The following is a 57,537-nucleotide window of genomic DNA, read 5'->3' on the forward strand; positions in this document are numbered from 1 at the left end:
AGCCGCGCGAGGCGAAGGGCGGTATCCGTGACCTCGGCGGCGATCGGCTCCACCCTTACGGGCCGCACCTCGCCGGGCCGTTCGCTGACCGCCGGGCTCAACGCGCGCAGTACAGCGGGGTCGAGCTCCAAAACGAGCGCGTAATAGGGCGCCGCGATGCTGGCGCGGGTGATCTGGCTGACCGTCGGGATATCTGCCGAGATGACCATCGCCTCGCCCGGCGCATATTCGAAACTCGTTCCAAGCGTCAGCACCTGCTTCCTGCCTTGCAGGAGCATGGCGATCACGGGCTTCTGGACAGCGACCTGCAGCTCGCCCGGATGCAGGGCGCGCACCACCGACAGGCCGCGCGCGGGGGTTGGCGCAACGCCATCGGGCCCGGCGTTGGCATCGGCGAACCGGCGGCAGCACGCGAGCACCTGAGCAAAGCCGGGATTGGTTTGAGCAACATTCATGGGCGCCAATATGTCGATTATCAGCGAATTTGGGAAGCTGGGAATGGGAATAGGCAAGAGGTAGCGAGGATCAGGCAACGCAGGCCGGCGGGACTTGCCTATATCCCGGTGACATCACCGAACCTGAAAGGACATTACCATGAGCAAGATCGCCCTCGTCACCGGTGCCAATCGCGGCCTCGGTCGCAACACCGCCCTCGCCATTGCCTGCAGCGGCGGCGACGTCGTCGTCACTTATCGGTCGAACGCCGACCAGGCGGAAGAGGTCGCAGCGGAGATCCGTGCGATGGGGCGCAAGGCGGTGGCGTTGCGCCTCGACATGGCAGATACGGCAAGTTTCCCGGCCTTCGCCGAGACCCTCCGCGCGGAGCTGGGCAACGTTTGGGGCCGCGACAGCTTCGATCACCTCATCAACAATGCCGGGCACGGCGAGTTCGCCCTGGTAGAGGAGACCACTGAAGCTCAGTTCGACGGGCTGTTCCAGGTGCACGTGAAAGGCGTCTTCTTCCTCGCCCAAGCCCTTCTGCCGCTTCTGGCGGATGAGGGGCGGATCGTGAACTTCTCATCCGGCCTGACGCGGATATCTTTCCCGGGTTTCTCGGCCTATTCGGCGGCGAAAGCGGCGGTCGAGATGCTGACGGTTTATATGGCGCGTGAATTTGGCGCACGCGGCATCGCGGTGAACACGGTGGCGCCCGGCGCGATCGAGACGGATTTCGGCGGCGGGCTCGTCCGCGACAATGCCGAGGTGAACGCGCAGTTCGCCGGCATGACGGCGCTTGGCCGCGTCGGCCTTCCCGACGATATCGGCCCGATGGTCGCCAGCCTTCTGCGCGACGACAATCGCTGGGTCACCGCGCAGCGCATAGAGGTCTCGGGTGGTCAGACGATCTGAACCCACGTCACGAGCGACGCGCCGGCCCACCCGGCGCGTCGCCGGCTGTTTGACCGGTCGTGTCGTAAGAGATCGAATCCGCCAGCTGATCGTCGACTTCGGCCGCGAAGCGGACTTGCCGCGATACAGCATCCCGATCCTGCCCCTGGCGGTTACCATCGGCCGTAAGCCGACAATCACTCGCCGAGCCATTGCTGCGATACGGTCCGCCGCGTCCGCCATTCCTCACATTTGCGAAGACGGGTGGCCAGATGCCGGCTCTGCGAACATGGCTAACGTTCGATCACAGTCGACTTGCAATGTAAAACGATCGTTTTACATTTATGCCCATGGACACCGAAGGAGGCTCTCCATGGACATGACCACCAAACTTACCGCAGCCGCCGAGCGGCTTTTTGACCGGCACGGCTACATGGCCACTGGCATAGACCAGCTGACCGCTGCCGCGGGGATGTCGAGCCGGACGCTTTACAAGCATGCGGGCAACAAGGCGCAGCTCATGGCGCGGGTGCTGACCGAGCGGGACCGGCGGTTCATGGCCCGGCTCGAGGTGCAAAGCGTCGACGCGCTGTTTGCAGCCCTCGAAGACTGGGTGCGGGTCGAAGGCACGCGGGGCTGCCTGTTCCTGCGCTCGCGCGCGGAAACCGGCGGCGATACGCCAGAGATTGCCGAGGCTGTCGCGGCGCACAAGGCGGCGTTTCAGCAAAGGATCGAGTCGGTTGTCGCAGTGGACCTGGGACACGAAGACCCTGTCCTGGCCGAGCAGGTGCTGGTTCTCCTTGAAGGGGCGACCCATGCTGCAGTCTACCGGGGCGCAGACGCCGTATCCGCCGCGCGGATGGCGGCGGCCATCCTGATCGAGAGGGCCCAATCATGAGTCCCGCCCTTCGCATCGGCGTGACCGGCTTCGGCCTGATCGCGGTCTGCTACGGCTTTGCCCGCTTCGCCTTCGGACTGTTCCTGCCGCAGATCGACGGCGACCTGAGTCTCGGCCCTTCGGTCAGCGGTCTCATCTCCGGCGGTTCGTTTGCCGGCTACTGCATTGCCATTATCGCCTCTGCGGTGCTGACCGAACAGATCGGCGCGCGTGCTGTCGCTGTGGGGGCCGCCACCGTCGCTGCCGTCGGTATGGCCGGGATTGCGCTCGCGCCGTCGCCACTGATCCTTGCTATCGCCGTGGTGGTGGCAGGATCGAGCACGGGCCTCGCCTCCCCACCCATGGCCGCCGCGGTGGCAGCCGCGGTGCAGAAGAGCCGTCAGGATATCACGAACACCGTCATCAATGCGGGGACGAGCGCGGGCGTGGCCCTGTCGGGACCGATCGCTCTCGCCATTGCCGGGCAGTGGCGGCTGGCCTTCGGCGCGTTCGCCGCCGTGGCGGTGGTGCTTGCAGTCGCGGCCGCGGTTTCCCTTCCGGCCTCCCGGGGCGGCAAAGGCGCAGGCGGACTGCCCCCGACGAATGGCCCGGTTGTGCGCCTGATCTCCGCATCGTTCCTGATGGGGGCGGCAAGCACCGCCCTGTGGTCCTTCGGAGGCCAGCTCGTATCGCAGCAACTGGGATGGGGGCCAACCGGAGCCGGAAGTCTCTGGACTTGCATTGGCGTTGGCGGCATTGCTGGCGCTTGGGCCGGCAGGCTCATCGGCCGGTTCGGTCTTGACCCCGTTCACTGGACTTTCCTGGGACTGATGGCCGCGAGCGTTCTGGCGGTCGGATCGGGAATCGCCCCTCCCGCGCTCGTTCTGATCGGAGGCGCTCTTTTCGGTTCGGCGTATGTGATGCTGACGGGGGTATACCTTGTCTGGGGCATCCGCGCCTTGCCGGACCGTCCCGCGACCGGGCTCATGATCGGGTTCCTGACCATCGCCGTGGGCCAGACCGCCGGCGCACCTCTCTTCGGGGTTTTGATGGCAGGTCCGGGCGCGGGATCGGCTGTGACGTGTTTCGCCGTCGTCGCCCTCCTTGCCGGGGTCTTTCGGGCAGGACGCAAGGCCGAGAGCGCGGTCGCGTAAGCTTCGAGAGAGCCAGGGAAGCGCTTCGTTCGAGCGTCTTAGAAGGGTTCGAAGCGGATATATGGCAGTGCAACCTGTCGATCCTGACCCTCGCTGGTACCTGGCCGACAAAATCGGCCCTAAATTGAATAGGCGATTGGAAACGTACCTAGCTGTCAGCTATTTTGAAAAAATGGACATTCCAAAACTTCAACCCGACCTGATATTTCCCAGACTGAAAAACACGCCCGCTGATATTGATTTTTCCTTCCAGGCTAAACGTGCTGCGATGGGGCCACACATAATGCGGAAGTGGGCGTGGGACGAGGAGTTTCAGCGCAACGTTCATTTCCGCCGCTACCAAGAGAAATCATTCTTTGAGATCACCAGTGCGGAAAATCGATTAGGAACCGTTTCTTTTCAGGTATTTCCCGATCATGTCCAGTTTGGTGAATTTTACTTGTTTCCCGAATTTCAGGGACAAGGGACAGGATCGAGGGTGTTGCAACACTGTCTGCAGCTAGCTGATAGCCTCACCCTTCCGGTGAGGCTGGAATATTTGCACTGGAACCCAGTGGGGTCACTCTACCGTAGATCTGGTTTCATAGAGATCGGACAATCGGATATTCACTGCTTCATGGAACGTCCCATCCCAGGATGATGTCCGCAGCTCAGACCTGGTTCGGTCGTTCCAGCCGCAACCCTTTGAGCAGATGAGGCCAGATCTTGTATCCCTTGGCCGGCCTTGACGTGTTGGGCTTCCGGTAGATCGGCATCAGACCCATGAGTCGCATCAACCGCCCCGTGCTTGGTGATTGGCTTGAGCGCGCCGGACCGGAACCGGCCCGGCTGGGGTTCGCGATCAGCACCATCCTGGCCCCCGCAGCCATCTATGTCGGTGGAACGCTGCCGCATCTGGTGCGAGAAGAGCTTGCGCGATGGCTGGAGTTTGCCAGCTCCGATCCGTTCGACGGCGCGCGCGTGGTTCAGCCGGAAATTTTGCTGCCGGAGGTAAATGCGGCAGATACGGTCGCCTTCGGCGCTGCCGTGATGGCCCTTCATGATCTGGCAGCTATGGACCAGGGCGTGGACCCAGTCTGGATACGAAGCCTATGGTCTGTCTGCGACAGCCACGGCAGTTCCTTTGGAACGTGACGTCTTGGTGCATAACTTCCTGCCGGACGCACGCGTCATCATTTTTCCTTTCATTCGTCGCGGTGCTGCAGGTCGGTGCCGGGCTGGTCGTGATCTTTTCGGGCCTCTGCGTCTGAAGCGGTAAGGCTGGCGCAGGGCGAGCCGAAGCCGGATTGAAACGAGCGCCCACACCTACGCGCATGAATTGTGCGTCGATAAGCCTCATCATGCGTGATCTGATTAAAAAACACCTTCAAAAGCAACAACTCTGCACATTTCACGCGCCATCAGTGCGATACAACCGCAAAAGACCCTTAAACAAGAAATCGATGAGATCCCGCATGTACGTTTACCAATCCATCGCCCAATCCCTTGCCGATCACGGTCAGGATACGATGTTCGGGCTGATGGGGGATGCCAATCTCTTCATGGTTGATCATTTCGTGCGTGCTGTTGGCGCAACCTTCGTACCCGTGGCATACGAAGGCAGTTCGGTTCTGATGGCGCTGTCTTACGGGCGTGTTGCGGGCAAGGTCGGGATCGCCACGGTCACCCATGGTCCAGCCCTGACGAACTGCGTCACTGCTCTGACCGAAGGCGCGCGGGCGCATATCCCGATGGTCCTGCTGGCCGGCGATACCGCCGTCTCGAACCCGCACAACCTTCAGAACATCGACCAGCGCGAAACGGTCAAGATCACCGGAGCCGGTTTCGAACAGATGCGTGCTCCCGAGACTGCTTCTTACGATGTTGCCCATGCGATCTACAGGGCGCAGGTGGAAAAGCGCCCCATTGTTCTGAACATGCCGGTCGATTTCATGTGGCAGGAGGTCGAACACGTCCGCCACGTTTTTCCTGCTTACACGGCGGCCTCTTACGTGCCTGAAGGCGACGACCTTGATCAGGCCGTCGGCATGATCGCCAGTGCGAAACGTCCGATCATCCTGGCAGGCATCGGGGCCAAGGACGCTACCACGCAGATCAAGGCGCTGGCCGACCGGCTGGAGGCCCCGCTCGCTACCACGCTGAAGGCCAAGGGGATGTTCAACGATCATCCCTTCAATATCGATATCTTCGGTACGCTGTCGACGCCTGCCGCCTATGAAGCAATCGGCAAGGCAGATTGTATCATCGCGTTCGGGACATCCTTGCACCATTTTACCACCGACAAGGGTGCGCTGATGAAGGATAAGCGCGTCATACAGATCAACAATACCGTCACCGAGGTTGCCAGGAATTATCACCCCGACGTAGCGCTCGTGGCCGACGCAGGCCTGACCGCCGACAATATCGTCTGGTGGCTGAACGAGGCCGAGATCCCCGGCAGCGGTTTTACCGCCGAACTTGATATTGGGGCGCTGACAGCTCATCCCAAGGGCAACCCGGACAAGGCTGCCCCGGGTTTCGTGAATTTCGAATACGCGCTGGACCGCCTTGAGGAGGCTTTGCCGAAGGACCGGTTTCTTACTACCGACGGCGGGCGCTTTATGACCGAGGTCTGGTGCCGCGTGTCCTGCCCCAATGCCAAAAGCTTCTTTGCGACGACGAATTTCGGCTCCATCGGCCTGGGGCTTCAGGTTGCCATCGGTGCAGGCTTTGCGGTGCCGAACCGACCGGTCGTGCTGTTTACCGGCGACGGCGGCTTCATGATGGGCGGCATCAATGAGTTCAACACCGCCGTCCGGATGAAGCAGGACCTGATCGTAATCGTGGCGAATGACTCTGCCTACGGAGCCGAGCACATCCAGTTTCTCGACCGCAAGATGGACCCGGGCCTGTCGATGTTCGATTGGCCCTCATTCGCACAGGTGGCGACTGCTCTGGGCGGTCAGGGGGTACTGGTTGAAACCAACGATGACCTGGACAAGGCGATCGAAGCGATTGGCACCCGGGAAAAACCGCTTCTGATCGAGCTACGATTGGACCCGAACGACGTGCCGCGCATGCGGATCTGACGGCGTCCTTTTTGAGTGCATTGGGTTCCAGCCCGAAGGTCCGTTTTCAGACCCCAGACCCATATCCGGTTAGCAGTTATTCGGCTCCCACACCATTGAGGAGCTTATCTACCGAAGCTTGCAGATGCCGTGACTGCCCGGAAGGCTGTTCGCTTGCGGTAACAACGTGCGTGGTCACCAATCCGGTCTCTGCAGCTGCCTCGCTGACACCAGAGATGTTCCTGTTGGTCTCCTGAACACCAACCGAGACGTCCTGAATGGACCAGGAGATTTCTCCGGTCGCCGCGCCCCGCTGCTCGACTGCTGAGGAGATCGAAACTACCATGCCGTCCAGTTCGGCAATGATTGTTGCCACTTCCTCCGCCCCAACGACAGCGCCATCAACTTCCGATTGGATCTGGGTGATCTGGTTGGAGATCTCCTCTGCGGCTTTTGCCGACTGACTGGCCAGATCTTTGAGCTCCACCGCGACGACCGCAAAGCCCTTGCCTGCTTCCCCGGCTCGCGCAGCCTCGATCGTGGCTTTGAGTGCCAGCAGATTGGTCTGTTCGGCAAAGGTTTGAGTGAGCGACGTGACTTCGCTGATCCAGGTGTTTGTCAAGATAGGGCCGGTTTGTCCCGGTGCAGGTAGATTGGTGTTGTCCAGGCCTGGTTGCCATCTTCCAGGTTGACGCAGATCCAGATCGGGGTGTCGCCTTTGGCGGCAATATCCACCTCAGCTTCGAAAGAGGCGCTGCGGTCCAGCGGCCCATCGGGCAGTCGTTGGGCTACCAGCTTGCGGGCGAGGCCTCCGGCTTCCATCACCACGGGGACCACGTTCATGGTTGCCGGAGCCAGAGACAGGTCGCCATGGTTGGTCGTCAAATGTACATCCGGCGCGTCGCCTGCGAGCCACATGTCGCAGCCCATCCGGTTGCCGGTCGTAATCGTGTTGAAGATCGCGCTATTGGAACCGACCTGATGCAGCGGTTGCTCCGGGTTCAGGCGGTTAACCGGCGCAAACCGATCAATCTGGCCATCCGAGACCTGAACACGGCCCTGCCAGCGGGTGTTGCGCCCGCGGCCCCGGTATTCGGCTCCAGACCACATCAGGCGGAGCCTGCTGCCCAGATCCGCATCGGCGTACCCGCGCCAGAGCGTGACCACATCGGTGCCACTGCGCAGTTCGATGCTTTCGATCCCGACCGGGGCATGGACTGCCACCGAGATCTTCGCATGTGCATCCGTGGTGCGCACGATGTCGCCCATCGTACAGGTTCGAACCTGTTCGCGCGTGCACTTCGGATCCGACAGGGGATTGCGGTGATAGAGGGTTCCCTCATTTTCCAATGTCGCCGTTAGGTCGATCGCGACCCGTGGACCGGAGGTGCCGTAGGTATGACGGCGGCGGATTGCCTCAAAGACCGCATCGCGCGAGTTTTCTTCCATCAGGAAGCAGGTCAGCCCACCGTAGGCACCGAAAAAGGACGCCCCCGGATAGGAAGCGCCGGGGCGCCCCTTGTGACCGTCGGAATTGGCGACCACACCGACACGCCGGCGCAAAGGGAAGCCGTCGGTCAGCACCCATTCGAAACTGCCCCAGGCAGAGTGAACCTCAACCGCGGCCTCCAGTTTGGGGTCGTGGTCGTAGAAGATGTTGGCATAACGACCGCCGACATGGGCATACATCACCGCATCCACCGGCTCGGCATGCAGCTTCTTATAGAGGTCCGTCAGCGTGTGGGCATCGGTATCCAGATCGTCCTGTTCGTCCACCAGAGCATGGGAGCACCGGTATATCCGGGCACCTTCTTCCCGAAAGAAAACATTGTGATCGCCACCGACGGCCGTGTTGCCCGACCATTCGTAGCCCGGCAGAACGGTGAAGGTGCCCGGTTCGTTCAGCTTGGCTGTCAGAGCGTTCAGTTTTTCCCAAAAGGCCGGCTTGATCTGAAAGTCGTTCGCCTGGTGAGCCGTGACATCCAGGAAGGCCTTGTTCCGGGCGAAGTCGAAATAATGTTCGATGGAATTCGTGCCGACTGTCTCGCCGGTCTGACCGTGCAGATCGCCCCAGTAATGGGCCTGTTTTCCCGCGCGGATTTGCAGCGGGCCGGCCTCGACCGTCTGGCCCTCGCGCGAGGTTAGCCGAATGGTCAGCAACCCTTCCCCGGCCACACGCAAGGGTTCGATCCGCATCGCCCCGCTGGCCGGGGCAAAATCGATCGTTTCGGGAAGCCCTTCGACGGGGATTGAGCTTTCCACGGTAAACCGGGTTGGTCCTTGCGCTGTCGGGTTGCCCCAGAGATCTTCGGCCTTGAGCCCCAGGCAGAAAGCTTCTCCCGGACGCCGGCGTGTCGGCAGCACGGCGACATGTCTGTGCAGGGGGCCCGCTCCGACGGTGAATTCCAGCCGGGTGTCGGGCAGCGGAATGAAGTTGCCGGTCGCCTGCACGTCGGCCATCACACGAAACACCCGTCCGCCTTCATAAAAGGTCGACATAAGAAGCCCGGGCGACCCCTGGCTCGTGTCGCCAAGCGTGATTTCGATGGTCTCGCCGGGGCGCAGATACCCGCCACGCTGATAGATCGTCAGGGTCTCGTTCCACGGACGCTGGCCGCCGTTGCGATCGTATTTCAGAACGAGCTGGCCTTCTCCGGAGGACCGTGCGCTGACGTAGTTCGCAGCGGTCGGATCCGTGGTCTGGAGCGCACCGGCGTCAGAAATCAACCGAAGGGCGACGCGGATCGCCCCGGTGTCGTCAAGGCCCAGCTTTCCCGTCGTGTAGGTTATCTTGAACGTCTGATAGCTGCGGACCTCCACATGAGAAGGACCTTCCATGTGAGCTCGACCGAAGAGCGCCGGATCTGTCCCGGGAATGGTCTTCAATCGGGTTTCGCCGATCATCTCGGGATTGACATCAGCCTTGGTCGTCATGGGGTCTCCTAGAGGTTTCTGACCCGAATTTTACAAAACTATATAGTAATTGAAAGGGAAATTTCTCCTGCCCGCTATTCCGAATGGCTGTTGGGACCAAGTGTCAGAAATCGCTCGTAATGACGCCGTTGATAGCGAAACTGCATGTTTATTGGTCATGTGTTTGATCATTTTTAATCCGCCCTGGAGCGGTTTTTCCTTGCTTTTTCTCTGATTGTCGAAAAACTATATAGTATTAACACTGCGCTGACAGGAGCCTGCAATGACCCGTAAGCTGTTTCGAATGGCCTCCCTCCTCCTCGCGCTGGCCATGCCAGGTGCCGCGCTTGCGGGCGACTATCCAACGAAGCCGATCAGCTTGATCGTCCCGTATAAGGCCGGGGGATCCGTCGAGACCATGGGGCGGGTCTTCGCTGATCAGCTCGGTGAAGCGCTCGGCGGAAAGGTCCTTGTTCAAACAATGCCTGGAGCGGGTGGAAAGATCGGCACGACCATGGTGTCGGAGATGAAGCCTGACGGCTATACGTTGCTGTTCTCGCCGGACTCCACGATCTTGTGGCCGCCAATTGCAAAGGAAGTGGAGTACTCGCTTGAGAGCTTTACCCCGATCATCAAGATTGCAAATTTGCAGCAGGCGCTGGTGACCTCCAAGTCCTCGGGCATCGAAACCTTTGATGCGTTGCTGGAAGCATCCGCCAAAGGCAAGTTGAGCTACGCCGACCAAAATGCGATCTCACGGGCATTCGTGAACTATATTGCCAAGGAAGAAGGCGTCGACTGGGTCGCCATCCCCACCAAGGGCGGCGGTGAAATGGTCCCGTTCCTGCTCGGTGGCAAGATTGACTTTGCCTGGTCCGGCGGAGTGCACAACCGCTACCTGGACAAGATGAACGTCGTGCTGGCGATGACCGCCGATCCGCTGCAAACCACCCCTGACGTCCCAACCATCCAGGAAAAATACGGCGTTGCGATGCCTACCGGGGCCACGATCTGGGCTCCTGCAGGCCTTCCGGAGGACATTCTCAAGGCCTTGGTCGATGCTTCTGTGAAGGCAGTCGAATCCGAGGCCTATACCGATTTGATGGCCAACAAGCTGGGCTTCCCGAAAGCCAGCGTCACCGGAGAAACCTTGGTCAACGAGATTGCCGCGGTAAACAAGGGTCTTCAAACGGTTTACGAGAAAACCTCGCAATGAGCGGGTCCGCTCAAAATCTGCGAGACGCCTCCGGGCGTCTCGATTTTCTGATCGGACTGGTTGCCGTGTTGGCAGCGGTCTTTGCCATTGTCTGGCTGATACCCACACAAGTCGAAATACCTGCCGTAACCGATCAGTTGTCGCCGAGGCTCTTTCCAACCTTGTCGGCGGGTGTCGTGGGACTGTTCGGCCTTGCCTTGATGTTCCGCTCGCGACGCTGGATCCTTGAGCCTGGTGGTCACGAAGGCTTTCGGTTTTTTGTCGAGGCGCTCGCCTGGGTGGCTTGGGCCACAATGGTAATGCTGCTGCTTTCCTACGCCGGCTTCGTGATCACGGGGGCTGTTTCCTGCTTTGCCGGTATGTTGTTGGTCGGTCAAAGACGCCAACTTCTTTGGTGCGCACTCGGCTCGATCCTGCTGCCTTTGGCCGTTCAGCAACTGGCCTGGTACGCCTTCTATATTCAGCTTCCCTGAGTGGATATGATGCAAGACATAGTTCTTCATGCCTTCGCGGCGGCGATCCAGCCGATGAACTTGATTTTCATTGCGTTCGGTATCTTTCTGGGGATCGTCATTGGCGCTCTCCCGGGTCTTGGCAGCGTCACCGCCATGGCGGTCCTGATACCGCTCACCTTTTACATGTCTCCGCTGACAGCTATTGCCTTCCTCGTCGGCGTGAACAAGGGAGGCACCTCGGGCGGGGCAGTTCCAGCGATTTTGCTGAATTCCCCCGGCACGCCCGAATCCGCGGCTACCGCGTGGGATGGTTACCCCATGGCCCGGCGGGGAGAGGCATTCCGGGCTCTGAAATTTGCTCTCTTTTCCTCTGTGACCGGGGATACGATTTCCGACCTCCTGCTCATCGTTCTGGTCGTCCCCTTTGCAGCCTTTGCGCTGCAATTCGGTCCGGTCGAATATACGGCAGTCCTGTTGTTTTCCTTTGCCCTGATTGCAGGGATAGCCGGCGATTCACCGCTGAAAAGCGGTATGGCCATTTTCATCGGCATTTTTCTTGCCACCGTCGGGCTCGATCCGGTTTCCTCAACGCCGCGTTTCACCTTTGGCCGCATTGAACTTTATGACGGGCTGTCGCTTGCCGCGCTGGCCATAGGGGCATTGGCTCTGTCTTCGGTGGTGATGCAGATCTCGGATCTGGCAACCAGACGCGTGGTAGACGATTTTGCCGCGAACCAGGCTGTAGACAAGCAAGACCGCAAACTCCCGGCGCGCGAATTCTTTTCCTACTGGCGGACCCTGATAAGAGGCGCGCTCATCGGCTCGCTTGTGGGTATGTTGCCAGGGCTCGGAGTGACCCTCGCCTCCTTCATGTCCTATGCCGCGGCCAGGCGTTCATCAAAGCACAAGGAAAAGTTCGGTCACGGTGAGCCGGAGGGGATTATCGCCACGGAGAGCGCGAACAGCGCCGTGGTCGGGTCGAACCTTATTCCAACAATCGCCCTCGGTATCCCCGGAAACATCGCAGCGGCTCTTCTGATCGGGGCATTGATGATGCACGGGGTTGTGCCCGGTCCCTTCATGCTGCAAATGCATGGAGAACTGATCTACGGACTTTTCGCCTCGATGATTGTCGCCAACCTGCTTCACCTGTTGATCGGGCGGGCGGGACTGTCGCTTTGGATTCTATTCGCCCGCGTGCCACGGCGGATCATCCTTCCGCCGGTCCTGATGCTTTGTATTTTCGGAATATATCTTCCGTCCCAATCCCTGTGGGATGTGGGCGTGATGCTTGCCTTTGCCGGCATGGGCATTTTGTTTACACGCGTCGGCATTTCCGTGGTCTGCACGGTGATCGGTTTTCTGCTTGGCGAGATGTTCGAGACGTCCTTGCGCCAGTCGCTGCTGCTTTTTCAGGTGGATGGGCTATCGATTCTGGCAAGTCCGATAGCTGGTATCTTCCTGTTGCTTACGATTATGATCGTAGCCCGGGCCCTTTGGCGAGGCAGCAGGAAGAAAGCAACGACAGCATGAGCAAAACCGGGATACGGGAACTTGAGACCGCTCCGCTGGATCTATGTGACCTGCTGCAGCGTAAGCTTGCCGAGGAGCATAGCCGTAACCCGCGTGAGACCAAGCGCAGCGCATTGCGGCTGGCGTTGATTTCCGCAATCCGTGACGGTGTCGTGAGACCCGGTGACCGGCTTCCGCCAGAAGCTGAAATCGCTGAGCGTCTGTCGCTTGCTCCTGGCACGGTGCAGAGCGCGCTTGGCCAGCTGCAGGACCTTGGCCTGATCGTGCGTCGGCGCGGCGACGGGACGCGGGTGGCGGATGGCGAACCTATCGGCCCCAATGTCTGGCACTTCCGCTTTCGTGTCGCGGCAACCGGCAAGCATTTCCGCGTTACCTCCACACGGGTGGAAGTGCTGCGAACGAATGACACCGGGGTTTGGTCGGAGCACCTGGGAGACGGCCCCTATACGGTCATCCGGCGCAGGATGTCGGGCGATGGCATCAACGTGGGTGCCGAGATGTATTTGCCTGCGGGATTGATCAATATCGACAATATCGAACTGAGCGAGCTGGAAGGCGTCAACGTGCGCACCCACCTGGAGGCGTTGCTAGGCAAACGCGCTCAGCGACTTAGAACCACTGTCACGACGATGCAGCTGTCCTTGCGCGATGCTGCCATGTTCGATCTGGTGCCTGATACGCCGGTTTTCTTTATCCAGGCCCGCACCAGGCTAAGCGACGAGAAGCCGTTGTATCACCAGAACATTTATGCGCCTTCCGATCTTCTGGCGCTCGAATTCTGACTTGGTCGTGCATCTCCCATCAAATCTGGACACGCCCAATCCACGGGGAAACCAGGTGTGCTTTCCAATGAGGTTATTCAGCGCCTGAGGGCATCGCCGCGACCGAGGCTGCCAACTCCGCTGTTTCAGGCGCAAACCTCATCCCGGTGCTGTCGCTCGGCATTCCGGGCAACGCCGCAGCTGTGTTCCTGATCCTCGCCGCCGAGAGCATCGGCGGCTTCAATCCGGGACCCCAGGTCTTTCACTTCACCGCGCCTCAAGTGAACCCCGAACTGGTTACTGCCTTCGGCATTTTCACTCTGATGTCGATCGGGAACATCCTGAACTGGACCATCGGCGGCCGCTTCATGCGCTCGATGGGGGTGCTTGCCAAGATACCCGGTCCCATCCTGCTGCCGGTGGTGCTTCTGGTCACCCTGACAGCGATCTACGTCCAGCAGACATCGTTCTTTGCGCTCTGGGTGACCTTCGGTTTCGGCATTCTCGGCTACGTACTCCGGCGTTGTGACGTGCCTGTCCTGCCCTTCGTCATCGCGTTCATCCTTGCCCGGCCGCTGGAACAAACCGCGCGGGAGGCTTTCTCCGCGACAGATGGCGACCCATGGTTCCTGTTCCACAGCGCCACCTCGATCGCCTTCATGTTGGCGGCGATCGCGTCGGTTCTATTCCTTGGACGCAAGTAAGCAGAAATGCAGAAGCAGCGGCGCAATTGTCCGTTGCCCACCCACTTTGGGTCATTGGTTCCGACCGCAGCGAAAGTCTGCTTCCCGCCCATTTTGTTGATATTTGCAGCCGATTTTCTTCTTTCTCGTATGAGATAAACCTTCACTCCGTTTGGAGGACGATCTAGATGAGATTGGAGCTATAGAGATGGTCTCAACACTTCCCCTGGCCGTGGGCCAGAGGATGGTATTCGCATTCCAAAATGGGTCTTTACCGGTAATTGGTTTCAGGGTCCTTCGGCTCAAATGCCGCCGACGCAAGTGTACTTGATGTCGAAGTAATCCAGGATACCCTGGCTGCCACCCTCCTTGCCAAGGCCGCTGGACTTCAGGCCGCCGAAAGGTGCTTCGACCGTTGTAATCAAGCCTTCATTGACGCCAATCAGCCCGTACTGCAGCTTTTCGCTCATGCGGAAAGTGCGGCCGAGGTCACGGGTATAGACATAAGCGGCGAGGCCGAAGTCAGTGTCGTTGGCAGCTGCGACCACCTCTTCTTCTGTATCGAAACGGAAAATTGCAGATACCGGCCCGAAGATCTCCTCACGCGCGATGCTCATGCCCGTCTTGATGCCGGTGAGGACTGTCGGTTCGAACCATGTTCCACCAAGCGCGTGTCCCTTCCCGCCCGTCTCGACGGTCGCACCGTTTGAAACGGCGTCGTCAACGAGTTCCTTGACCTTGTCGAATGCAGACTGATCCACCAGCGGACCTTGTTCAACGCCGGCGTCAGCTCCTGCCCCAACGGTCAGGGCCTTGGTTGCCTCGGTCAGCCGTTTGACAAATGCATCATGTATGCCCGACTGAACGTAGAAACGATTGGCGCATACACAGGTTTGCCCCGAGTTGCGGTACTTTGCGATCATCGCACCTTGAACGGCCTTGTCGAGATCCGCGTCATCAAAAACGATAAACGGAGCGTTGCCGCCAAGTTCCATCGACACTTTCTTCACGGTATCAGCGGATTGCCGGATCAGTTCCTTTCCGACTTCGGTCGAACCTGTGAAAGTGACCTTGCGCACACGCGGGTCGGTCATGATTGTACTGCCGATCTGCCGGGCAGACCCTGTGACAATGTTGATGACGCCCGCCGGATAACCAACCTCTTCGGCAAGCTTGCCCCAGGCAAGCGCGGAATACGGCGTCAGCGATGCGGGTTTCACCACAGTGGTGCATCCTGCGGCGAGTGCCGGACCAAGCTTGCGAGCAAGCATTGAGGACGGAAAATTCCAGGGCGTGATGGCCGCAACGACACCGACAGGGTGATGTGTCACCAGAAGCTGGCGCCCGTTGACGGGGGAAGGAACGACCTCGCCCTTGGTGCGGCGAACCTCCTCCGCGAACCACAGAATATAAGCCGCGCCGATGGCAATCTCCCCGCGCGATTCAGCCAGGGGCTTTCCCTGTTCCGCCGTCAGCAGCGCCGCCAAAGGCTCCTGATTGTCCAACAAGGCGTCATGCAGATCACGCAGCAACTTCACGCGCTTGGCCAGATCCAGCGAGGAATATCCGGGAAAGGCTTCAACAGCGGCATTGATTGCTGCAGTCGTTTCGGCCGCACCGAAAGCCGGCACTCGGCCGAGTTCTTCACCGGTGGCCGGGTTTGTGACGAGGATCGATTGATCCGCAGCTGGAGAGAGCCACTCTCCGCCAATCAGATTGGCGTTGATGAGGTACTTCGCATAACCGGCCATATCAGATGTCTCCGTATGTGTGCCGGAAGGAAGCATCTGCCGGAGAAAACGCTTCGCCCTCCCCGCCAAAGACTGCGTGCTTGTGCCAGGGCGTTGCTTCTGCATCCGTCAGAGCGTTCAAATCGTCCATGTAGGTGCCTGCATCACCCGAGAGTTCATCCCTAATTCTGCTCCAGTCGGGGAAGTGACCGAAGGCGTCCAGCCAGATTGCCCGTCCGGCCAGATAGCCGGACGCACCGGCTTTATAGGCGTGGGTCAGGATCTTGCGGAAAGCCGGCTTGCTGGCGCCGGCAGAAAGCATCACCCAGGGCCTTCCGGCAAGCCTGCCCATTTCGTCGAATGTCTGCTGCACCGCTTGCCAGTCGCCCTCACCGACGCCTGGAACGTCAGCCGCGCTTACAGGGCTTTCGAGCTTGAAGACATCAACGCCGTAGTCCGGTTTCGCGAATTCCTCAACGGATTTCAGGACGTCATCGGACCGCTTGCCCTGCATCTCGACGTAGTCCTTGGTCTGGTGAGCATCGGAGTCGAGCGGGAATACCAGCAGTTCGAAAAGGAACGGGATATCGTATTTGGCACAGGCCTCACCGATCCGTTTCGTGAAGTCCTGCTGGTGGCGGTTCATCTCCGGATCGGCATCCGGGCGGTACCAGGCAAGAACCTTCACTGCATCACCGCCCATACGTTTGATCTTGCCGACGGACCAATCATCGATCGGCGAGGAACGGCGGCCTTTGCCCGTGTCCTCGAAAATCGAGTCCTCCAAAGTCACAATCAGCCCCTTGGTTGGCGACAGGGTCGGGAGACCTCTGGGAATTGCAAAATGAGGATCGAGAAGAAGTGCGGTCGATTTGTCTTGCAGTGTTTCAATCAGCAACCGCTTGAATTCAGCCACATCGTCATACGGAGCCGTGTCCGTTCCATAGTGTTTGGCAATCGCCGCCTTAATTGGTGGCCTTTGATCCACGGCCGTCATCTTGAACAGCCCGTTGGCGTCGGCCATTCGGCGCATGCCCCACAATTTTCCAGCGCTCAGTGGCATGAAACAGTCTCCCTTAGAAAATTCTCGACTTCGTTTTTACAAGGCAGCGGAGAGCCGCCACCAATTCGTGTGGTCTTCAACGCGGCCGCAGCATTGGCGCGTGTTACGGCCTCCAATTCGCCATAGCCTTCACAAAGCGCGAGTGTGAAAGCGCCGTGCCAGACGTCTCCGGCTCCCAGCGTGTCAACGGCTTTCACCTTGAACGCGGGCACCTCAGACAGCGTTTGTCCGTCGTGACAGAGGACAGAGGATGAGCCTCGGGTGACGCAGACCCATGCCCTGAGGCTCGCGGCGGCACGAGAAAGCGCATCCGCGTCTGCTCCGCCGGCGAAATCGGCGAGCCCCTGTTCGGAAAACGCAACATGAGTTGCCCCGCGCAAGGCCTCTGCGGCGTGGTTCACCGGAGCTTCCGCATCGACAACACAGGGAATTCCAACCGAGCGAGCCGCTTCGACGAGATCCACAGCCCCTTTTGGCCAGCGTGTGTCGACCAGGACGCCGGAAGCCTTTTGCAGATCGACCCGGGCGGCGCCGATTTCGTATAGGTTCTCAGAGCGATGATTGATGATGGTGCGTTCGCCGTTCGCATCGACCAGCACGGCCGAATGCGCCGTCGCCTCTCCTGCCCGCTCGGTCAGATACCGGCCATCGATCCGGAGAGCCTTGAGTTCATCCCGGACAAACTTTCCGAAGATGTCATCGCCCACCACGCCGGAAAGAAACGCCTGACCGCCGAGAGAGGCAATCGCATGTGCGGCGTTCAACGCGCATCCGCCGGTGGTCAGATAGGAGTGCGAAGCCCTGTGCTTCAGGCCCTCCTCAAGGGCGCCCTTGATCAGGTAGACCGCGTCGACCGTTACTATGCCAGCACACACGACTACGGGTGATTTCATTTCCACCGCACCTCCCGACGACCCGTTATCAATGCGGGTCTTAACGACTGCAATTTCAATCTTATATAAGATATAAAAATTGAAGATTCAACACTTGACGTTCATTCAATTTATTTCTTATATAAGATACATAAGGCGGTAAAAAAATACGCCTTTGCGTAATAGCGCGCGGGGAGGAAATGGCTTCAAACGTTTACAGGGCGCTCGTCGCTCTCAACTCGGTGTTGATACGTGTCTGCACGGCGGCGATCGCGTCCCTTCTCGGGGTGATCGTTGTCATCATGATTGTCTCGGTCTTGTGCAGATACCTCCTGAACAATCCGCTTTCCTGGAGCGATGATGCGTGTCTCATCTCCCTGGTCTGGATGACCTTGCTGGGGCTCGTGGTGGGGATGCGGCAAGGGCACATCGCTGTTGAGGGACTGCTCTCCGTATTGCCTTCTCCGCTCGCCAAAATGGTCAACACGGCCGTTTACGTGGCGGTTTGTTTTATCGCTGTGATGGTCGTGTGGGTGGGCTTCGGCTTTGTGAAGCAGGGGATGGCTCGCATCGTACCCAGCCTCGACTGGATAAAGCAAGGCTATGTTTATCTCGCCGTTCCTGTCGGGTTTCTGCTCATCGTTCCCTTGTGCGTGGAACAGGCGCTGCGGCCGTTTTTTCCTCACCTAGACCAGCCGACGGGTGAATGATCATGCCACTGTTTGTTAGCTTGACGATCGTCGCGGCCTTGCTGGGCATGCCGATAGTCTTCGCCCTCGCCTTCGGACCGCTTGCCGGGTTTGTGATCGATGGCAAGCAGGTGATGGCGCAGATAGGTTTGCAGCGGTTTTTCGCGGGCATCAACCAGTTCCCGTTGCTTGCAATTCCCCTGTTCATTCTGGCCGGGGAAATCATGAACGCAGGCGAGATCACCCGCCGGCTCGTGACGTTCTCGAAACTCCTCGTCGGCCACCTGAGAGGCGGCCTGGCCCATGTGAACATCCTGTCAAGCATTCTGTTTGCAGGATTGAGCGGTTCCGCCGTTGCAGACACCACCGCACTGGGATCGATGCTCATTCCCGCGATGGAGAAGGATGGCTACACCCGCAAATTCGCAACAGCCGTCACCGCTGCGTCCTCGATAATCGGGCCGATCATTCCTCCGAGCATCATCATGATCGTCTACGCGTACATCATGAACGTGTCGGTCGGGGCTCTTTTTGCCGCCGGACTTGTCCCCGGACTTCTGATGGGGGCCAGCCTTATGGCAATGACGGCTATCATCGCGCGGAAGCGCAACTTCCCCAAGCGCGAGGGGCTTCCTTCAAGGAAAGAAGCCGTCACCGGGATTGTTCAAGGCTTCTTCCCGTTGATGACACCGGTCATCATTCTCGGCGGTATCCTTCTTGGGATCGTCTCGCCAACGGAAGCAGCCGTGCTGGCGGTCGCCTATTCGCTGGTTCTCAGTCTCGTCAGCGGGACACTGTCTCCCGGTGCGATCCCCGGCCTGTTCGTGAGAGCGGCGAAATCCTCATCGATTGTTCTTCTGATGATTGGATCGGCCTCCCTGTTCGGTTGGGCGCTCAATATCGCCGGTATCCCGCAGTCCCTTGCCCGCCTGGTTCTGGACATCACGGAAAACCCCATCCTCTTTCTCTTGCTGATCAATCTGGTGCTGTTTGTCGTCGGAATGTTCCTTGATGCCGGACCGGCCATTCTGATCGTCGGCCCGGTCTTGGGCCCGACAATGCTGGGCATGGATATCAGCCCCATCCATTTCGCGGTCATCATGTGTCTGAACCTGACCATCGGCTTGGCAACTCCGCCCTTTGGACTTGTCCTGTTCGCATCCGCGGCGGTTTCAAAGCTCCGGGTGGGGGAAATCGTCCGGGCAATGCTGCCTTTTTATCTGGTGCACATCCTGGTGATCCTGGCCATCACCCTGATCCCAGACATCTCTCTCGCCCTGCCAAGACTACTTGGCTATCCCGTCTAACAACTAATCTTCAAATGGAGGAGTACTATGAAGATCGGTTTGAAAAGCGCAGTAACTGCAATTGCGTTGGGTTTTGGATTGGCAAGCGCCGCCCAGGCCCAGGATTTCACGATGAAAATCGCCCATGCCGGGCCCGCCACCATGGCAAACGACGATTACGTCGGATCCACGTCGCTTAAATCCTATATCGAAGAGAATTCGAACGGTCGGATCGTCGTCGAGATCTATCCTGGCAACCAACTTGGCAACTACCAGGAAGTGATGGAGCAGGTGAACGCGGGAGCGCTTGAAGTCGCGCATGTGTCCATTGGAGGGGTCACGCCGTTCGTGCCTGAGCTGGCCGTTGTCGACCTGCAGTACATCTTGCCGAATGACGAAGTCGCCTACAAGTTCATGGAAGGTTCCTTTACCGATGCCATGACCGACGCGGTGATGGAAAAGCTGCCGAACACTCGCCTTGTCGCCGTGAGCGATGGTGGCCGCTGGCGTTCCTTTTTCACGACCAAGCCGGTGCATAACGCAAACGATCTCAAGGGCATGAAGATCCGCACGATCAGCTCCCCGCTGCAGCAGCAATTCGTCAGCAGCCTGGGCGCTTCTGCCACGCCCGTGGCCTGGGGCGAACTCTATACCGCACTGTCCACCGGCGTCGTTGATGGCACCAAGAACGGTACCCCTGACATCATGTCCAACAAGTTCAACGAGGTGGTCACGAATGTCATTCTCGACCGGCATACGTTCCTGTTTGGCTACTACTTCGTGAGCGACAGCTGGCTGAGCAGCCTTCCCGAAGACTTGAAAACCGTCGTTCTGGACGGCTTCAAGTTTGCCGCGGCAGAACAGACGAAATTCAACGCGGAAGTGGAAGCCAGTGCGAATGCCGACTTCGAAGCTGCGGGCGGCACCATTTACACACCGACTGAAGAGGACCGGGAGACCTTCCTTGGCGCTCGTCAGGCGATGCAGGACTGGTACGTCGAAAAATATGGCGACAAATGGCTGAACGTCATGCTCGAAGCCGTTGAAGAAGCAAAATCCGCGGCTGGCCAGTAACAACCAAAGCGCAAGTGGGACGGGTATTTTGTCCCGTCCCTGAAAATGGATGAAGTACATGTTCGCGATTGGTTTCCCATCGATCTATAAACAAGGAAGCGGTTTGCTTGAGCATCTCGGCGAACTCGTCCGACCTTTCGGACAGAAGCCGCTCATCGTCTGCGACCAGTTCGTTAAAACGAACTACGGCGACACGATCAGCCGCTCAATGCAAGCCGCCAACCTTGATGTCACATTCGACGATTTTGCCGGTGAGTGTTCACCGCAAGCCGTGGCATCTGCAGTGGAGCGAGTGCGTGCGAAAGGCCTTGATTGCGTGATTGGTCTTGGCGGCGGCAAAGCGATTGATGCTGCCAAGGCCGTCAAGATCGACACGGCTGTTCCCGTCATCGTGGTTCCGACAATCGCTTCGAACGATTCCCCAACCAGCCGATTGGCGATCATGTACGACGAGGACGGAAAGTTCTTCGGCCCAAAGTTCCTGACGACAAATCCAGATGCCATCTTTGTGGACACGGGAGTTGTAGCGAAAGCGCCGGTCAGGTTTTTCCGTGCCGGAATCGCGGACGCCTTGGCCACGAAGTTCGAAGCTGACCAGGTAAGGCTTGCGGGCAAGAACAACTTCTTCGACGCCCAGCCCACCGAGACGGCAATCTGCCTCGCCGACCACTGCTACACCGTGTTGCGAACACACGGTGGGGCAGCGGTTCGTGACGTCTTGAACACGCAGACCAGTCCTGCCGTGGAAAAGGTGGTTGAAGCCAACATATTGCTCAGCGGGCTCGGCTTCGAGGGCTGTGGTGTTGCCGGCGCACACGCGATTGGCATGGCTCTTTCCGTGCTGCCGCAGGCAAAAGGCATTCTCCATGGAGAAGAGGTCGCCATTGGCCTTCTGGCACAGTTCGCCCTGGAAGGCCGGGACAACGCCTTCATGGCCGACATTCTGAATTTCTACGAGGAAGTCGGATTGCCGCGATGCCTGCGCGATGTCGGACTGATTGACCTTTCCCACGAAGAACTGCGGCAGATAGCTGTCTTTGCAACGCGTCAGGGAAGCCGGATCCACAACATGCAACATCCGGTATCCACCCTGGATGTCTATGACGCGCTTCGCGGGCTGGCCGGTTCCAGTCAACCATTCCGGGCGACGTTGTTGCCGTAACCGGACAGAAAAGCCTCAAAAGCGGCATTCTGCGTTTTTATTCTTATATAAAATATAAGAAATCATACTCAAGAACTCACACTGGAGGTACCCATGAGCAAACCGCAACTCTTAGTCCACGATCACGAAGACAATGTGGGTGTCGTCGTCGTGGAAGGTCTGACAGCCGGCACGGAAATGCTCTGCGTCGTCACCGCAGACAATTCCGATTTCAAGCTGAAGGCCAATACCGACATTCCGATCGGCCACAAGGTCGCGCTCAAGGCGATGAAGGCTGACGATACGGTGATCAAGTACGGCGAGGATATCGGCAGAATGATCTCTGATGTCGCCATAGGCGACCACGTTCACGTTCATAACTGCAAGACCAAAAGGTGGTAACCATGGCGCAAGATTTTTCCAAGATGACCGTAAACGCCTGGCGCCGCGAAAATGGCCGTGTCGGCGTTCGAAACCACGTCGTGATCCTGCCTGTCGACGATATTTCGAATGCAGCGTGCGAAGCTGTTGCGAATAACGTCAAGGGCACCATGGCCATCCCCCATGCCTATGGACGCCTCCAGTTCGGGGAAGACCTCGACCTTCACTTCAGAACGATCATTGGCACCGGCGCCAATCCCAATGTTGCGGCTGTGGTCGTGATCGGGATCGAACCTGAATGGACGAGCATCGTTGTCGACGGCATTGCCAAGACCGGCAAACCGGTGTTCGGAATTTCCATCGAACAGAAAGGTGATTTCGAAACCATCCGGCAGGCGAGCTGGAAGGCCAAGGAATTCGTTCAATGGGCAACGGAACTGCAGAAGGAAGAGTGCCCGATCAGCGATTTGTGGATTTCAACCAAATGCGGGGAAAGCGACACCACCACGGGTCTGTCATCCTGCCCTACGGTCGGCAACATGTACGACAAGCTGCTTCCGGAAGGAATATACGGCTGCTTTGGTGAAACCTCAGAGATCACCGGTGCGGAACATATCTGCGTCAAGCGCGCGGCGACCCCGGAAGCTGGCGAGAAGTTCATGAAGATCTTTCAAGCCTATCAGGACGAGGTTATCGAGCCCTTCAAGACGTCAGACCTGTCGGACAGTCAACCGACCAAGGGCAATATCCTCGGCGGCCTGACCACGATTGAGGAAAAAGCTCTCGGCAATCTGGAGAAAATCGGCCGGACATCGACCTACATCGATGCAATGGGCCCCGCCGAAGCCCCGGAAAAGGGCCCGGGACTCTACTTCATGGACACCTCCTCGGCGGCTGCGGAATGCGTGACGCTGATGGCTGCGGCAGGATACGTCATTCACACCTTCCCGACGGGTCAGGGCAACGTCATCGGCAACCCGATTGTTCCGGTGGTGAAAATTTCGGGCAATCCGAGAACCTTGCGGACCATGTCCGAGCACATCGATGTCGATGTGACCGGGGTGCTGAACCGCGAAATGACGATCGACCAGGCTGGCGATGCCTTGATCGAAATGATCGTCCGCACAGCGAACGGCCGGAACACGGCTTCCGAAGCACTCGGACATCGGGAATTCTCGATGACCAAGCTGTATCGATCGGCCTGACAGATGCGCGTCGTGGTTACGGAATTTATGGATGAAGCCGCTCTCGAGACATTCGGGGGCGACTTCGCCGTCACCTATGATCCGTCGCTTGTTGACGACCGTGGCAAGATGCTTGCCGCGGTCTCGCAAGCCGACGCGGTCATTGTGCGAAACCGCACCCAGGTAGATCAGGAGATGCTGAACGCCGCCCAGAGACTTCAGGCCGTGGGACGCCTCGGTGTTGGACTGGACAACATCGATCTCGCAGCCTGCAAGGCTCGCAACATTGCCGTTCTGCCGGCAACGGGTGCCAATACACTCTCGGTCGCCGAGTATGTGATCGGTGCCACGATGAATTTGGTTCGTCGCAGCTACAGCTCCAACCAGGAGATGATCAAGGGTGCCTGGCCACGGTCCGAACTGGGACGCGGTGGAGAAGTTGCAGGCCGCATAATGGGTTTGGTGGGCTTTGGTGATATCGCCCGGGCAGTTGCAACCCGCGCACAGGCCCTTGGCATGCAGGTGATCGCCCATGATCCCTTCCTGCCCGCGGACCACCCGGCCTGGAACGAGGTCCGGCGAATGGAAATCGACGACCTCATCCGCCAATCCGATGTGCTGAGTCTTCACGTGCCGTTGACGGACACGACACGGGGAATGCTGGATACCGTCGCAATCAGCAAGATGAAGCACGGTGCGGTTTTGATAAACACAGCCCGCGGCGGGATTGTGGATGAGGCTGCCCTGGCCGCCGCGCTCAAGGCTGGCAACCTCGGCGGGGCCGCGCTTGACGTGTTCGAAACCGAACCGCTCACGGCCGAAGCCGGGCTCCTTTTTGACCAATGTCCCAACCTTGTTCTCACCCCGCACATTGCCGGGGTCACTGACGAAGGCAACACGCGTGTCAGTTTCCTGACGGTTGAGAATGTCCGGCGCGCATTGAAGGATTACCAGAATGTCCAAACTGCTTAGCATCGTAGCGGCTGAAGCGTTAATCCAGGATGCCCTCGTTGCCAGCGATGTCTCTCCGGCGAACGCTGCGTCTGTCGCCAGGGCGCTTGTTGCGGCAGAGGTCGACGGTCAAAAGGGGCACGGCTTTTCGCGTGTTGCCGCCTATGCGGCGCAAGCGAAGTCCGGCAAGGTCGACGGCCATGCGATCCCGCAGGTCGCACGGCCATTTACCGGCAGCCTCATTGTCGATGCCGGGAATGGATTTGCCTTTCCGGCGATCGACGCAGCCATTGATGGTTTGACTGAAATGCTGACCGAGACGGGTATCGCGATCGCCGGTATCCGCCGGTCGCACCACTGCGGCCAGCTCGGTGCACACGTTGAGCGGTTGGCGGAACGCGGGTTTGTCGCCCTGATGGTTGCCAACTCGCCTGGCGCCATGGCGCCCTGGGGAGGTTCGCGGCCGGTTTTCGGAACCAATCCCATAGCCTTTGCCACGCCACGCGAAGGCGCTGTCCCGCTGGTCATCGACCTGTCCTTGTCAAAAGTCGCCCGTGGCAAGGTCATGGCAGCGTCGAAGGCTGGCAAGACCATCCCTGAAGGGTGGGCATTGAACTCGGATGGCAATCCGACAACAGATCCTGACGAAGCCCTGAACGGTACGATGATACCGCTAGGGGACGCAAAGGGCGCAGCCCTGGCCTTGATGGTCGAGATACTGTCTGCCAGCCTCATCGGGGCCAACCACGCCTTTGAAGCCAGTTCCTTCTTCGATGCCGACGGCGCCCCTCCGGGCGTGGGTCAGACCATAATCGCGATCCGGCCGGATATTTCGGGAAGCGGATACGCCTCTCGTCTGGAGGCTCTTCTGTCAGAGATCCTTTCGCAAGAAGGGACACGGCTTCCAGGCTCCGGAAAGACTGAGGCCCGCCGAATTGCATCGGTCCAGGGTGTCGAAATTCCGGAGCACTTGCTGCGTGAGATTGAAGACCTCACCCCTGCTGCGAAATAATTCGGCCAGGACAATTCCATGAAAACCGAAGCATCGTTTTCCCGAGCATCCCTTACGCGCGTCCAAAGCCTGGCTCCAGGCGTGCTGATCTGCGCCTTGATCGCTCTTGCGGCGCAGTTTCTGTCAGAACATTACGGTTCGCCGGCCATGCTGATGGCGCTGTTGCTCGGGATGACGATGAACTTCGTTCAGGAGGAACCGTCCCGGGCCGCAGCCGGTGTCGGATTTTCAGCAAAGGTGATCCTGAGAATTGCCGTTGCACTTCTCGGAGCACGCATTGGATTTGACGCTTTCGTCGACCTTGGGTGGCCGGTCGTTCTACTGGTTGTCTCAGGATTGCTGGCGACGCTTGTCTTTGGTTATGCCGTCGCACGTCTTTTGGGCCGCGGCTGGAGACTTGCGATCTTGACTGCCGGCGCTGTCTCGATCTGCGGCGCGTCTGCGGCAATGGCAATTGCAGCGGTTCTGCCAAAGAATGAGTTTTCGGAGAGGAACCTCGGCTTCACTGTCTTCAGTGTTACCCTCCTGAGCACATTGGCCATGATTGGCTATCCGCTGCTCGCCTCCGTCCTGAATTTCGACCAAATGCAATCCGGCATATTTCTGGGCGCAACCATCCACGATGTGGCCCAGGTCGTCGGGGCGGGGTTCGGTGTTTCGGATGCGACGGGAGAAACAGCAACAACAGTGAAGCTGATCCGAGTGTCCATGCTTGCGCCATTCGTTCTTCTGCTCACACTGGCGCTGCGCGGCGCACATGAAACGTCAGATGGCCAGGCAAAGAGACCGCCCCTGATCCCCGGTTTCGTGCTCGCTTTCCTGTTGCTGGTGATAGCCAATTCGTTTGGCCTGTTACCGGCCGCAGTTCAGAGCGCCGCTGTGTTCCTGTCCAAATGGGCGATGTTGACAGCAATTGCAGCGGTAGGGGTCAAGACGGAGCTGCGGAAATTCAGGGAAATCCCGCCACAGTCGGTTGCTCTGATTGTTCTGGAAACCGGATTTATCGCCTGCTTTGCGATAACCTGGCTCAAGCTTTCATAAGGTGGCTCGAGATCATCAAGCCCCAGGGAAAGCGGCTTACAACATTAAAAAACAGAGCTTATTTTCTGCAAATCAACCTTCGGATCTCGAAAGCGTTATCTGATAGGTCGCGAAATCTGTCCTGTAGAGGCTCTCTCTCAACTCCACCACCCGATCGGCAAGATCGTAAGCAACTCGCACGACTTTCAGAAGCGGCGTTCCAACTTCGACTTCGAGCGTTCTTGCAGCCCCCTCGTCCGCCACCGTTGCCGAAATCGACTCATCGACATGCATGACAGCTATTCCAAACCGTTCGTGCAAATAGGGATAGAGTGAGGGCGGTAAGGGAAGATCGTCCGGAAGGCCACTGCACACGGACGCATCAAAACTCATCTCCTCCAGTGCGAAGGGCCGTTTCTCATTTTCTCTGACCCGAGAGAGCTGCATCACCTTCTTGCAGTCTTCACCCAGATATTTTCTTTCTCGCTTGGTAGACGCTCTGAGTTTTACAGTCTCCTTGACGGGATGAGGGATCACCAAATCCCCTTTTTCGTTTCTCAGACGGAAAAACGAATAAAGGGCCTCTTCCTGTGTGGTCCTGGAAACAATGGTTCCACGCCCCGGGCTTCGCGCCAGGAGGCCACGTTTTTCCATTGCAACGAGGGCTTTTCTGATGGTGCCCTGGCTCACTCCAAATTCTTCTGCGAGCACAAACTCGTTTGGCAGCACTTCGCCTGGTGACCAGGTGCCAGTCGCGATACGATTTGTCATTTCGACTTCTGCGCGCTTGTATAAAGGCTGTGGCGACAAATGGCTGTTCTTGCTCACGTTCCCTCAAATCTGCTTAAATCCTGAAAAATTGGAAATTTAGCAGCCCCTATCTTGTTGTTTTTCGGCACGATGACCAAACATTGATTACTTATATAATATACTCGAAGCGTCCCATCACCAAATCCAAAGGTAGCACGAAGTGCGCATATTTATGGCTCCCGGCTGTGATATCACCGTGAGTTCCAGATGAGCTTCTCTTTTCGATTGTTTTGGGGGGTGGATAAAGTTCCGTATTGAGAACGACTTCATTTCGCGCCGAAGGGGGGCTGTGAGGCCAGTGATTCACACACCGTCGAGATATTCACGTTTTGTGGAATATAAAACCGTCTCGGAAGACACAAAATACTTTTGTCAGACCGCTGTTATTGTGGCCAGACCATTGTGCAGTCTGCCCAAGTGGCAAAAGCAGTCACCTAGTGTCACGGCGATGACCGTCGACGCGTGACCAGAGCCCCAAACAAGCATTGCAGCTTTCGACGTGGAAGTGCTGACGGGATCGCCCAACCAAAGCAAGTCAGTCTCCATCGACTTCGGCGTTATCCGAACATCCCGTGACAACTGCGTGTCTCCGCTCACGGGGAAACGTCGACGCAGAATTCCAAGGTACATCCAGATGGGGGCACTACTGACGATCGACGGTTTTCAAGCCGAAGATCCGGTGAAATTGATCAATCGGATTGGTCTGTCAGCTCTCAGGCAAGCAAAAGGGCGTTGCCGGTCTCCTTGTCAAACAGGTGAACATGTTCAGGCTTGATGGCAACGGAAACCGAGCCCACACCATCCTCAATACGCAGGGGTGCGGCAATCAGCAGGCCCGGGGTCGTATCGGTGAGCACATAGGAAACCGCGCCCGTGCGCTCGATGAGCGAAACCGGAAGCGACATTCGGTTGTCTGTCTCCCCCTCCCCCACCACGAGATGCTCCGGCCGCAGACCGACCGTTACCCTTCGGCCTGCGGCCTGCTCATGTCCTTCAAAGGCGATTTCCGGCTTGCCGGGCAGATCCAGCGCGATGCTCGTGCCACCTTCCGATACGACGCCATCGACGAAATTCATGGCAGGAGAACCGATGAAGCCCGCGACAAACTTGTTGACCGGCCTGTCGTACAGGTCGAGAGGCGCGCCCTTCTGTTCAATTACCCCGCTGCGCATGACGACGACCTGATCGGCCATTGTCATGGCTTCGATCTGGTCATGGGTCACATAGACGGACGTTGCGCCGAGGCGGTTGTGCAGCTGGCGGATTTCGGAGCGCATGTGCACCCTGAGCGCCGCATCCAGATTGGAAAGCGGTTCGTCGAACAGGAAGGCCTTCGGATCCCGGATGATGGCACGGCCCATGGCAACGCGCTGACGCTGGCCGCCGGAGAGTTGCCGCGGATACCTGTCGAGTAGCTCTCCCAGTCCGGTCACACGGGCAATTTCGTCGACCGCCTTGTCGATTTCGGACTTTGGGCGCCGGCGGAGCCGCATTGAATAGGTCAGGTTCTGGCGCACGGTCATGTGCGGATAGAGAGCATAGGATTGAAATACCATTGCCAGGTCGCGTTCCCGTGGGGCCTTTTCGTTGACCGGATTGCCCGCGATCCGCATCGTGCCGCTGGTTATTTTCTCCAAGCCGGCAATCGTGCGCAGCAACGTGGATTTGCCGCATCCAGACGGGCCCACAAGGGCAACGAACTGTCCCTTCGGGATCTGCAGGCAGACATCGCGGAGCGCGTGGTAGGCGCCGTAGTATTTCTGGAGGTTTTCCAGTTCGATCTGATAGCTCATTTGAGGGCTCCGGAGGTCAGGCCGCTGACGATCTGGCGTTGCAACAGCACAAAGATGATGAGAACCGGCGTCACGTAGATCGCGGAATAGGTCATCACTCCGGACCAGTCGGACGTGTTTGGGCCCATGAAGGATTGCAGACCGACCGTTGCCGGCTGCAGCGCCCGCTGCGTGATCAGGGAGCGCGAATAGACGTATTCCCCGAAGGACTGCAGGAAGATGAGCACCGACGTCACCAGAATGCCGTTTCTTGCAAGCGGCACGATGATGGACAGGAAGGCACCGATGCGCGAGTTGCCATCGACCAGTGCGGCCTCTTCCAGTTCTCTCGGCACCTGCAGAAAGGTTGCCCGGCACAGCACGATATAGAGCGGCAGAACCTTCGCCGCCTGTGCCAGTATCACCGATGTCCTGGGCACCTCGCTGAGGCCGACCTGGTTGAAAGCGACGAATATCGGCGTGATCATCAGGGAGGATGGCAGAACCTGCATCATCAGAACGATGAAGAGCACCACGTCCATCCAGCGGTTGCGGATGCGCGCAAGCACATAGGCACAGCCCGTGCCGCAGATGGCGACGATTATGGTGACGCCCGAGGCGATCAGAAGCGAGTTCCAGAGATAGACGTCCATCTTCAGGCGCGTCCACACCTCGCCAACCATCCATTGCGGGTTGTCCGGCCAGAAGGTTGGCGGATTGGCGAAGATTTCCGTGCCACTTTTAAGGGCCGTGACGTACATCCAGTAGAGCGGGAAGAGATAGAGGCTCACGAGGCAGAATGCGATTGCTGTCAAACCATATTTTTTCATCATCGCTCGGCGCCTCAGGCTATGTGTTCATGGCGCGTTGACCGCACGTAGACCGCGGCAACGAGGATCACGAACAGGATCATCAGAACCGAAATCACCGATCCGACCCCGATTTCGTAATACTGAAACGACAGTTGCCAGCTCCAGTACTGGAAGACGTTGGAAGCGTTCGACGGGCCGCCCTGCGTCAGGGCTGCAAACAGGTCGAACTGCTGAAGCGTGAAGATGACACCGAGCGAGATCACCGCTCCAAGCTGGGCGCGCATCATCGGCAGGGTGATAGTGAAGAACCGCTGGACAGCATTCGCGCCGTCCATTTCGGCCGCTTCATAGATATCTTCCGGAATTCCCGCCAGACCGACAGACAGCAGGATCATGTTGAACGGCACACCCAGCCAGATGTTGGCGAGAATGACCGAATAGAGAGACACACTCGGGTCCGACAGCCAGAAAATGCGCTCGCCGGTCAGGCCGAGAGACATCAGGACATGGTTGAGAACACCGAAGTCACCTGCAAGGATCCAACTCCAGACCGCGCCGACAACAAGCGCCGGCATGATCCAGCCCGCCAGGAACAGACCCCGCAGCCAGGTGCTGCCCGGGAACTTCTGCTGAAAGAACATCGCCAGGGCAAACCCGATGGACAATTGCGCGGCAACGGAGATGCCGACGAACTTCACAGTATTGAGGAAAATACCCCAGGTTTCGGGCCGGGACAGAACGTCGCTGTAATTGTCGAGGCCAACGTACGGCCTGTCGAACGACGCCAGCGAAAACAGGTCCACTTCCTGAAACGACATGACGAGGTTGTAAACGAGTGGAAATCCTGAAAACAGAACCAGGTAGCCGAGCGCCAGCGTCACGAGAACTGTGTCGAAGCCGGCTCCGTCCCGGAACGGTCTGGTAAAGGTGAGCATCCGTCTCCTCCTCAATGGCGGATGAAAAAGGGTGTGCGCTCCCGCCCGAAAGAACGGCCCGCGAGCACACACCCAAAGGCAGGGCGAACATCGCAGAACCCCGCCTGAACAGACCTACTTGAGGACCTTGTCGATGCTGGCCTGCGCGGTCGCAAGGGCATCTTCGGGCGTTGCCTGACCGGTCAGTGTCGACTGGATCGCGGTCTGGATTGCCTTGCTGATGCGCGGCCACTGCGGATGAGGTCCGCGGTTGCGGGCATATTTCATCGATTCTTCGAAAACGGCATAGATTTCAGGATACTTCGGATCCTTCACCTCGACCTTGGAAGCCGGCAGATAGCCGAAATCGTTCCAGACCCTGTCCATGTTTTCATAAAGGAATTCCAGGAACAGGAAGGCTTCGTCCGGATTGTCGGTGCTCGCCAGGATGACGTTGTCCCCCTCGCCGAGTGCCGAGGCGCGTTCCGCCCCTTCTTGCGGCACGGGCAGCAGCGCAGCCCTGAAATCGAACTTGGCTTCCGAGCTCATCCGGGGCAATTCCCAAGGGCCTGAAATCGACATGGCGGCTGTGCCAGCGTTGAAGGTTCCGGTGCTGTCCCACTGCCCCCGGATCAGCGTATCCGGGGAGGCCAGTCCTTCATCGAGGATTTTCTTCCAGAGTGAAAGCGCTCGTACCGCCCCGTCCGTGTCGACATTGTCGTAATCCCCACCGGTCATCTGCAGCCAGGGCAGGAACTGGAAAGTGCCCTCTTCGGTCGCGACCGCAGAAAAGGCGAGGCCGTAGACATTGTCTTCCGGCTTGGTGAGCGCCTTGGCAGCTTCGTAAAGCTCGTCCCAGGTTCGTGGCGGGTTGTCGGGGTCGAGCCCGGCCGCGCGGTACATGTCGGCATTGTAGTAGAGAGCGATGGTGTTCGCCCCGCGGGGAATGCCGTAGATGCCTCCCTCATAGCTGACCGACGACAGCGGACCAGGGAAGATGTCGTCGGCATTTACGATATCGGACTGCTCGATATAGGGTTTCAGGTCCAGCAAAAGTCCGCGGGACGCAAACAGCGCCACTTCCGGGTTATCGATGTAGGTAATGTCAGGGGCATCCCCCGTGGCAACGCCGCGTGCAAGGTCGTTGACCATATCTTCAAACTGCACGGTCCGCACGTTGATCTTGATGTCGGGATGTTGCGCCATGAATTCGTCGGCCATGACGTAGTGATATTCACCCGGATCATCGATGGTCCACAGATCCAGCTCGACCGGATCTGCGGCGGCGGTTGAAGCCAGCGCGATCAGCCCGGATGTTGCCAATGCTATTGATTTCAAGTCCATGTTGGGTCTCCTCCCTGTATGCGACATGAATGACGGACAGCGTTGCCCTAGGTGAGTGAGGGATCGCCGCCTTCGTATTTGCCGGTGCCTGGTATGAAGGCGCCTCCCCGGCAGGTTTTCAGATGGTTGAGTGCATGCACCTGGCCGGTCATTTCCAACTCGTCGCGATAGACCGGGTCGTGCCAGCCCTCGATGTCGATGGAGCCTGAATACCCTGCAAGACGAAGTTCGCTGATGATGTCCGTCCAGTTGCTGTCACCGAATCCGGGCGTGCGCATGAAGACGAACGGATGTTTTCCGAAGATGCCGTGTTCGCGGATGACATCATGGCGAACGGTGGCATCCTTGCCGTGCACGTGAAAGATTTTGTCTGCCCATTTGCGAATTTGCGGCAGCGGATCAATCAGATAGACAAGCTGGTGGCATGGCTCCCATTCCAGGCCGAGATTGTCGTCCGTCGTTTCGTTGAACATCAGTTCCCAGGCATCCGGATTATGGGCGATGTTCCAATCGCCGGTTTGCCAGTTGCCGTCCATGGCGCAGTTTTCAAAGGCAATTTTGACGCCCTTGTCGGCAGCACGTTTTGCCAGCTCCGACCAGACTTCCTTGTATTTTGGCAGGCTGTCTTCCAGAGGCTTGCCGCGTACCCTGCCGGTGAAGCCGGCGACGCAAGTGGCACCGAAGTGATGGGCGTTATCGATGCAGTCCTTCCAGCCCTGAAGGGTGTCGCGATCAAGCGGCCGGTCTTCCAGCGGATTGCCGAACATGCCCAGGGTCGAGATGGTAATGTCCCTGTCGCCAATAGCCTCCACGCAGCGCTTGCCAAGTTCGGCCAAATCCTGCCCGTTGGTCGTCTGCCAGAAGAAGGGTTCGAAACTTTCAAACCCGAGATCGGCGATTTCATCGATCCGCTTCGCAGCTTCTCCGCCTGATGCGGATATCATCGTGCCGATCCGGATGGATTTTGCAGGATTGCTCATGAATGAAGGTCCTTGGGTCAGATATCAATCTCGACGAAGCACTCTTCCTCGGCGCTCCTGATTGCAGCAAATGTCATGGCGAGGGAGCGGATATTGTCGGCTGAATCCGTGAGGGCGGGCCTGCCGGTCTCGCGCGCATCCAGGAAGTCCGCGATCACACCTGCATGGCCGGTGGCTTCCAGTGAGGTCGGCAGCTCCGGTACCCGGGTCTCTTCCAACGGATAGAGAAAGCCCTCGGCCGATTTCACGACCTCGGCCCGGAAGCCTTCGTTACCATCCCACAGCAGTGTTCCGCGGGATCCGATGATGCGCCACGACGCTTCCCAGTCCGTGCGCGCACCTTCGGCGCACCATGACCCGCGATACGTCATCGTCACATTGTCGTGGCAGTCGAAAATCGCGGCCGCACTGGCCCCGTGGCGATACCAGGAATGAGGTGGATTGCTTTCGTGGCAAAAGACCCGGCGCGGCTCCAGACCGGCTACGAAGCGGGCAGCATCGAAAGTGTGGATCGCCATGTCGTGCAGAAGCACGTGATCCATTTCCTCTCGAAACCCACCGAAGTGCGGCGCGATGAAGAAATCGCAATGGACCTCCGCAATCCGCCCTATTCCACCCTCCTCGAGAAACTGTTTTGCCCGCCGAATACCGGGCAGAAACCGGCGGTTCTGGATGACGGCATGCAATCTGCCCTGATCACGGCGCGCGCTGAGAAGCGCCTTCGCCTCGGTCAGAGAATTGGCCATCGGTTTTTCGGAAAGAACATCGCAACCTGCCGCAAAACCTTGCGTCACAACCTGGTTACGGGCTGACGGCACAACAATGTCGAACAGGAGGTCAGGCTTCAATCTGGAGAGTAGGTCCGTCAGATCGTTTCCGGCCTCGGCGTTGCTGAATCCGGAGGTCTGAACACGTTTTTGCGCCAGGTCCCTGTCCAGATCGACAAACCCAACGACTTCGACACGCTTGCCGGAAGAATTAATATCCTGAAGTGCGCGCAACCAGCCCTCGGACATGGCTCCGCACCCCACCATGACGGCGGTCTGCATGTGATTTCCTCCCATCGGGCGCGGTTGTGACCTTTCGTCATTCCGCGCACCGTAAACGTTTACGACGCTAGATTATGATGGAACTTTGTGTCAAGAAGTTTTCGTAAACGTTTTCGGAATCGCTTCAGGAGCTCTTGTCCTTGAACATAAAAGACCTCGCGCAACATCTTGGAATCTCAATCGGAACCGTTTCGCGAGCGCTGAACGACAAGCCAGACGTTAATGCCAAGACCCGAGAGCGTGTGCTGAACGCTGCCGTCGAACTGGGTTACAGCGCAAACGCTTCTGGGCGCTCGTTGCGCCGAGGTACGACGCAGACTATCGCCTTCATGCTCGAGACCGGACAATCGGAACTGAGGAGCGGTGACAACTTCTTCATGCGGGTGATTGACGCCATGCAGGCGGAACTCGATGACGAAGGTTACGATCTCATCATCCTTCCCTGCCATTCAAAGAACGACCCGACGGAATTTCTGAAACGCGTGATCGCACGAGGCACAGCGGACGCCATTGTCGTTACGGCCACCATGAAGAACGATCCGCGCATTGAGTTCCTGCTCAAATCAAGGCTGCCATTCCTCACGCTCGGCCGGTCGCGCCTGGAAGACCAGCATCCCTGGATCGATCTTGATTTCGAAGGCTATGTCGACCAGACAATCCGCAAGCTGGTGGAACTCGGCCACAAGCGTATCGCGATCACGGTGCCCCCTACCCGCTCCAACATTGCCAGCCTGCTGCGCGAAACTTATGAAAGAGCCATTGGCGAAACCGGACTGGATTTCGACCCTGGACTGATTTTCGAATGTGAGGTCAGCGAATCCGGTGGCAATCAGGTAACCCATCAGATCCTTGGCATGCCAAATCGTGCGACCGCGCTTCTGCTCAACTACGAACTGATGGCGTTTGGCGTTTACTCCGCCCTGCAGGAAGCCGGCCTCTCGCCAGGAAGGGACCTTTCGGTTGCAACACTCCGCCGGAGCAAGCTGCTTCGTTTCCTGAACCCACCTGTGACGGCTTTCGAGATCGATCTTAACGAACTCGGCCGAACGATTGCCCGGGAAGTGCTGCAGGTTTTGCGCGACAACACCCACAAGACCAGCATCGTCTGGCCTGCCACCATGGCCGTTACCGAGAGCTTCGCCCCACCTGCCGAGAGATAATCTCGTAGGGTTCATTCGGGCCTAGGCCGAATGGCACGCTGGAAAGCAATGGCTGGATCAGGCTCGATATTGTCAAAGCCCGGAGTCCTCGCCATCTGGCTGAAACCCCCCTCCCCTGTCACGGAGAATGTCCTCAAAAAGCGGGCCGGTCCCCAGTCATGTCTTGCCAGGGACCAGAAACAAGGCAGCTATCGGATGCGGGCGACAAGAGAATTCGTGCTGCAAACCGAATGTGGTGCAAATTTCGCATTGGGTTGAATTATTGGCCTAATGACCGAAGCCTGACGTCAGCCTCTTTTAACGGAAACTATGGGCAACCCTTCGCATCTGTCTTTATCGCCATCAACACCTGACACGCGCTGGGTCAGCACCCTGCGCCCGACAAATAGATCTGAGCTGATGTGTTTCCGCATATTTCCCCTCCCCTCCCCTCACCCGTCACCGCTGGCTTTGAACGTCGCGTTGAGACTTATTATTCGCAGCATCGCAGATCATGAATCAACCGACAGACACTCGATGCCCCGAATATTCTCGTGTGATCCGAACACTCAATTCAACACAGCTGCGCACCAGGGTAGCCTGCCGCTCCATCGACAGCTGCATCTGGTTGGCCTACTGCATTTGACGAAATTGGTGTTCCGCTAAGCCTGTCTGCGACAAACTTCAGTGTGGCACGACCCACTGCGCGCGGTTTTCAGATATCAATTGCGAACGTGGATTACCGCGGGCTGACGACCTCAAAAAGCATTTGGCTACGCCGGAACACGAATATAGCAATTGCTATAAATTGCGAACGAACGCCGGCGAAACTAGATCGACGAGTCGAACGGACAGGAAAGATCGGGCGATATAGCAATTGCTATATTTTAATCCTCACCAGTCACGTGGACCGTTGGACGCCGGATAACCAACAAGGGTTCACATGGGTCTTCTCATATGCAGAAAACACCAGACTTCTTTGAGTCGCGGTCTAATTGAGTCCTGGTTTTGTAATTTGTTGCGAGTCGCTCGCTGCGCCTCAAGAGCCAAGCCAGAAATGCAGGGCAAGTCAACGTTCCAGACGCAGTGATTCAAAGCAATGATTTCCAAGTGAGCCCGCCCCAACGCTAAGGTGAACTGAACTCTTGGCGCGTTACACGGTGCTTGCCAAAGTTCATGTCGAAGAAGCCAATTAGCGCTGATAATCAGCGATAGCCGGGAACCTCATAGACTGCGATGAAGAAGGGGAGGGGCAGACTGACTCTCGTTCCTGAGGGAAGGTCGCGTGCCTGCTTGATTGTTTTTGGCTCACTGCTGCGGATCGAGAAAGCCTTTCCAGACCGCCGCAGATGACGAGCGGGCGACCCCAGCGTTCATGCGGAGGGTTTGGTGCCGGAATTTCTATCAAAAGAATAACGCCACAAACGGAGGCACGGTCATTGTGCTTTCAGCCGCCTTTCGGAATACGCAGTCACCCTTTTGGCCGATCCCCGCGCGCACTTTCCATCCACGCACAAGCTACATACAGGTCACTGAGATTGAGCGCGGTTGGCGAGTGGCGGCTGGGAGAGGGGTAATTTCGAAGCCGTTGCCAACTCGATTGTGCGGAATCTGACGAAGAAGAGAACTTTATCGGATCTGAAGTTCCAGCGTATTTTCCTCATGTCCAGCGCCAACTCCACAAGTGAACAGGGCGCTCGAAGTCCCTGAAAATTTGCCCAAACTTTTGCCTATAAAACTCATGGCGAATTGGTTGGCTCAACCCAACAGCCGGGCAGAGCGCCTTCTGCGGCGGCCGGCATCGCTGTAGTAGCTGGAGGCCTGGGCGAGGGAACGGTGGCGCGATTGCAGCATTGCGTCTTGAATCGGAATGTCTCTGTTGGCGGCCTCTGTCAGAAAACCTGAGCGCAGACCGTGAGCGGAGAATTCTTTCGGATCAAGACCAGCAAGTGCGCACCGTTTCTTGACGATGGCATTGACTGACTGCGGAGTGAGGGCGCGACGTTTGAGGTTGCCCCATTGATCGATGGCGCGGAACACGCCACCGTCACGGATCTGGGCAGCCTCCAACCACGCCTTCAGCGCATCGGCGCTTCGGCCTACCAGAAGCACCGAATTGTCGTCCGACATCTCCTCGGTCTTGGTACGTCCAAGCCTCAGACTGGCCGCAGTCACAAGTTCGCTTTCCGGGTCACCTGGATCGAAGGGCAAAGCATCTTCCCAGGCAATCTGATCGACCCGCAAACCCGCCAACTCAGAACGCCGACGGCCCCCGGAGGCAAAGCCGACGAGCAGCAATGCCTTGTCGCGCAAGTCCATCAAGTCAGGCCCAGCATAGTCGCTGCCGTCGCAGGTGGCGAGCAATTGCTCCAGGCACTCTGCCGTGATTGCCTTACGGCTTTTCTTCGTTGTCGGGCGGCCTGCAACACGGGCGGCCAAACGCATGGCAGAGCGAACCTCTGGCGCAGAAAACTCCCCATTGAGCCCGCGCCAGCGATGCAAGGTCGACCAGGACGCTAACCGTCGCCGCACGGTCGAAGGCGCATGCGGGCATCTGAGGCCGGGCTTGTTATTTGACCCGCGTAGAAGGCCTTGCGCCGCAAGCTGCATCGCTATGTCTTCAGGCATGCCGTGGGAAGGATCGGACAGCCTCTTGTCGGCATCCCAAAGGTGATGGGCAATGAACTTCAAGATCAGTGAAACAGGCGCAGGCCAGGGCAGGGCGCTGCCGGTCGCCGCCAGGCACCAGCCTTCCAGATAGGAAAAATCGGAGGTCAATGCTCTCAGGGAATTCTCGCCCATGCCCTCACGGGCAAGGTGGCGCAGCGTGTTGATATCCTCGTCAGTCAAGAGGCGGGCAAGTTGTTCTACACGGTCCGGGCCGGCGAGAGCGGGCAGGGTGGCGGCCAGCGTGTCGAGGTTTTCGATTTTCTGGCTCATATCGTCAGCGGATCGATCGCCCTGTTCGCTAAAAAGGGCTGGGAGTGGGCTTTCTGGCATGGGTCATAGGGCCTTCCGGGACAGGGTCAGAGCCGGATATTTATCATGCAGTTGCTTAAAAGTCTAACAATCGATAAACAATAGTTATCGTTAGTTAATTTCTGATTCCAGAAGACATCCATGTAATGATAGTTATTGACTTGTTTTTTATCGTTAATGAAATATTATCTCTCGATGTCAATGGGTTACGATCTCCGCAAGTCTCTGAAATCACTGGACTGGTTCGATCTGGCTGGAACGCTCGATTCCGCCAGTCGTGTGTTGACGCGCTCGGACGAGAGGCTGAGGCGTACACCCACCCTGGAAGACGGAGTACGCAGACGGTCTCACCTGTTTGATACCTGCGCCTCGATCGCCCTGAACGGGGATCTCGTGCATCTGGAAGATCTGGTCCTGCACGATGCCGGTACCGACAGGCGCGCGCCGACGCATGAACTGACCCGGGCAGCCAGATTGCTGTCGCTACGGCGCCGGATTGACCGGCAACCTCCAGAAGCGGTTTTGAGCCGCACCGGCGTACTGACACTCATCGGCCAGCAAGCGGATCTGGCTTTCTCAGATGACACGCAGGATCATCGCCAGGAGCAGGGGAGGGGAGGGGTGCTTTCCGCCGCCCAGTACCTTGATGATGCCGAGGCGGAAGAAGCTCTGCTTGCAGAGATCGACGCGGTACTGGAACGCTCCAGACATTTGGCGGACGGGACTATTCTACCGAGACGTATCACATCGGTCCTATCTACTTCGGCACAGCTGGCGCGCATCTCCGAAACGCCAGACCGGGACGACCGTCTGGACAGCTGGTTTGCCTCCCTGAACGAAGCCGACGCCCTGAATTTGCCTCCCGTCTTGACGGCGGCCCTTTTGCTGGACGCCTGGCACGTGCTACAGCCTCTCGACAACTGGCCGGAGCTCGGACGCCTGTTGCCAGCCGTCTTTCTGAAGGCGCATGTGACGCCTTCACATCTGCCAATACTCTCAGCAGGTTTGCGAAAATCACCGTTCCGCTGGCGCCGCAAAGACCCGTTGCAGACACGTATTGCCGGTCTCCTGTTAGGCTTCGAAAAGGCTGCCCTCGAAACTCTGGACCAGTTGGACCGTCTGTCCATCGCTCAGGAACAACTGGCACGCCATTGCCAGTCCTGCCGGAGCCATTCCAGACTGCCGGAGTTCGCGCAAATGTTTCTGTCCCGCCCTCTGGTGACCATTCCAATGGCCCGCCAGACCCTCGGTGTCACTGCCGCCGCCGTCGACCGCATGATCCGCCAACTCGGCCCCGCGCTTCCCCGCGAGCTTACCGGCCGTGACCGCTATAGGGCCTGGGGAATTCTGTAAAAGGTGACTGGATAGTTATAGACCATAATGGAGGGGGCGGACCATTCAGGTGGTTACAAGTATCTGCGCTATCCGGTGAGCTAAAGCACTCTGAAAGAAATGTTCAAGGAACGCGGCTTGGTGCTGGATCATCGCAGCCTCAATCGTTTGGTTTTGACCTTTGCCCCGACTTTTGGGAAGTGGTGGCGCCATTTCCGGAAGCCGCATGGCGCCTCCAGATAGAACTTACGATGCTTTGATAGGCAGGGTGATCTTGATTTCGGTGCCTCTTGAACTCGGCATGATCTCAATCGTCCCACCGTGCCGCAGAACGATATCCTGAACGATTGCAAGCCCGAGGCCGCTGCCGGAACCAGGTTCGATCTGGCCGAAACGCCTGAAGGCGACATCAGCCAGTTCCGGAGGCAACCCTCTTCCATCGTCCATCACCTTGAGCACAGCATTTGCCTCCACCCGTTCGGTCTGAACGGCGATCGTACCGAGGTGGGGGCCACCATGCTGAAGCGCGTTGTCGATGAGGTTTTTAACGGCCTCGCTCAAGAGGGTTTCGTCAGCTTCGATAAGAAGTGCTTCCTGCGCCGCATCGAAACTGAATGCAAGATCCCGGGACAGGATTTCTGGAGCCACCGTCTCGCACGTTTGTTTCACGACGGCATTGAGGTCGAGCGAGATCAGTTTGGCCGGTCCATCGTAACGCAGTCGTTCAAGAGACAGAAGCTGTTCGGCAAGACGTGCGGACTTTCGCGCAGCCGTTACAAGCTCGGACTGAAGCTGAACGCGATCCTTCTCGGTCTTTGCTTCGCGCAACGCCTCTGCCAGGGACAAAAGAGCAGATGCCGGATTGCGAAGCTGGTGTGCCGCGTCAGAGATGAAAGCCTGGTGCATCACGATACTCTGCTCGACCTGACCGAGCAGCCTGTTCAAGGTGGCGACGATGCCGGAGACTTCTTCCGGCACAGGTCGGCGGATGCGACGCAGATCTTCGGGCGACCGCAATGCAATCGCCTCTTGGAGCCCTCTAAGAGGCTTAAGGCCTATCTGGACGCCGAACCAGACCACGACCGCCAAAGCGACCATAAGCGCTGAGATAAGCGCCGCCGCGCGCAGCGCCAACGCGACCGCAAAGGCACGGCGATCGCTCGCCCTCTGCCATATCGTCACGACCGTCTCGCCATTCAGGTTGCCGATGTTCGTTGTCTCCGACATCCGCAAGACCCGCACAAGCTCGCCCCGGTAACTGGCCATGTAATAGCTCGGATCATGGTTGGCCGACTTCGACACCGGAACAGGCGGGTACGCATAACCTGTGACGTAGATGCCGCCCGGACCGGTGACGTGATAGAATATTTCACCACCTCCGGCATCGGAGATGATGCTTCGAGAACGTTGCGATATGGCATCGCCCTCTGAAATCGCCACGTCGCGGGCAATTGCCAGGCCGGCGGCGAGAAGGGTACGGTCAAAAAGCTCTTCGGCGGTTCTCTTGGCCGCTTCGAACCGCCAGAACCCGAGAAGGCAGGATACGAATAGAAGCGGAACGAGAATGAGCAGGAACACCCGCATTCGAAGCGAGAGCGATTTCTTCATGCCGAGCTGACTTCGAGCATATATCCCAGTCCGCGGGCCGATTTGATTTGAATGCCGTATGCCTCGATCCTTCGGCGAAGCCTCGATATATGAGGTTCGATCGCATTTTCAGCAATATCGGCGCCTGTGCCGTAGACGTGCGACAGCAGATGGGATTTTGACACGATCCGTCCCCGCCGCTCCAGCAGGCATTCCAGAATCGCGATTTCCTTGCGTGGTATGTTCAGCACTTCGGTCCCGCAGGACAACTGACGGCTGGTCCGGTCGAAGACGAGCTGGCCCAGTGGCTCCAGCTCCGGGAAGGCAAGATTTCGGCGACGCGCAACGGCCCGTATACGTGCCTCGAGCTCATCCATATCGAATGGCTTTGTCAGATAGTCGTCAGCCCCGGCGTCAAGCCCCGCAACGCGTTCCTTCGTTTCACCATGCGCAGTCAGCAAGATGACAGGTGTGCCGTCTTCGCGGCGTCGCAAGGCGCGCAATATCTCGAGACCACTCATTGAGGGCAGATCGATGTCGAGGACAATCAGGTCAGCGCCTTCCTGTATCAGAAACGCGTAGGCTTCCTCGCCATCATGCAGCAGGTCGACTGAATGTCCCCGGCTTCGCAGACGGTAGGCGATCCCATTGGCCAGAGACTGGTTGTCTTCCACGATTGCGATTCGCATAACGAAGTATTTCTCACGAGGCGCAAGGTTTTTGCAAGGTTGGCTTGGCAACGTGCGCCCGTTGGAGGAGGGCCTGTCCCTCATTGAAATTCTAAAATGAGCGCAGGTCGCACCTGCGGCAATAAAGGTCTTTAGGGAGGAACCAATGACCATTAAAAAGTTAGTGACTTCGGTAGCCGTGCTGGCTCTGATGGCATCGCCTGCAGCCGCAGAGGTTGATTTCAGCGGTAAGACGATTGAATGGGTGATCCCGTTCTCCGAAACCGGTGGCTCCGCAAAATGGGCCAATTTCTTCGCGCCGCTGCTTTCCAAGGAATTACCGGGCAATCCTACAGTTGTCGTCAAGTTCATGCCCGGCGCGGGCTCGACCAAGGGCGCAAACTGGTTTCAGGAGCAGAAGCACGAAGACGGAACGCTTCTCTTCGGGACATCCGGTTCAACCCAGTTTCCCTATCTTCTCGATGACCCTCGGGTACGATATGAATATGCCGACTGGGTTCCGGTGATGGCATCCGGCACCGGCGGTGTGGCCTATATCAACCCGGAAGACGGCGCAAAGTTCGATGGGTCCGCCAATGCGTTGAAAGATATTAATTTTATCTACGGTTCGCAGGGCGCAACCCGGCTCGACCTGGTGCCGCTCCTGGCATGGCAGATGCTGGGGATGAATGTTGAACCCGTGTTCGGGATCAAGGGACGCGGTGACGGCCGGCTGATGTTCGAGCGCGGCGAAGCCACGATCGACTATCAAACGTCCTCGAGCTATCTCGGCGCTTCTGCCGATCTGGTGGCCCAGGGCAAGGCTGTGCCGATGATGACCTGGGGCGCGCTCGACGCGGATGGCAATATCGTCCGTGACCCGACTTTCCCCGATATTCCGACGTTCAAGGAAGTCTGCGAAGCGACCGACGGTTGCGAGACCAGCGGCGACGCCTGGGATGCCTGGAAAGCATTCTTTGTATCGGGCTTTCCCGTGCAGAAGATTGCCTTCCTGCCGGCAGGGACGCCCGATGATGTGGCGCAGGCCTATGCCGATGCTTTCGACGCTGTGCGCAAGAGCGACGACTTCGCCGCGATCTCCGCGAAGGAAATTGGCAAGTATGATATCTTCGTCGGCCCGAACGCAAAGAAGGCGACTGCGGCAGGAACGACTGTTTCGCCGCAGGCGAAGGAATATGTAAAGAACTGGCTTCAGGAAGCCTACGGGGTTTCGCTGAAATAGTTCCTCACCGCAAGGTCGGCTCATCTCCTTCGGGGTGGGTCGACCTTGACGGAACACCGGTGCCGCTTTCGGGACCTGTGATTTCCAAAGAAAGCACAGAGAAGCGCAGAGTTCTGACACGGACTGTGACCGAGATGTGATCCGTCATGGAGAACAGGGTCGCTGGCATGTCAGTCTGGCTCCGATTGTCTCTCAACTTTCATACCCCTTTTGCAACAGGCAACGCCTGCCCGAAACTTTACGCGCCCTGTGGCCGCTGGCAGATGTCGGGACCCAACCGCAATCCAAAGAGGCTTCTCCAATGGAAATGTTTGCGAGCGCATTGCCGGCATTGTCTGATGCCTGGCACATGATCCTTCAACCGGGAGTTCTCGGATATCTGGTGCTTGGTGTGGTCATGGGCCTTGCCGTCGGCATCTTTCCCGGGCTTGGCGGGATCGCCGGCCTTTCGCTCCTGTTGCCTTTCATGTTCGGAATGGAGCCGCTTTACGGCCTTGCATTGATGATCGGCATGGTGGCGGTGGTGCCGACATCCGATACGTTTGCATCAGTGTTGATGGGAATTCCCGGGTCATCCGCGAGCCAGGCCACTGTTCTGGATGGCTTTCCGCTTGCCCGAAAAGGCCAAGCTGCCCGCGCCCTTTCAGCGGCGTTCACGTCGTCGCTGTTCGGCGGGCTGGTCGGGGCGCTTTTCCTGACGATATTCATCTTGTTTGCGCGTCCCATCGTACTCGCCTTCGGGCTTCCCGAGATGCTCATGATTACTATTCTCGGCCTGTCGATGGTTGCGGTTCTGGCGGGGCGGGTTGCCCTCAAGGGACTGGCCGCGGCGGGTCTGGGCATGCTCATCGGCACGATCGGCGAAGCGGATGCCGGCGGCAGTCTCCGCATGGCGACCTATGATATTCCCTATCTCGTTGATGGACTGTCACTGGTGATTGTCGGTCTTGGCATATTCGCGGTGCCCGAAATCGTTTCGTTGCTGCGCCAGGACAGATCGATCGCAAAGGATGCCAATCTTGGCGCGGGGTGGACCGAGGGCGTTCGCGATTGGGTAGCGAATAAATGGCTTTCCGTGCGGTGTTCCATCATCGGCGTCATGGTTGGTGTGATCCCTGGTCTTGGCGGGTCTGTCGTGGACTGGATCGCCTATGGACATGCAGTGCAGACCACAAAGGACAAGTCGAATTTCGGCAAGGGTGAGATCCGCGGTGTTATCGGACCGGAAAGCTCCAATAACGCCAAGGAAGGCGGTGGGCTGGTTCCCACACTGCTCTTCGGAATACCCGGATCCGGATCGATGGCGATCTTCATCGGCGCCATCGCACTTCTGGGAAGCGGAGATATCGAGGTCGGTCCGTCGATGCTGCGCGACAATCTCGACATTACCTACTCGATCGTCTGGTTGCTCGCTCTTGCAAATGTTGTCGGCACTGTTCTGTGCATCGCTGCATCCGGCGGCATCGCCAAGCTGACCACCATCCGCTTTACCTATCTTGCGCCTTTCCTTTTCATGCTGATCAGCTTTGCAGCCTTTCAGTCGGGACAGAACTTCGAGGATCTGCTGGCGCTTTTGGGCATCGGCCTGATCGGCATCTTCCTGCGCCGTTTCGACTGGTCGCGCCCTGCTTTCCTGATCGGCTTCGTGCTGTCCAACCCGGTCGAGAAATTCTCCAATCAGGCTTTCCAGATCGCCTCCTTCCGCTTCCGTAGCAGCTTCGAAGAGGGGATGACGTATCTGTTCTCACCCATCGTGATCGTGTTGATTATCGTCACGCTCATATCGGTCGTCCTGGGGATCCGTCAGGCCAAGAGCATCATGGCTGAAGGCAATGTGCAGGCCGGTTCCAAGCGTGCGCCTCTTGTTTTCCTTCTGGTGATTGCCGCCTACGTTGTGGCATCCCTGATCAACGCACAAATGATTCCCGACTACAACATGACCGACAAGATCGTGCCGCTGGTGATCTGCACCATCACGCTCGGATGCTGCATCATCCTGCTGGCGCAGATGATGCTCCGGCCAGAGACGGATCCGATCTTTGCCGACAAGGAACGCGCCGGTGAAGACGCCGACGCGCCCTACGGACTATGGCCGACGCTTGCATGGTTCGGGTTCCTGATTGCGGCTTCGTGGGTCGTGGGCTTCATTCTTGCGCTGACAGCTTTCCTGATTGCATTTCTGCGGGTTCGCGCCGGGGCGAGCTGGCCAAAGGTCCTGCTCTTGACTGTTTGCGGCGTGGCACTGATGTGCGCTATGGCGGGAGCGCTTAATCGTGATTTCCCCCCCGGGCTGCTGCAGAGCGCCGTTGATCTGCCATGGCCACTCAAATGATCGGAGATAGAAGATGTCACAGACCGCCATTCCCTTCATTTTCATGCGCGGCGGCACTTCGCGCGGTCCCTATTTTCGTCGCGAAGACCTTCCCGAAGATCGCGAGACCCTGGCGGGGGTTCTGGTCGCGGCAGTGGGTTCTGGTCATCCGCTCAACATCGACGGTATCGGCGGCGGCGCAGCGGTAACGACCAAGGTCGCGATGCTCTCTGCCTCCGAGGACGAATGGGCCGACGTCGATTACTTTTTCGCGCAGGTTTCGGTTGAAGACCGGCTGGTCGATTTCAAGCCGACCTGCGGCAACATACTTTCTGGGGTTGGTCCAGCCGCAATTGAGATGGGTCTGATTTCTCCCACCGGCGACGAAACCGAAATCCGCATTCGGGCGGTGAACACCGGCGCGAAGGTGCTCGCACGCGTCCAGACGCCGGGCGGTAAGCTGACCTATGAAGGCGACGCCGCGATTGCGGGCGTTCCGGGAACGGCCGCGCCGATCGCCCTCAACTTCATGGAGGTGGTCGGTTCGTCGACCGGCTCTTTCCTGCCTACGGGAAACCTGCGTGACGAAATCGACGGTATCGAGGTCACCTGTATGGACGTTGCCATGCCGATCGTCATTGCCCGGGCGTCCGATTTCGGCCTGTCCGGCCATGAAACAGCTGCGGAACTCGATGCGAATAAGGATTTCTTCGCCCGCATGGAGAAGATCCGCATCGAGGCCGGCAAACGCATGGGCATGGGCGATGTGACGAAATCCGTCGCTCCGAAATTCGGCCTGCTGGCGCCGGCCCGGGAGGGCGGCACGATCGCGACGCGTTACTTCATGCCGTGGAATACCCATCCGAGCATGGCGGTCACCGGGTCCCAATGCCTCGCCTCGTGCGCGCTGACGCCCGGCACGGTTGCCGATGGCCTGCTCGAGCGTCCCGGACAAAGCCCGGTCAACGTGACGCTCGAACATCCTTCCGGCCAGATCGAGGTGCTGGTCGAATTCGATGATGCCGACGGTTTCAACCTCATTTCCGCCGGGCTCCTGCGGACCGCCCGCAAACTGGCCGACGGCAAGATCTATGTTCCGAGTTCCGTCTGGAAAGGACGCTGATCATGGCGATCATGAATTTGCTGGTGGCATTCAACGGAACCGAAGCGTCCGAGGCTGCGCTTCGCTATGCAGCGTCGCTTGCCAAACAGCGCGGGGCGCACGTAACGGCGCTTCTGGTTCACTCGGCCCACGACACTTTCGATACGACCTCGCGCTGGATCCCGCGCGAGGCTCGCAATCTGCTCGCCGATGCCCAGAAGGGCATCGTGTCGGAAATCGTCGAACAATTCGAGCGACTGCGGCCGACACTGGGCCTCGGAGACAATCTGGTGCTCAGGACGCAGAAGGGGAGAGTTGACATCGTTCTGTCCGACACGGCACGCAGCTTCGACATCCTGATCGTCGGGAGGCCGATGCGCGGCGATGACGAGCACGTCGTCCTGCACCCCGACCGGATCACGCTCCTGGCGGGGCGTCCGGTGATCGTCGTGCCAGAAGGCTATGATGTGGAAGCCCGCCATTCTCATGCGGCGCTAGCCTGGGATGGTGGCCGCGCGGCCGCGCGGGCGATGTCGGACAGTCTGCGCCTCCTAGAGCAACAGGGAAAGGTAAGTGTGCTCACGATCGGTCCGCCCGTGGGGTCACTCGATGATCTGATGGCGCATCTGAAACGGCACGATATCGAGGCAGTCCATGAGGCCTGGCCAGCCGGTCATTCGCTGGTGGATTCCGTCGTGTCCTATTGCAAAAGACATGACCCTTCGTTGCTGGTCATGGGCGCTTATGAGCATTCCAAGTTCCGGGAAGATTTTCTTGGTGGACACACCGCTCAGATACTGCGCGAGATTTCCATTCCGATCCTGCTGTCCCACTGACGTTTGTATTCCGGTCTGAGCCGGACCGGAATGGACATGGAGAGAGCCATGCGTATCCATATCCTCGACGACTGGTTCAAGACGTTGTCTGGCCTGCCGAGTTTCAGCATGCTGGACGACCACGAGGTGACAGTCTGGACCGATCACGCGAGCGACGAGGCGGTTCTGGCCGAACGGCTGGCAGACGCCGAAGCGCTGGTGCTGTTTCGCGAACGCACGACGATCACCCGCAGTCTGCTCGAACGCCTGCCCGCATTGCGGCTGATAGCGCAGCGCAGCACCTGGCCGCATATAGACGTTCCCGCCTGTAGCGATCACGATGTGCTTGTGTGTTCCGGCAAGGGCGGCGACGCGCCCAATGTCGCGGCGGCCGAACTGACGTTCACCCTCATGCTTGCCGCGCTTCGCGACCTGCCCGGACAAATGGCGTCTGCCAAGGCGGGTCTCTGGCAAAGCGGCGTCGGACGGACGGCGAAGGGGTTGACGATCGGCCTTTATGGCTATGGGCGGATTGCCCGGCTCGTCGCCCAATATGCCCGCGCTTTCGGCATGACAGTTGTCTGGTGGGCTTCTCCGGAAGGTCGGGAGAGGGCGCGTGGCGATGGCGAGATGGTTGCAGCCAGTCGCGCGGCGTTCTTTGCCGAGAGCGATGTCGTCTCGCTTCATCTCCGCCTGACAGCCGAAACGCGAGGCGTCGTCACCGCCGACGATCTGGGCGTGATGAAACCGGGCGCTGTCCTGGTCAATACCGCGCGGGCGGGATTGATCGCGCCGGGCGTGCTGAAGTCCGCCCTTGATGCGGGCAGGCCAGGGCTAGCCGCGGTGGATGTTTTTGATCATGAGCCTCTGTTAGACCGGAACGATCCGCTGCTATCACATCCAAGACTTATCGCGACGCCTCATATCGGTTTTGTCACCGAACAGGAAATCGAGACCCAGTTCCGCGAGATTTACGAACAGATCCTCGCCTATGCGGCCGGTGCACCGATCAATATGGTCAATCCGGAGGTGTGGTCCCGCCGTTCTTCCGGCCGATGAGCGAAGCGGCCAGCGGCGCACCTACGATCACCAGCACGATTCGGGTCAGATGGTGCGTGACGACGTAGCCGAGATCGGCTCCGGTGACGATTGCCAGCACTGTCATTTCGGCCTGACCGCCGGGCGAGAAGGCGAGAAATGCTTCCGTTGACCGGCCGAGTTCCAGGGTCGTGACGACCAGGGCAACCAGCGCCGCAAGTGCAGCCAGCAGGAACACATAAGCAACGGCGGCGGTCACGATCCGGCTCAGTTCCGAGCAGGTGATCCCGGTAAAATGCACACCTATACCGCAGCCAATGAAGAATTGTGCCGCCAGGATGGCTTCAGCCGGCGGACGAATGTGGATCAGGCCGGCCAGTGAAAGCGCGGCCGTCACAATCATCGGGCCAAGGATAGAGGCGCCAAACAGGCCGATCTTTTCTCCGCCTTTCCAGCCGACAAGGGCTGCTGCCACCATCAGGCCGAGTTCGTGCAGTGGCACGTCCCTGATAGGGGCTCCGATGGGGTTGGTGAGGGCAGCGCCGAAAAAATGCGTCAGGATGAATGGCGCAAGCGTCACCACAAGCAAGACCCGCGTGGCATGGATCAGGGACAGGGCACGCGGATTGCCACCGGCCTCCGTGCCGAAGATCACCATGTCCTGAAGGCCGCCGGGCATCGCCGCATAATAGGCGGTCGGTGTGTCGAACCCCCATATTTTCCGGAAAAACGGAACGCCCAGACATCCGATCAGCGCAATATAAACGGGGATGATGGCGAGGGATGCCGCCAGACGCGGCAGCTCTGTGAACAGCTGCGGCGTGATCGAAGCACCGACCGCCACGCCGAGGATCGTGCGTGCCCCGACCGAGACCTGGCCGAAGCCCTTCAGCGGCACCCCGACCAGCGCCGCGCAGAGGCACATCAGCATCGGACCGAACAGGAACGGCAACGGCAGAGCGAGCACCCAGAAGACACCCACTCCAATCGAAGCGAGAGCGAAGGTAACAGCGCGGCGCGCAAGAGCGTTTGTGAATTCGAAGCGCATAAAGGCGGATTGACTCAAGCTGTGTCCATATGTATCCAGTTGGATACAAGATTGATGCAGGCGAGTCTAGCCATGAATGACGAAGCAGCAGCACCCGATTCATCGCAGGGAAATGCCGTCTACCGGCAGCTTCTGGATGAGGTCCGAGACGGCCGTCTCAACCCCGGCGACAGATTGCGGGAAACCGAACTCGCCGAGCGGCTCGGTGTGAGCCGCACACCGGTTCGAGAGGCGATCCGACTGCTGGAAGCCGACGGAATTGTCGCGCATGTGCCGCGCCTGGGCGCGACGATCCGCAGCCTCGACTACGCCGAGGTGATGGAGCTCTACGAGATGCGAGCGGTCCTTGAAGGCACGGCGGCGCGCCTTGCCGCACGCGCCGCTTCGGAAATAGAGATCGACGAGCTTTTCGACATGAACCGCGAATTGGAGCGGCTGGGTAGCGATCCGGAGGCATTCGTTCTGAACCGCCAGTTCCATGCCGCCCTTCTGGACGCTGCGAAGAACCGCTTTCTGAGCTGGTCGATGAAAAGCCTGCAGAAATCACTGATGATCCTCGGTCCTACGACCCTGACCGAACCCGATCGCGCGGAAAAGGCTGTCGAAGAGCATTTCGGCATTCTGGAAGCGCTGCGCGTTCGCGACGGAAAACTCGCCGAGGCGGCGATGCGGGCGCATATCGAAATGGCTCAGCGGGTGAGGGTCCGGTCATTGCGCGCCCGGAAGACATACGACGGAGACCTTCTATGAAAAAGCATGTCGACATCGTCGTCGTCGGCGGCGGGAATGCAGCACTGTGCGCCGCCATGACGGCGGCTGAAGCTGGCGCCAGTGTCCTGATCCTGGAAACGGCGCCCAAGGCCTATCGTGGTGGTAACTCCCGGCACACCCGCAATTTTCGCTGCATGCACCAGGGGCCCCTCGGGCCGCTGGTCGAAAGCTATAGCGAAGACGAATATTTCGCCGATCTAATGAAGGTGACGGGTGGCAAGACCGACGAGAAGCTCGCCCGGCTGGCGATCCGGACCTCGGAGGAATGTCTGCCCTGGATGGAGGAGCGCGGTGTCCGCTTCCAACCCTCCCTTTCAGGAACCCTTTCGCTTGCAAGGACGAACGCGTTCTTTCTCGGCGGCGGCAAGAGCCTGGTGAACGCCTACTACCGAACCGCCGGAAAACTGGGTGTCGAGGTGGAGTACGAAGCCGCCGTCAGCCATCTTGAACTGGATGACGGCAAGGTCGTCTGGCTCGACTACAAGAAAGGCGATCAGTCGTACCGGATCGCGCCCAAGGCAGTCGTCGTCGCGTCCGGCGGCTTTCAGGCCGATACGGACTGGCTGGCCCGGGCCTGGGGCCCGGCCGCGAAAAACTTTCTGATCCGCGGCACCCCGTATAATCGCGGTATCGTTCTGGCGGATCTTCTGGACCAGGGCATCGAACAGGTTGGCGATCCGACCCAGTGTCATGCGGTGGCCATTGACGGGCGCGCGCCGAAATATGACGGCGGCATCGTCACCCGTCTAGACTGCGTTCCCTTCTCGATCGTGGTCAACAAGAATGCTGAACGGTTCTACGACGAGGGCGAGGATGTCTGGCCAAAGCGCTACGCCATCTGGGGTCGGCTCGTCGCCGCCCAGCCCGATCAGGTCGGCTATGTGATCATCGACGCCAAATCTCTGGAACTGTTCATGCCGTCGGTGTTCCCCCCCATCGAGGCGCCGACAATTGAAGATCTGGCGCGCAAGATGGGGCTTCCGCCCGAACGACTGCGCGAAACCGTCGACGGCTTCAACGCCGCCTGCGGAGATACGTCGAATTTCCATCCGACCGAACTGGACGGGGTCTCCACCAGCGGCCTCACGCCGGCCAAGACGAACTGGGCTCGCCCGATAACGGAGCCACCATTTTACGGCTACAGCCTGCGCACCGGCGTCACCTTCACCTATCTGGGCCTGAAGGTCGACGACAACGCCCAGTGTTCCATGAACGCCCGGCCCGTCGAAAACCTCTGGGCAGCGGGTGAAACAATGGCCGGATCCATTCTCGGACAGGGCTACCTGGCCGGGTTCGGCATGACGATTGGCACTGTCTTCGGACGGATCGCAGGCAAGGAGGCTTCCACCTATGCAAATGCAGCCTGATTTCATCGGCGAGGCACGTCGCCAGGCCGAAATCTGCAACGCGTGCCGGTATTGCGAGGGATACTGCTCTGTCTTTCCGGCCCTGCACAGCCTCAGGACCTTCTCCGACGGAGATATCACCCAACTGGCGAACCTCTGTCACAATTGCCGCGGCTGCTACTATGCCTGTCAATATACGGCGCCGCATGAATTCGACCTCAATCTGCCCGGCGCGCTAGCCGAAGTGCGCCAGGAGAGCTGGAAACTGCATGCCTGGCCCAAAGGCTTCGCGCGGCTGTTCGACCGGTCCGGCGTCGCCATGGCTGCGCTCATGACGGTGGCTTTCGCCCTGCTGTTCGTGCTGGCACAGGCTCTTCGTCCGACGAGCGGGGAGGGGTTCTATGCCTATATGTCGCATGGCCTGATGGTGGCGATCTTCCTGCCGGCCTTCGTGCTGCCGCTTGCGGTCCTGGCCGTCTCGCTTCGCAATTACTGGCGCACGGTGGGCGGCGGGCACGTGTCGCCGGCAGACCTTTGGGCGGCAATCGTCTCTGCCGGCAAGATGCGCAATCTTGCGGGCGGGCACGGAGACGGCTGTAACTTCGAAGATACCGACCGGTTCTCCAACGCCCGACGTCACGCCCATCAGGCCGTGCTCTATGGCTTTCTTCTGTGCTTCGCGGCAACCTCGACGGCGACGGTGATGCATTACCTGTTCGGCATGGAAGCGCCGTATGGCTTCTTCAGCCTGCCCAAACTGCTCGGCCTGAGCGGCGGTCTCCTGCTGTGCCTGGGAACTGGCTATATGGCGGCGCTCAAGCTGAAAGCCGACCGCAACCTCGGCGCGGCGTCCGCATGGGGTGGCGAAATGGCATTCGTGGTGCTGCTTTTCGCCGTATCGGCGACCGGCATTGCGCTCTATGCCGCCTCGGGCACCGGGGCGGTGGCTCTGCTGCTGCCGCTTCATCTCGGGACGGTACTGACCTTCTTCCTGCTCACACCCTATTCCAAGATGGCCCACGGTTTCTATCGTATGGCAGCTCTGACCCTCGAGGCACACAGGCGAGGGTCGCAAGTGGTGTGATCCTGCGCAAGCGCGGCCGGTCGGGCGCGGCACGTGTGATGTCAATCGCGGCCGTTATTCCTCGCCGGGGTATGATGAAGCGCTCAACGGATAGTTTCTGCTCTTTGAACCGGCTGTGAACAACGATGAGCAGATTGGCTATATCCATCGCTGAGGTTGTATGGTCGGCAAGGCAAATGAAACGTGACGCGCTTGCGGTCACCGCAAGCGCGTCACGTGTACCTTCGCTGTGAAGCACCTATTTATCGGCAGCCCTGTCTCCAGGCACTGTTTACGACAACGCGCTCGAAATGTGACGGCGATAGGGCTCATACGCCAGCAGGCGTGAGCGATAGGCATCAAGATGGGGCAGGTCCGGAAGCGCGTTCTCTCCGGCCTCTGCCAAAAGACCCCAGCGATGGACCGCCGGGGCGGCCGCAATGTCCGACAGCGTCAGAACGTCTGCGGCAAGATATGCTGAACGGGCAAGTTGCCCATCCAGCTGCTTGAAGCTTTCGATGACAGGGGCGAGATCGCCCTCAGCCCCGGCACTGCGCGCTTTTCGCAACCGGGTCAGCGGCGGGGTGAGCGACAGCGACGCCCAGTCCATCCAGCGGTCGATGCGGGCTCTGCCCACTGCGTCTTCGGGCCAGAGCGGCCCGCGGGGGGCACCAGACGCGAGAAAACGCAGAATGGAATTGGACTCCCAAGTCACAAAGTCACCATCCCTGACAACCGGCACCTTGCCAAAAGGTGTCAACTGCACGAGTTCTTCCTGGTTTTCAGATCCCGATCCACGGCCCATCGGGACAAGCCTGAAAGGCCTGCCGATCTCCTCAAGAAGCCAGAACACTTTGGCGCAATTTGATGAATTTCGCCGTCCGTAAACTGTCAGCATGTCAACCTTCCATACGATTATGTGGCCCCGCGACGCGGGCCAGAAGATCGTCCATCCGATCGGTCAGCTCCAGGGACAAGCATGCGTCGAAGGCGGATTTCGCGTCCTCTTCCCCAAGGATCTCCCCAGCGCAATCGACGAATTTTTCGCGGAGTTCATCATCGCTCATGGGGTTTGTGGGGCCTCGTCCGAACTTTGTTGAGGCCTCGGCGCTCAGCACGGTGCCATCGTTCATCGTCACCACGACCTGGCCGAGATAGGCGTCGTCTTCCCGATGAGAGCTGGAGGTTATCCGCGGCAACAGAGCGACGATATCGTCGGTCATGAAGCTGTCGTCGGCAAAATCCCCAAGCCGTATCCGGTTTGCCGTCAGCGCCTTGGCGGTGAGGAATTGAACGGAAAATTTGGCATCCAGTCCGGATTTCGGCTCGGGCCGGTTGGTATGGGCCAAACGCCGCTCATGGGTGCGTGTGTTGATGGCCGCGATGCTGTCGGCCGCGAACACGCCATGCTCCGCCACCAGTTTCAAGGCTGCGTCAATCGCCGAATGGGCGCTGCCGCAACACGGATGTTGCTTGATCGCGATGCCGGGATCCAGGAGTTCCAGCGGACCGTCCCAACCGTCAAGAATGGCGTCGGCATCGAAATTGCCAGGCCCGTTGAACAGGTTGAAGAAGCCGTAGTTGTGCTCGAATGCCTCTGCGTTTGCGGTCATGCCGTTGCGGGTCAGAAGCGCGGCGAGCACGCCGTTATGTGCCGCTTGCCCCACATGCATGGGTTTGACCGGTGTCCCGAAGTTCGACTTCAGCCCCGAGGCCATGGACACCGCCATTGCAAGCGTTGTCGCCATGCCATCGGCGTCAAAGCCAAGCAGCCGTGCCGAGGCCGCCGCCGCGCCAAACACGCCCAGGGTTGCGGTCGGATGCCAGCCCTTCTCATAGTGATGCGGCAGCAGGCCGCGCGCAAGCCGGGTTTCAACCTCCACGCCGGTCAGATAGGCCGCAAAGACTTCAGCCGCCGTTGCCCCTTGCGTTTCGGCAAGCGCCAGAACGGCGGGGACCACCGGCGCGGACGGATGGCCTCCCATCGTTGTCGAGCAATCGTCAAAATCGAGCGCATGGGCTGCGACGCCGTTGATCATCGCCGCGTGCAGTACCGAAGCCTTCCTGCCTCCGCATCCCCAAAGGGTTGCTGCCCCGGGGGGCGATGCGACTTCGAGAACCGACTCAAGCGCCCCGAGATAGGGCGCAGAACGCCCGGCCAGGGCGACGCCGATGGTGTCGATAATGGCGCGGCGGGCGATATGGACGGCCTCTGCGGGAACGGTGTCCAGCGACAGGGCCAGGGCTTTCGTGGAAAGTTCTCTTGCAAAGCTCATGGGGGTCATCCTTTTGTCGGACGGGTCGAGGTCGAGATTGCGGCGACCAGATCGGAGACGCGTGCAAGTCGATCCAGTTGCATGAGCATGCCGAATACATCTGCCGCGCCATCGGCGGTGAGGCTTCGGGAGGCGCAGTCAAGAAATTTCCGTTCGAGCATTTCCGTCGGAAGCGGCGACTCTGGTCCACGGCCAAGCGGGGTCTCGATACGGTTCCTAACCTCCTGTCCGTCTTTCGTGCGCACCACAACCTCTGCACCGTAGTCGGGGAAATCGTCCGGCATCTCCTCCATCCGGATCAGGTCCATGATCCGCATCACCTCGGGATCGCCGAGCGCGCTGTCCTCGAAATGATCAAGACGCACCGTTCCGTTTACAAGGCCACGCGCGACCACGTAGGAAAGGCTGAACTTCGCGTTGAGCGCGCTGGTTGCAGGGTTTCGCACGTGCGGCAGCAGGCGGCGCGGATGCATGCGCACCACGACGTCCTCTACGGCGGTGCTGTCCGGCACCGAACCGTCATGCAGCTCGATGACCGCGTCGATCGCAGCATGAACGCTATAGACACAAGGGTATTTCTTGATCGAGATGCCGGGATTCATAAGGTCCAGAGGCGTGCCCCAGTCGGTCAGCATCCTGTCCGCATCATAGTGCCCCTTGCCGTTGAACACCTCCAGAAAGCCTTGCGGATGTTCCAGAGCCGTTGAGGCAGCATTGACGCCCTCTGCAGCCATCAGCGCGGCGAAAAGACCGTTGCGGGCTGCAAGTCCGGCATGCAACGGCTTGGTGTCGGTGCCGAAATTGGCCTTGATGCCTGAGGCAAGCGAGGCTGCCATCGAGATCGCGTTGGCCATGGATTTCACATCCAGCTTCAACAGGATGCCGGCTGAAACAACCGCACCGAAAATTCCCAGCGTGGCGGTTGGATGCCAACCCTTTTCGTAGTGGGCAAAGTTCACCCCACGGGCAAAGCGTGTCGCAGCTTCAACGCCGATCACATAGGCGTCCAGAAACGCGCGCCCCGAGGTCTGCAAGGTTTCGGCAATCGGAAGGATTGCGGGAATGATGATCACGGTAGGGTGCCCGGACAGAGACTTGCTGGTATCGTCATAGTCCAGTGCATGCCCCGAAACGCCGTTGACGAAGGCTGCGTCAAGCCGCCCGAGCTTTTCGCGTCGCCCGAGGACATGGCATGGGCCTTCGCCCTGAATGCCTTTCAAAAGTGCGGCTTCTGTGGTGGTTGTCGGGGCACCGAGGAGCGCACAGCCGATCATGTCGGCTATAGCGTCACGGGCAAAGCCGAGCGCCGACGGGTCAAAACCGCTCGGATCGAGCGCAAGCGCACGGGTTGCAAGTTCATGTGAAAGTGACATCTTTTTCCTCCGAAGATAACGCATAGAAGGCAACCTGACCCGCGGCGCACGCGACCGCTTCGGATACGGGCGCAAAGTCGTCCTGCTGATCGAGAGACATGAGAATGCTGAAAAGCGCCTCGCCCTGAGCGGTTGTCAGGCACTGAGAAACGCAATCATCGAATTTCCGGCGAAACTCAGGAGCAGTCATGGGGTTGGCCGGATCACGGCCCATCGCCACCGTGGCCGAAGCAGACAGCCGTCGCCCGTCCTGTAGGCTGACATGCACATGCCCAAGCGAAAGGTCGTCATCGTGCGCACGCAAAATTACCTTTTCGGCGAGCCTGGTCACATTCTCCTCTTGAAGCCGGTTCGATGTGAAATCTCCAAGGCCGACGGCACCGTCGATCAGCGCGCGGGCCGTCAGGTACTGTGTTGAGAATTTCGCATCGAGCCCATCGGTGGGCCGCGGCCTGTCGATGTTGCCTAAACGCTTGCGGTGCAGCACCACTTCGATTTGCTCCACCGGCACCACGCCGACTTCGGCACGCAGCGATGCCGCCGCGTCGATGGCACAATGAACAAATGCGCAACAGGGATATTGCTTGACAGCGATGCCTGGCGACAGCAGGGCATAGTCTTTGCCCCAGCCTCTGATTGCGGGTTCGACATCCAGGTTCTCGCTATCGCCGAACGCCTTCAAAAAGCCGAAGCGGTGCTCAAGCACGGTATGCCGCGCGGTAAACCCGGCCTCCGCCAGCAACGCTGCCTGAAGTCCGTTTCGGTTGGCCTGTCCTGCATGAAACGGCTTGGTCATGGTGCCGGAGTTGGCCCGCAAACCCGCCGCGCAGGAGGCGGCGATCGCGATTGCGGTGGCCATCCGGTCCTGATCGAGGCCAATCAACCGGGCACAGGCCACAGAGGCCCCGATAACACCGAAGGTCACGGTCGGGTGCCAGCCTCGCTCGGCATGAGCCGGGTTCGCGATCCGGGCAAGCCGTATCTCGACCTCCAGCCCGGCGGCAAAGGCCGTCAAAACCTCGCTGCCAGGCTTGTTGCGTGCCTCGGCCAGCGCAAACAACGCAGGCACAATCGAGACGGAGGGATGCCCATCCATCTCGAGATTGCAGTCGTCGTAGTCGAGTGCGTGGGCAGCGATACCGTTTCGTTGCGCCGCGTCCAGCGGATGCAACCGCGCGGCGGAGCCGAACACCTGGCATGGTCCGGGCGATGCGGAAAGAATGGTGTCGGACAATTGCGCGACAGGTTCGCGCATACCGGCCAGTGCACAGGCCAGAGTGTCCGTGAAGGCGTGCGTGACCCAGTCAGCCGCAGCCTCGGTCAGGTCGCGCCTGTCCAGCCCTGCCGCGAGACGCGAAAAGGTGAGTGTCAAAGAGGACACGGGATATGCTCCT

Annotated in this window: 50 protein-coding genes and 2 pseudogenes (1 of these 52 cut by a window edge); 30 read left to right on the plus strand and 22 right to left on the minus strand. The window is 58.9% G+C overall.

All coding sequences use genetic code 11. The features are described 5' to 3' along the window. On the minus strand, positions 1–455 hold the 5' end (the start) of the coding sequence (locus tag V1T76_RS25620) for an AraC family transcriptional regulator (RefSeq protein ID WP_330563519.1). 475 nt of this gene lie to the left of the window's left edge; the window shows 455 of its 930 coding nt (coding positions 1–455); the start codon lies at positions 453–455; its stop codon lies off the left edge, out of view. A 139-nt stretch (positions 456–594) separates the two neighbouring features. Here V1T76_RS25620 and V1T76_RS25625 point away from each other — a divergent pair, with 139 nt between their 5' ends. The 4 genes from V1T76_RS25625 (at position 595) to V1T76_RS25640 (ending at position 4,000) form a co-directional block, all read left to right on the plus strand. After that, entirely contained in the window at positions 595–1,350 is a 756-nt protein-coding gene (locus V1T76_RS25625; RefSeq protein ID WP_330563520.1) for an SDR family NAD(P)-dependent oxidoreductase, read from the plus strand. Positions 1,351–1,702: 352 nt separating this feature from the next. Next, entirely contained in the window at positions 1,703–2,227 is a 525-nt protein-coding gene (locus tag V1T76_RS25630; RefSeq protein WP_330563521.1) for a TetR/AcrR family transcriptional regulator, read from the plus strand. Further along, a complete protein-coding gene (locus tag V1T76_RS25635; RefSeq protein WP_330563522.1) occupies positions 2,224–3,360 on the plus strand; it encodes an MFS transporter in 1,137 nt (378 codons plus the stop codon). Before V1T76_RS25630 ends, V1T76_RS25635 begins: the two co-directional genes overlap by 4 nt. A gap of 61 nt (positions 3,361–3,421) precedes the next feature. Further along, positions 3,422–4,000, plus strand: coding sequence for a GNAT family N-acetyltransferase (locus V1T76_RS25640; RefSeq protein WP_330563523.1), 579 nt, complete (start codon positions 3,422–3,424; stop codon positions 3,998–4,000). 13 nt (positions 4,001–4,013) lie between these two features. On the opposite strand, the pseudogene V1T76_RS25645 reads toward V1T76_RS25640, so the two are convergent. Further along, a pseudogene (locus V1T76_RS25645) lies at positions 4,014–4,136 on the minus strand (IS3 family transposase); the annotation flags it as partial. Between V1T76_RS25645 and V1T76_RS25650 the strand changes: the two are divergent. Further along, a complete protein-coding gene (locus V1T76_RS25650; protein ID WP_330563670.1) occupies positions 4,123–4,494 on the plus strand; it encodes a hypothetical protein in 372 nt (123 codons plus the stop codon). The pseudogene V1T76_RS25645 and the gene V1T76_RS25650 overlap by 14 nt on opposite strands. Positions 4,495–4,814: 320 nt before the next feature. Then, positions 4,815–6,428, plus strand: a complete 1,614-nt coding sequence (locus V1T76_RS25655; protein WP_330563524.1) for a thiamine pyrophosphate-binding protein — start codon at positions 4,815–4,817, stop codon at positions 6,426–6,428. A gap of 76 nt (positions 6,429–6,504) precedes the next feature. Here V1T76_RS25655 and V1T76_RS25660 read toward each other — a convergent pair whose 3' ends face one another. Both V1T76_RS25660 and V1T76_RS25665 read right to left on the minus strand, forming a co-directional pair. Further along, positions 6,505–7,029 carry a methyl-accepting chemotaxis protein gene (locus V1T76_RS25660; protein WP_330563525.1) on the minus strand — a complete coding sequence of 175 codons (525 nt, stop codon included), beginning with the start codon at positions 7,027–7,029 and terminating at the stop codon, positions 6,505–6,507. After that, the gene (locus V1T76_RS25665) at positions 7,026–9,341 is read right to left on the minus strand and encodes a DUF3604 domain-containing protein (RefSeq protein WP_330563526.1); all 2,316 of its coding nucleotides are present in this window, start codon (positions 9,339–9,341) and stop codon (positions 7,026–7,028) included. Before V1T76_RS25665 ends, V1T76_RS25660 begins: the two co-directional genes overlap by 4 nt. A gap of 262 nt (positions 9,342–9,603) precedes the next feature. Between V1T76_RS25665 and V1T76_RS25670 the strand changes: the two genes are divergently transcribed. The 5 genes and pseudogenes from V1T76_RS25670 to V1T76_RS25690 form a co-directional block, all read left to right on the plus strand. Then, entirely contained in the window at positions 9,604–10,536 is a 933-nt protein-coding gene (locus V1T76_RS25670; RefSeq protein WP_330563527.1) for a Bug family tripartite tricarboxylate transporter substrate binding protein, read from the plus strand. Beyond that, positions 10,533–11,009, plus strand: coding sequence for a tripartite tricarboxylate transporter TctB family protein (locus V1T76_RS25675; RefSeq protein ID WP_330563528.1), 477 nt, complete (start codon positions 10,533–10,535; stop codon positions 11,007–11,009). Before V1T76_RS25670 ends, V1T76_RS25675 begins: the two co-directional genes overlap by 4 nt. A gap of 6 nt (positions 11,010–11,015) precedes the next feature. Next, positions 11,016–12,524, plus strand: coding sequence for a tripartite tricarboxylate transporter permease (locus tag V1T76_RS25680; RefSeq protein ID WP_330563529.1), 1,509 nt, complete (start codon positions 11,016–11,018; stop codon positions 12,522–12,524). Next, positions 12,521–13,306 carry a GntR family transcriptional regulator gene (locus V1T76_RS25685; protein WP_330563530.1) on the plus strand — a complete coding sequence of 262 codons (786 nt, stop codon included), beginning with the start codon at positions 12,521–12,523 and terminating at the stop codon, positions 13,304–13,306. Before V1T76_RS25680 ends, V1T76_RS25685 begins: the two co-directional genes overlap by 4 nt. 89 nt (positions 13,307–13,395) lie before the next feature. Further along, positions 13,396–13,989: pseudogene (locus V1T76_RS25690) on the plus strand (tripartite tricarboxylate transporter permease); the annotation flags it as partial. 281 nt (positions 13,990–14,270) lie between these two features. Here the strand turns inward: V1T76_RS25690 and V1T76_RS25695 are convergent. Genes V1T76_RS25695 through V1T76_RS25705 form a run of 3 tightly spaced genes read right to left on the minus strand, consistent with a single transcriptional unit; the run spans position 14,271 to position 17,654 of the window. Then, positions 14,271–15,719, minus strand: a complete 1,449-nt coding sequence (locus V1T76_RS25695; RefSeq protein WP_330563531.1) for an NAD-dependent succinate-semialdehyde dehydrogenase — start codon at positions 15,717–15,719, stop codon at positions 14,271–14,273. Position 15,720: 1 nt separating this feature from the next. Next, on the minus strand, positions 15,721–16,761 hold the full coding sequence (locus V1T76_RS25700) for a tagatose 1,6-diphosphate aldolase (protein WP_330563532.1): 1,041 nt from the start codon (positions 16,759–16,761) through the stop codon (positions 15,721–15,723). After that, the gene (locus tag V1T76_RS25705; RefSeq protein WP_330563533.1) at positions 16,752–17,654 is read right to left on the minus strand and encodes a PfkB family carbohydrate kinase; all 903 of its coding nucleotides are present in this window, start codon (positions 17,652–17,654) and stop codon (positions 16,752–16,754) included. Before V1T76_RS25705 ends, V1T76_RS25700 begins: the two co-directional genes overlap by 10 nt. Positions 17,655–17,833: 179 nt before the next feature. Between V1T76_RS25705 and V1T76_RS25710 the strand changes: the two genes are divergently transcribed. From V1T76_RS25710 to V1T76_RS25750, 9 genes are all read left to right on the plus strand, one after another. Beyond that, the gene (locus tag V1T76_RS25710) at positions 17,834–18,343 is read left to right on the plus strand and encodes a TRAP transporter small permease (RefSeq protein ID WP_330563534.1); all 510 of its coding nucleotides are present in this window, start codon (positions 17,834–17,836) and stop codon (positions 18,341–18,343) included. A gap of 2 nt (positions 18,344–18,345) precedes the next feature. After that, complete coding sequence (locus tag V1T76_RS25715; protein ID WP_330563535.1) at positions 18,346–19,629, plus strand: TRAP transporter large permease; 1,284 nt, start codon at positions 18,346–18,348, stop codon at positions 19,627–19,629. Positions 19,630–19,740: 111 nt separating this feature from the next. Continuing rightward, on the plus strand, positions 19,741–20,682 hold the full coding sequence (gene dctP, locus V1T76_RS25720; RefSeq protein WP_330563536.1) for a TRAP transporter substrate-binding protein DctP: 942 nt from the start codon (positions 19,741–19,743) through the stop codon (positions 20,680–20,682). A 58-nt stretch (positions 20,683–20,740) separates the two neighbouring features. Beyond that, a complete protein-coding gene (locus V1T76_RS25725) occupies positions 20,741–21,844 on the plus strand; it encodes a glycerol dehydrogenase (protein ID WP_330563537.1) in 1,104 nt (367 codons plus the stop codon). A gap of 93 nt (positions 21,845–21,937) precedes the next feature. Next, on the plus strand, positions 21,938–22,225 hold the full coding sequence (locus tag V1T76_RS25730; protein ID WP_330563538.1) for a UxaA family hydrolase: 288 nt from the start codon (positions 21,938–21,940) through the stop codon (positions 22,223–22,225). Positions 22,226–22,227: 2 nt separating this feature from the next. Next, positions 22,228–23,409: a UxaA family hydrolase gene (locus V1T76_RS25735; protein ID WP_330563539.1), complete on the plus strand. Its 1,182-nt coding sequence runs from the start codon at positions 22,228–22,230 to the stop codon at positions 23,407–23,409. Positions 23,410–23,412: 3 nt separating this feature from the next. Beyond that, on the plus strand, positions 23,413–24,360 hold the full coding sequence (locus V1T76_RS25740) for a hydroxyacid dehydrogenase (protein ID WP_330563540.1): 948 nt from the start codon (positions 23,413–23,415) through the stop codon (positions 24,358–24,360). Continuing rightward, the gene (locus V1T76_RS25745) at positions 24,344–25,351 is read left to right on the plus strand and encodes an Ldh family oxidoreductase (RefSeq protein WP_330563541.1); all 1,008 of its coding nucleotides are present in this window, start codon (positions 24,344–24,346) and stop codon (positions 25,349–25,351) included. The genes V1T76_RS25740 and V1T76_RS25745 overlap by 17 nt, the downstream gene beginning before the upstream one ends. Positions 25,352–25,369: 18 nt before the next feature. Beyond that, positions 25,370–26,392 (plus strand): YeiH family protein, encoded by a 1,023-nt coding sequence (locus V1T76_RS25750; protein WP_330563542.1) that lies wholly within the window; start codon positions 25,370–25,372, stop codon positions 26,390–26,392. Positions 26,393–26,464: 72 nt separating this feature from the next. Here the strand turns inward: V1T76_RS25750 and V1T76_RS25755 are convergent, their stop codons facing one another. The 7 genes from V1T76_RS25755 to V1T76_RS25785 form a co-directional block, all read right to left on the minus strand. Further along, positions 26,465–27,199: a GntR family transcriptional regulator gene (locus tag V1T76_RS25755; protein WP_330563543.1), complete on the minus strand. Its 735-nt coding sequence runs from the start codon at positions 27,197–27,199 to the stop codon at positions 26,465–26,467. 695 nt (positions 27,200–27,894) lie between these two features. Beyond that, positions 27,895–28,974: an ABC transporter ATP-binding protein gene (locus V1T76_RS25760; RefSeq protein WP_330563544.1), complete on the minus strand. Its 1,080-nt coding sequence runs from the start codon at positions 28,972–28,974 to the stop codon at positions 27,895–27,897. After that, on the minus strand, positions 28,971–29,786 hold the full coding sequence (locus V1T76_RS25765) for a carbohydrate ABC transporter permease (RefSeq protein ID WP_330563545.1): 816 nt from the start codon (positions 29,784–29,786) through the stop codon (positions 28,971–28,973). The genes V1T76_RS25760 and V1T76_RS25765 overlap by 4 nt, the downstream gene beginning before the upstream one ends. Before the next feature lie 11 nt (positions 29,787–29,797). Further along, on the minus strand, positions 29,798–30,700 hold the full coding sequence (locus V1T76_RS25770) for a carbohydrate ABC transporter permease (RefSeq protein ID WP_330563546.1): 903 nt from the start codon (positions 30,698–30,700) through the stop codon (positions 29,798–29,800). A 114-nt stretch (positions 30,701–30,814) separates the two neighbouring features. After that, positions 30,815–32,023, minus strand: coding sequence for an ABC transporter substrate-binding protein (locus V1T76_RS25775; RefSeq protein ID WP_330563547.1), 1,209 nt, complete (start codon positions 32,021–32,023; stop codon positions 30,815–30,817). Between the two features lie 47 nt (positions 32,024–32,070). Next, positions 32,071–33,003 (minus strand): sugar phosphate isomerase/epimerase family protein, encoded by a 933-nt coding sequence (locus V1T76_RS25780; RefSeq protein WP_330563548.1) that lies wholly within the window; start codon positions 33,001–33,003, stop codon positions 32,071–32,073. A gap of 17 nt (positions 33,004–33,020) precedes the next feature. Next, positions 33,021–34,052 (minus strand): Gfo/Idh/MocA family protein, encoded by a 1,032-nt coding sequence (locus V1T76_RS25785; RefSeq protein WP_330563549.1) that lies wholly within the window; start codon positions 34,050–34,052, stop codon positions 33,021–33,023. 140 nt (positions 34,053–34,192) lie between these two features. Here V1T76_RS25785 and V1T76_RS25790 point away from each other — a divergent pair, with 140 nt between their 5' ends. Further along, the gene (locus tag V1T76_RS25790) at positions 34,193–35,212 is read left to right on the plus strand and encodes a LacI family DNA-binding transcriptional regulator (protein ID WP_330563550.1); all 1,020 of its coding nucleotides are present in this window, start codon (positions 34,193–34,195) and stop codon (positions 35,210–35,212) included. Between the two features lie 1,737 nt (positions 35,213–36,949). On the opposite strand, the gene V1T76_RS25795 is transcribed toward V1T76_RS25790, so the two are convergent. Continuing rightward, entirely contained in the window at positions 36,950–38,131 is a 1,182-nt protein-coding gene (locus V1T76_RS25795; protein WP_330563551.1) for a site-specific integrase, read from the minus strand. A 240-nt stretch (positions 38,132–38,371) separates the two neighbouring features. On the opposite strand from V1T76_RS25795, the gene V1T76_RS25800 reads away from it, so the two are divergent. Beyond that, positions 38,372–39,523 (plus strand): RHE_PE00001 family protein, encoded by a 1,152-nt coding sequence (locus V1T76_RS25800; RefSeq protein ID WP_330563552.1) that lies wholly within the window; start codon positions 38,372–38,374, stop codon positions 39,521–39,523. Positions 39,524–39,748: 225 nt separating this feature from the next. Here V1T76_RS25800 and V1T76_RS25805 read toward each other — a convergent pair whose 3' ends face one another. Together V1T76_RS25805 and V1T76_RS25810 are read right to left on the minus strand one after the other, a co-directional pair. After that, positions 39,749–41,110: a sensor histidine kinase gene (locus tag V1T76_RS25805; RefSeq protein ID WP_330563553.1), complete on the minus strand. Its 1,362-nt coding sequence runs from the start codon at positions 41,108–41,110 to the stop codon at positions 39,749–39,751. Continuing rightward, entirely contained in the window at positions 41,107–41,778 is a 672-nt protein-coding gene (locus tag V1T76_RS25810; RefSeq protein WP_330563554.1) for a response regulator transcription factor, read from the minus strand. The genes V1T76_RS25805 and V1T76_RS25810 overlap by 4 nt, the downstream gene beginning before the upstream one ends. 145 nt (positions 41,779–41,923) lie before the next feature. On the opposite strand from V1T76_RS25810, the gene V1T76_RS25815 reads away from it, so the two are divergent. The 5 genes from V1T76_RS25815 (at position 41,924) to V1T76_RS25835 (ending at position 48,287) form a co-directional block, all read left to right on the plus strand. Then, on the plus strand, positions 41,924–43,000 hold the full coding sequence (locus V1T76_RS25815) for a tricarboxylate transporter (protein WP_330563555.1): 1,077 nt from the start codon (positions 41,924–41,926) through the stop codon (positions 42,998–43,000). A 301-nt stretch (positions 43,001–43,301) separates the two neighbouring features. Then, positions 43,302–45,332 (plus strand): tripartite tricarboxylate transporter permease, encoded by a 2,031-nt coding sequence (locus V1T76_RS25820; RefSeq protein ID WP_330563556.1) that lies wholly within the window; start codon positions 43,302–43,304, stop codon positions 45,330–45,332. 13 nt (positions 45,333–45,345) lie between these two features. Then, positions 45,346–46,434, plus strand: a complete 1,089-nt coding sequence (locus V1T76_RS25825) for a 4-oxalomesaconate tautomerase (RefSeq protein ID WP_330563557.1) — start codon at positions 45,346–45,348, stop codon at positions 46,432–46,434. 2 nt (positions 46,435–46,436) lie between these two features. Then, complete coding sequence (locus tag V1T76_RS25830; RefSeq protein WP_330563558.1) at positions 46,437–47,249, plus strand: universal stress protein; 813 nt, start codon at positions 46,437–46,439, stop codon at positions 47,247–47,249. A gap of 48 nt (positions 47,250–47,297) precedes the next feature. Next, positions 47,298–48,287 carry a D-2-hydroxyacid dehydrogenase family protein gene (locus V1T76_RS25835; RefSeq protein WP_330563559.1) on the plus strand — a complete coding sequence of 330 codons (990 nt, stop codon included), beginning with the start codon at positions 47,298–47,300 and terminating at the stop codon, positions 48,285–48,287. On the opposite strand, the gene V1T76_RS25840 is transcribed toward V1T76_RS25835, so the two are convergent. Continuing rightward, positions 48,247–49,332: an AbrB family transcriptional regulator gene (locus tag V1T76_RS25840; RefSeq protein WP_330563560.1), complete on the minus strand. Its 1,086-nt coding sequence runs from the start codon at positions 49,330–49,332 to the stop codon at positions 48,247–48,249. The two genes, V1T76_RS25835 and V1T76_RS25840, sit on opposite strands and share 41 nt — an antisense overlap. A gap of 54 nt (positions 49,333–49,386) precedes the next feature. Between V1T76_RS25840 and V1T76_RS25845 the strand changes: the two genes are divergently transcribed. From V1T76_RS25845 to tcuB, 3 genes are read left to right on the plus strand one after another with little or no spacing between them, the layout of a single operon-like run. Then, positions 49,387–50,064 carry a GntR family transcriptional regulator gene (locus V1T76_RS25845; protein WP_330563561.1) on the plus strand — a complete coding sequence of 226 codons (678 nt, stop codon included), beginning with the start codon at positions 49,387–49,389 and terminating at the stop codon, positions 50,062–50,064. Continuing rightward, on the plus strand, positions 50,061–51,452 hold the full coding sequence (gene tcuA, locus V1T76_RS25850; protein WP_330563562.1) for an FAD-dependent tricarballylate dehydrogenase TcuA: 1,392 nt from the start codon (positions 50,061–50,063) through the stop codon (positions 51,450–51,452). Before V1T76_RS25845 ends, tcuA begins: the two co-directional genes overlap by 4 nt. Beyond that, entirely contained in the window at positions 51,436–52,515 is a 1,080-nt protein-coding gene (gene tcuB, locus V1T76_RS25855) for a tricarballylate utilization 4Fe-4S protein TcuB (RefSeq protein WP_330563563.1), read from the plus strand. The genes tcuA and tcuB overlap by 17 nt, the downstream gene beginning before the upstream one ends. A 271-nt stretch (positions 52,516–52,786) precedes the next feature. On the opposite strand, the gene V1T76_RS25860 is transcribed toward tcuB, so the two are convergent. Genes V1T76_RS25860 through V1T76_RS25875 form a run of 4 tightly spaced genes read right to left on the minus strand, consistent with a single transcriptional unit; the run spans position 52,787 to position 57,524 of the window. Then, the gene (locus V1T76_RS25860; protein ID WP_330563564.1) at positions 52,787–53,392 is read right to left on the minus strand and encodes a glutathione S-transferase family protein; all 606 of its coding nucleotides are present in this window, start codon (positions 53,390–53,392) and stop codon (positions 52,787–52,789) included. A gap of 1 nt (position 53,393) precedes the next feature. Next, positions 53,394–54,770 carry an MmgE/PrpD family protein gene (locus V1T76_RS25865; protein ID WP_330563565.1) on the minus strand — a complete coding sequence of 459 codons (1,377 nt, stop codon included), beginning with the start codon at positions 54,768–54,770 and terminating at the stop codon, positions 53,394–53,396. Between the two features lie 5 nt (positions 54,771–54,775). Further along, the gene (locus tag V1T76_RS25870; protein WP_330563566.1) at positions 54,776–56,143 is read right to left on the minus strand and encodes an MmgE/PrpD family protein; all 1,368 of its coding nucleotides are present in this window, start codon (positions 56,141–56,143) and stop codon (positions 54,776–54,778) included. Then, complete coding sequence (locus tag V1T76_RS25875; protein ID WP_330563567.1) at positions 56,127–57,524, minus strand: MmgE/PrpD family protein; 1,398 nt, start codon at positions 57,522–57,524, stop codon at positions 56,127–56,129. Before V1T76_RS25875 ends, V1T76_RS25870 begins: the two co-directional genes overlap by 17 nt. Positions 57,525–57,537: the final 13 nt, after the last annotated feature.

This window comes from Roseibium sp. FZY0029, from assembly GCF_036350355.1.
Lineage (GTDB): Bacteria > Pseudomonadota > Alphaproteobacteria > Rhizobiales > Stappiaceae > Roseibium.

Bases quoted from the DNA above. Each gene is read 5' to 3' on its own strand.
- V1T76_RS25625 (WP_330563520.1), top strand. From the start codon at position 595: ATGAGCAAGATCGCCCTCGTCACCGGTGCCAATCGCGGCCTCGGTCGC.
- V1T76_RS25630 (WP_330563521.1), top strand. From the start codon at position 1,703: ATGGACATGACCACCAAACTTACCGCAGCCGCCGAGCGGCTTTTTGAC.
- V1T76_RS25635 (WP_330563522.1), top strand. From the start codon at position 2,224: ATGAGTCCCGCCCTTCGCATCGGCGTGACCGGCTTCGGCCTGATCGCG.
- V1T76_RS25640 (WP_330563523.1), top strand. From the start codon at position 3,422: ATGGCAGTGCAACCTGTCGATCCTGACCCTCGCTGGTACCTGGCCGAC.
- V1T76_RS25650 (WP_330563670.1), top strand. From the start codon at position 4,123: ATGAGTCGCATCAACCGCCCCGTGCTTGGTGATTGGCTTGAGCGCGCC.
- V1T76_RS25655 (WP_330563524.1), top strand. From the start codon at position 4,815: ATGTACGTTTACCAATCCATCGCCCAATCCCTTGCCGATCACGGTCAG.
- V1T76_RS25665 (WP_330563526.1), bottom strand. From the start codon at position 9,341: ATGACGACCAAGGCTGATGTCAATCCCGAGATGATCGGCGAAACCCGA.
- V1T76_RS25670 (WP_330563527.1), top strand. From the start codon at position 9,604: ATGACCCGTAAGCTGTTTCGAATGGCCTCCCTCCTCCTCGCGCTGGCC.
- V1T76_RS25675 (WP_330563528.1), top strand. From the start codon at position 10,533: ATGAGCGGGTCCGCTCAAAATCTGCGAGACGCCTCCGGGCGTCTCGAT.
- V1T76_RS25680 (WP_330563529.1), top strand. From the start codon at position 11,016: ATGATGCAAGACATAGTTCTTCATGCCTTCGCGGCGGCGATCCAGCCG.
- V1T76_RS25685 (WP_330563530.1), top strand. From the start codon at position 12,521: ATGAGCAAAACCGGGATACGGGAACTTGAGACCGCTCCGCTGGATCTA.
- V1T76_RS25695 (WP_330563531.1), bottom strand. From the start codon at position 15,719: ATGGCCGGTTATGCGAAGTACCTCATCAACGCCAATCTGATTGGCGGA.
- V1T76_RS25700 (WP_330563532.1), bottom strand. From the start codon at position 16,761: ATGCCACTGAGCGCTGGAAAATTGTGGGGCATGCGCCGAATGGCCGAC.
- V1T76_RS25705 (WP_330563533.1), bottom strand. From the start codon at position 17,654: ATGAAATCACCCGTAGTCGTGTGTGCTGGCATAGTAACGGTCGACGCG.
- V1T76_RS25710 (WP_330563534.1), top strand. From the start codon at position 17,834: ATGGCTTCAAACGTTTACAGGGCGCTCGTCGCTCTCAACTCGGTGTTG.
- V1T76_RS25715 (WP_330563535.1), top strand. From the start codon at position 18,346: ATGCCACTGTTTGTTAGCTTGACGATCGTCGCGGCCTTGCTGGGCATG.
- dctP (WP_330563536.1), top strand. From the start codon at position 19,741: ATGAAAATCGCCCATGCCGGGCCCGCCACCATGGCAAACGACGATTAC.
- V1T76_RS25725 (WP_330563537.1), top strand. From the start codon at position 20,741: ATGTTCGCGATTGGTTTCCCATCGATCTATAAACAAGGAAGCGGTTTG.
- V1T76_RS25730 (WP_330563538.1), top strand. From the start codon at position 21,938: ATGAGCAAACCGCAACTCTTAGTCCACGATCACGAAGACAATGTGGGT.
- V1T76_RS25735 (WP_330563539.1), top strand. From the start codon at position 22,228: ATGGCGCAAGATTTTTCCAAGATGACCGTAAACGCCTGGCGCCGCGAA.
- V1T76_RS25740 (WP_330563540.1), top strand. From the start codon at position 23,413: ATGCGCGTCGTGGTTACGGAATTTATGGATGAAGCCGCTCTCGAGACA.
- V1T76_RS25745 (WP_330563541.1), top strand. From the start codon at position 24,344: ATGTCCAAACTGCTTAGCATCGTAGCGGCTGAAGCGTTAATCCAGGAT.
- V1T76_RS25750 (WP_330563542.1), top strand. From the start codon at position 25,370: ATGAAAACCGAAGCATCGTTTTCCCGAGCATCCCTTACGCGCGTCCAA.
- V1T76_RS25760 (WP_330563544.1), bottom strand. From the start codon at position 28,974: ATGAGCTATCAGATCGAACTGGAAAACCTCCAGAAATACTACGGCGCC.
- V1T76_RS25765 (WP_330563545.1), bottom strand. From the start codon at position 29,786: ATGATGAAAAAATATGGTTTGACAGCAATCGCATTCTGCCTCGTGAGC.
- V1T76_RS25770 (WP_330563546.1), bottom strand. From the start codon at position 30,700: ATGCTCACCTTTACCAGACCGTTCCGGGACGGAGCCGGCTTCGACACA.
- V1T76_RS25775 (WP_330563547.1), bottom strand. From the start codon at position 32,023: ATGGACTTGAAATCAATAGCATTGGCAACATCCGGGCTGATCGCGCTG.
- V1T76_RS25780 (WP_330563548.1), bottom strand. From the start codon at position 33,003: ATGAGCAATCCTGCAAAATCCATCCGGATCGGCACGATGATATCCGCA.
- V1T76_RS25785 (WP_330563549.1), bottom strand. From the start codon at position 34,052: ATGCAGACCGCCGTCATGGTGGGGTGCGGAGCCATGTCCGAGGGCTGG.
- V1T76_RS25795 (WP_330563551.1), bottom strand. From the start codon at position 38,131: ATGAGCCAGAAAATCGAAAACCTCGACACGCTGGCCGCCACCCTGCCC.
- V1T76_RS25800 (WP_330563552.1), top strand. From the start codon at position 38,372: ATGGGTTACGATCTCCGCAAGTCTCTGAAATCACTGGACTGGTTCGAT.
- V1T76_RS25805 (WP_330563553.1), bottom strand. From the start codon at position 41,110: ATGAAGAAATCGCTCTCGCTTCGAATGCGGGTGTTCCTGCTCATTCTC.
- V1T76_RS25810 (WP_330563554.1), bottom strand. From the start codon at position 41,778: ATGCGAATCGCAATCGTGGAAGACAACCAGTCTCTGGCCAATGGGATC.
- V1T76_RS25815 (WP_330563555.1), top strand. From the start codon at position 41,924: ATGACCATTAAAAAGTTAGTGACTTCGGTAGCCGTGCTGGCTCTGATG.
- V1T76_RS25820 (WP_330563556.1), top strand. From the start codon at position 43,302: ATGGAAATGTTTGCGAGCGCATTGCCGGCATTGTCTGATGCCTGGCAC.
- V1T76_RS25825 (WP_330563557.1), top strand. From the start codon at position 45,346: ATGTCACAGACCGCCATTCCCTTCATTTTCATGCGCGGCGGCACTTCG.
- V1T76_RS25830 (WP_330563558.1), top strand. From the start codon at position 46,437: ATGGCGATCATGAATTTGCTGGTGGCATTCAACGGAACCGAAGCGTCC.
- V1T76_RS25835 (WP_330563559.1), top strand. From the start codon at position 47,298: ATGCGTATCCATATCCTCGACGACTGGTTCAAGACGTTGTCTGGCCTG.
- V1T76_RS25845 (WP_330563561.1), top strand. From the start codon at position 49,387: ATGAATGACGAAGCAGCAGCACCCGATTCATCGCAGGGAAATGCCGTC.
- tcuA (WP_330563562.1), top strand. From the start codon at position 50,061: ATGAAAAAGCATGTCGACATCGTCGTCGTCGGCGGCGGGAATGCAGCA.
- tcuB (WP_330563563.1), top strand. From the start codon at position 51,436: ATGCAAATGCAGCCTGATTTCATCGGCGAGGCACGTCGCCAGGCCGAA.
- V1T76_RS25860 (WP_330563564.1), bottom strand. From the start codon at position 53,392: ATGCTGACAGTTTACGGACGGCGAAATTCATCAAATTGCGCCAAAGTG.
- V1T76_RS25865 (WP_330563565.1), bottom strand. From the start codon at position 54,770: ATGAGCTTTGCAAGAGAACTTTCCACGAAAGCCCTGGCCCTGTCGCTG.
- V1T76_RS25870 (WP_330563566.1), bottom strand. From the start codon at position 56,143: ATGTCACTTTCACATGAACTTGCAACCCGTGCGCTTGCGCTCGATCCG.